Origin of the sequence: Cryobacterium sp. M96 (assembly GCF_002929845.1) — a bacterium.
Classification (GTDB): Bacteria; Actinomycetota; Actinomycetes; order Actinomycetales; family Microbacteriaceae; genus Cryobacterium; species Cryobacterium sandaracinum.
Window position 1 is genome coordinate 57165 of sequence record NZ_PJJS01000050.1, and the last position, 55125, is coordinate 112289.

Annotated in this window: 58 protein-coding genes (2 of these 58 running past the window's edge); 26 read left to right on the forward strand and 32 right to left on the reverse strand. The window is 67.4% G+C overall.

Annotated elements, in window-relative coordinates; translation table 11 throughout:
* Positions 1–139, forward strand: partial view of a PrsW family intramembrane metalloprotease gene (locus CXY79_RS10480; RefSeq protein WP_104101077.1) — the end only. It extends 1091 nt beyond the left edge of the window; only the last 139 of its 1230 coding nucleotides appear in the window; the start codon falls outside the window, past its left edge; it ends in the stop codon at positions 137–139.
* A 165-nt stretch (positions 140–304) separates the two neighbouring features.
* Positions 305–676 (forward strand): FKBP-type peptidyl-prolyl cis-trans isomerase, encoded by a 372-nt coding sequence (locus tag CXY79_RS10485; RefSeq protein ID WP_104101078.1) that lies wholly within the window; start codon positions 305–307, stop codon positions 674–676.
* Between the two features lie 51 nt (positions 677–727).
* Here the strand turns inward: CXY79_RS10485 and CXY79_RS10490 are convergent, their stop codons facing one another.
* Positions 728–1024 (reverse strand): DUF167 domain-containing protein, encoded by a 297-nt coding sequence (locus tag CXY79_RS10490; protein WP_233191412.1) that lies wholly within the window; start codon positions 1022–1024, stop codon positions 728–730.
* A 56-nt stretch (positions 1025–1080) separates the two neighbouring features.
* Here CXY79_RS10490 and CXY79_RS10495 point away from each other — a divergent pair, with 56 nt between their 5' ends.
* Positions 1081–1500: a hypothetical protein gene (locus CXY79_RS10495; protein ID WP_104101079.1), complete on the forward strand. Its 420-nt coding sequence runs from the start codon at positions 1081–1083 to the stop codon at positions 1498–1500.
* Between the two features lie 345 nt (positions 1501–1845).
* Complete coding sequence (locus tag CXY79_RS10500; RefSeq protein WP_104101080.1) at positions 1846–2481, forward strand: DUF222 domain-containing protein; 636 nt, start codon at positions 1846–1848, stop codon at positions 2479–2481.
* 369 nt (positions 2482–2850) lie between these two features.
* Here CXY79_RS10500 and CXY79_RS10505 read toward each other — a convergent pair whose 3' ends face one another.
* From CXY79_RS10505 to CXY79_RS15690, 3 genes are all read right to left on the reverse strand, one after another.
* Complete coding sequence (locus CXY79_RS10505; RefSeq protein WP_104101081.1) at positions 2851–3699, reverse strand: SDR family NAD(P)-dependent oxidoreductase; 849 nt, start codon at positions 3697–3699, stop codon at positions 2851–2853.
* 4 nt (positions 3700–3703) lie between these two features.
* The gene (locus tag CXY79_RS10510; RefSeq protein ID WP_104101082.1) at positions 3704–4129 is read right to left on the reverse strand and encodes a pyridoxamine 5'-phosphate oxidase family protein; all 426 of its coding nucleotides are present in this window, start codon (positions 4127–4129) and stop codon (positions 3704–3706) included.
* 112 nt (positions 4130–4241) lie between these two features.
* Positions 4242–4559, reverse strand: coding sequence for an LPXTG cell wall anchor domain-containing protein (locus CXY79_RS15690; protein WP_146068127.1), 318 nt, complete (start codon positions 4557–4559; stop codon positions 4242–4244).
* On the opposite strand from CXY79_RS15690, the gene CXY79_RS15695 reads away from it, so the two are divergent.
* Complete coding sequence (locus CXY79_RS15695) at positions 4552–4950, forward strand: hypothetical protein (RefSeq protein WP_134342059.1); 399 nt, start codon at positions 4552–4554, stop codon at positions 4948–4950. The two genes, CXY79_RS15690 and CXY79_RS15695, sit on opposite strands and share 8 nt — an antisense overlap.
* Before the next feature lie 293 nt (positions 4951–5243).
* Here the strand turns inward: CXY79_RS15695 and CXY79_RS10525 are convergent, their stop codons facing one another.
* Both CXY79_RS10525 and CXY79_RS10530 read right to left on the reverse strand, forming a co-directional pair.
* Complete coding sequence (locus tag CXY79_RS10525; RefSeq protein ID WP_104101085.1) at positions 5244–5513, reverse strand: protealysin inhibitor emfourin; 270 nt, start codon at positions 5511–5513, stop codon at positions 5244–5246.
* Between the two features lie 10 nt (positions 5514–5523).
* The gene (locus CXY79_RS10530; RefSeq protein WP_104101287.1) at positions 5524–6705 is read right to left on the reverse strand and encodes a M4 family metallopeptidase; all 1182 of its coding nucleotides are present in this window, start codon (positions 6703–6705) and stop codon (positions 5524–5526) included.
* Positions 6706–6958: 253 nt separating this feature from the next.
* On the opposite strand from CXY79_RS10530, the gene CXY79_RS10535 reads away from it, so the two are divergent.
* Both CXY79_RS10535 and CXY79_RS10540 read left to right on the forward strand, forming a co-directional pair.
* A complete protein-coding gene (locus CXY79_RS10535; protein WP_104101086.1) occupies positions 6959–7861 on the forward strand; it encodes an LLM class flavin-dependent oxidoreductase in 903 nt (300 codons plus the stop codon).
* 234 nt (positions 7862–8095) lie between these two features.
* Positions 8096–9340 (forward strand): IS256 family transposase, encoded by a 1245-nt coding sequence (locus CXY79_RS10540; RefSeq protein WP_104101087.1) that lies wholly within the window; start codon positions 8096–8098, stop codon positions 9338–9340.
* A 422-nt stretch (positions 9341–9762) separates the two neighbouring features.
* Here the strand turns inward: CXY79_RS10540 and CXY79_RS15700 are convergent, their stop codons facing one another.
* From CXY79_RS15700 to CXY79_RS10585, 10 genes are all read right to left on the reverse strand, one after another.
* The gene (locus CXY79_RS15700; RefSeq protein ID WP_134421081.1) at positions 9763–10263 is read right to left on the reverse strand and encodes a hypothetical protein; all 501 of its coding nucleotides are present in this window, start codon (positions 10261–10263) and stop codon (positions 9763–9765) included.
* A 196-nt stretch (positions 10264–10459) separates the two neighbouring features.
* A complete protein-coding gene (locus CXY79_RS10545; protein ID WP_104101088.1) occupies positions 10460–10804 on the reverse strand; it encodes a glyoxalase/bleomycin resistance/extradiol dioxygenase family protein in 345 nt (114 codons plus the stop codon).
* 345 nt (positions 10805–11149) lie between these two features.
* Positions 11150–12544 carry an IS1380 family transposase gene (locus CXY79_RS10550; protein ID WP_104101089.1) on the reverse strand — a complete coding sequence of 465 codons (1395 nt, stop codon included), beginning with the start codon at positions 12542–12544 and terminating at the stop codon, positions 11150–11152.
* Between the two features lie 156 nt (positions 12545–12700).
* On the reverse strand, positions 12701–13165 hold the full coding sequence (locus CXY79_RS10555) for a GNAT family N-acetyltransferase (protein ID WP_104101090.1): 465 nt from the start codon (positions 13163–13165) through the stop codon (positions 12701–12703).
* Between the two features lie 67 nt (positions 13166–13232).
* Positions 13233–13499, reverse strand: a complete 267-nt coding sequence (locus CXY79_RS10560) for a hypothetical protein (RefSeq protein WP_146068128.1) — start codon at positions 13497–13499, stop codon at positions 13233–13235.
* Positions 13500–13645: 146 nt separating this feature from the next.
* Positions 13646–14860 carry an MFS transporter gene (locus tag CXY79_RS10565; RefSeq protein WP_104101092.1) on the reverse strand — a complete coding sequence of 405 codons (1215 nt, stop codon included), beginning with the start codon at positions 14858–14860 and terminating at the stop codon, positions 13646–13648.
* 238 nt (positions 14861–15098) lie between these two features.
* Complete coding sequence (locus CXY79_RS10570) at positions 15099–15428, reverse strand: transcriptional regulator (protein ID WP_104101093.1); 330 nt, start codon at positions 15426–15428, stop codon at positions 15099–15101.
* Positions 15418–15888, reverse strand: a complete 471-nt coding sequence (locus CXY79_RS10575; RefSeq protein ID WP_104101094.1) for a hypothetical protein — start codon at positions 15886–15888, stop codon at positions 15418–15420. Before CXY79_RS10575 ends, CXY79_RS10570 begins: the two co-directional genes overlap by 11 nt.
* A 183-nt stretch (positions 15889–16071) precedes the next feature.
* Positions 16072–16482 carry a DUF4913 domain-containing protein gene (locus tag CXY79_RS10580; RefSeq protein WP_104101095.1) on the reverse strand — a complete coding sequence of 137 codons (411 nt, stop codon included), beginning with the start codon at positions 16480–16482 and terminating at the stop codon, positions 16072–16074.
* Complete coding sequence (locus tag CXY79_RS10585) at positions 16475–17104, reverse strand: type IV secretory system conjugative DNA transfer family protein (protein WP_104101096.1); 630 nt, start codon at positions 17102–17104, stop codon at positions 16475–16477. Before CXY79_RS10585 ends, CXY79_RS10580 begins: the two co-directional genes overlap by 8 nt.
* 160 nt (positions 17105–17264) lie before the next feature.
* On the opposite strand from CXY79_RS10585, the gene CXY79_RS10590 reads away from it, so the two are divergent.
* From CXY79_RS10590 to CXY79_RS10610, 5 genes are all read left to right on the forward strand, one after another.
* Positions 17265–18257: an AI-2E family transporter gene (locus tag CXY79_RS10590; protein ID WP_104101097.1), complete on the forward strand. Its 993-nt coding sequence runs from the start codon at positions 17265–17267 to the stop codon at positions 18255–18257.
* 90 nt (positions 18258–18347) lie between these two features.
* Positions 18348–19154, forward strand: coding sequence for an HAD-IA family hydrolase (locus CXY79_RS10595; RefSeq protein ID WP_104101098.1), 807 nt, complete (start codon positions 18348–18350; stop codon positions 19152–19154).
* Entirely contained in the window at positions 19151–19570 is a 420-nt protein-coding gene (locus CXY79_RS10600; RefSeq protein ID WP_104101099.1) for a dihydroxyacetone kinase subunit L, read from the forward strand. The genes CXY79_RS10595 and CXY79_RS10600 overlap by 4 nt, the downstream gene beginning before the upstream one ends.
* 314 nt (positions 19571–19884) lie before the next feature.
* Positions 19885–20154, forward strand: a complete 270-nt coding sequence (rpsO, locus tag CXY79_RS10605; protein ID WP_104101100.1) for a 30S ribosomal protein S15 — start codon at positions 19885–19887, stop codon at positions 20152–20154.
* 125 nt (positions 20155–20279) lie between these two features.
* A complete protein-coding gene (locus CXY79_RS10610; protein ID WP_104101101.1) occupies positions 20280–21368 on the forward strand; it encodes an LLM class flavin-dependent oxidoreductase in 1089 nt (362 codons plus the stop codon).
* Positions 21369–21658: 290 nt separating this feature from the next.
* On the opposite strand, the gene CXY79_RS10615 is transcribed toward CXY79_RS10610, so the two are convergent.
* The 3 genes from CXY79_RS10615 to CXY79_RS10625 form a co-directional block, all read right to left on the reverse strand.
* Positions 21659–21847 (reverse strand): DUF1508 domain-containing protein, encoded by a 189-nt coding sequence (locus CXY79_RS10615; protein ID WP_104101102.1) that lies wholly within the window; start codon positions 21845–21847, stop codon positions 21659–21661.
* A gap of 88 nt (positions 21848–21935) precedes the next feature.
* A complete protein-coding gene (locus CXY79_RS10620; protein ID WP_104101103.1) occupies positions 21936–22247 on the reverse strand; it encodes an AzlD domain-containing protein in 312 nt (103 codons plus the stop codon).
* Positions 22244–23005, reverse strand: a complete 762-nt coding sequence (locus CXY79_RS10625; protein ID WP_104101104.1) for an AzlC family ABC transporter permease — start codon at positions 23003–23005, stop codon at positions 22244–22246. Before CXY79_RS10625 ends, CXY79_RS10620 begins: the two co-directional genes overlap by 4 nt.
* Before the next feature lie 108 nt (positions 23006–23113).
* Here CXY79_RS10625 and CXY79_RS10630 point away from each other — a divergent pair, with 108 nt between their 5' ends.
* Together CXY79_RS10630 and CXY79_RS10635 are read left to right on the forward strand one after the other, a co-directional pair.
* Positions 23114–24649 carry an amino acid permease gene (locus tag CXY79_RS10630; protein WP_104101105.1) on the forward strand — a complete coding sequence of 512 codons (1536 nt, stop codon included), beginning with the start codon at positions 23114–23116 and terminating at the stop codon, positions 24647–24649.
* Between the two features lie 65 nt (positions 24650–24714).
* Positions 24715–25176 (forward strand): VanZ family protein, encoded by a 462-nt coding sequence (locus CXY79_RS10635; RefSeq protein WP_104101106.1) that lies wholly within the window; start codon positions 24715–24717, stop codon positions 25174–25176.
* Here the strand turns inward: CXY79_RS10635 and CXY79_RS10640 are convergent.
* From CXY79_RS10640 to CXY79_RS10655, 4 genes are read right to left on the reverse strand one after another with little or no spacing between them, the layout of a single operon-like run.
* A complete protein-coding gene (locus CXY79_RS10640) occupies positions 25164–26885 on the reverse strand; it encodes an alpha-glucosidase (RefSeq protein ID WP_369827973.1) in 1722 nt (573 codons plus the stop codon). The genes CXY79_RS10635 and CXY79_RS10640 overlap by 13 nt on opposite strands.
* Positions 26882–27790 carry a carbohydrate ABC transporter permease gene (locus CXY79_RS10645; protein ID WP_104101108.1) on the reverse strand — a complete coding sequence of 303 codons (909 nt, stop codon included), beginning with the start codon at positions 27788–27790 and terminating at the stop codon, positions 26882–26884. Before CXY79_RS10645 ends, CXY79_RS10640 begins: the two co-directional genes overlap by 4 nt.
* Positions 27790–28725 carry a carbohydrate ABC transporter permease gene (locus CXY79_RS10650; RefSeq protein WP_104101109.1) on the reverse strand — a complete coding sequence of 312 codons (936 nt, stop codon included), beginning with the start codon at positions 28723–28725 and terminating at the stop codon, positions 27790–27792. The genes CXY79_RS10645 and CXY79_RS10650 overlap by 1 nt, the downstream gene beginning before the upstream one ends.
* A gap of 3 nt (positions 28726–28728) precedes the next feature.
* Positions 28729–29988 carry an ABC transporter substrate-binding protein gene (locus CXY79_RS10655; protein ID WP_233191413.1) on the reverse strand — a complete coding sequence of 420 codons (1260 nt, stop codon included), beginning with the start codon at positions 29986–29988 and terminating at the stop codon, positions 28729–28731.
* A gap of 217 nt (positions 29989–30205) precedes the next feature.
* Here CXY79_RS10655 and CXY79_RS10660 point away from each other — a divergent pair, with 217 nt between their 5' ends.
* The 6 genes from CXY79_RS10660 to CXY79_RS10685 all read left to right on the forward strand — a co-directional run bounded on the left by CXY79_RS10660 (position 30206) and on the right by CXY79_RS10685 (position 37587).
* Positions 30206–31378 carry an ROK family transcriptional regulator gene (locus CXY79_RS10660; protein ID WP_233191414.1) on the forward strand — a complete coding sequence of 391 codons (1173 nt, stop codon included), beginning with the start codon at positions 30206–30208 and terminating at the stop codon, positions 31376–31378.
* A 44-nt stretch (positions 31379–31422) separates the two neighbouring features.
* A complete protein-coding gene (locus tag CXY79_RS10665) occupies positions 31423–32529 on the forward strand; it encodes an LLM class flavin-dependent oxidoreductase (protein ID WP_104101112.1) in 1107 nt (368 codons plus the stop codon).
* Positions 32530–32552: 23 nt separating this feature from the next.
* Positions 32553–33527 (forward strand): dihydroorotate dehydrogenase, encoded by a 975-nt coding sequence (locus CXY79_RS10670; protein ID WP_104101113.1) that lies wholly within the window; start codon positions 32553–32555, stop codon positions 33525–33527.
* Positions 33527–34504 carry a dihydroorotate oxidase electron transfer subunit gene (locus CXY79_RS10675; protein WP_104101290.1) on the forward strand — a complete coding sequence of 326 codons (978 nt, stop codon included), beginning with the start codon at positions 33527–33529 and terminating at the stop codon, positions 34502–34504. Before CXY79_RS10670 ends, CXY79_RS10675 begins: the two co-directional genes overlap by 1 nt.
* 257 nt (positions 34505–34761) lie before the next feature.
* Positions 34762–37035: a polyribonucleotide nucleotidyltransferase gene (locus tag CXY79_RS10680; protein ID WP_104101114.1), complete on the forward strand. Its 2274-nt coding sequence runs from the start codon at positions 34762–34764 to the stop codon at positions 37033–37035.
* A 216-nt stretch (positions 37036–37251) separates the two neighbouring features.
* Positions 37252–37587 carry a metalloregulator ArsR/SmtB family transcription factor gene (locus CXY79_RS10685; RefSeq protein ID WP_104101292.1) on the forward strand — a complete coding sequence of 112 codons (336 nt, stop codon included), beginning with the start codon at positions 37252–37254 and terminating at the stop codon, positions 37585–37587.
* 66 nt (positions 37588–37653) lie between these two features.
* Here CXY79_RS10685 and CXY79_RS10690 read toward each other — a convergent pair whose 3' ends face one another.
* The 8 genes from CXY79_RS10690 to CXY79_RS10725 all read right to left on the reverse strand — a co-directional run bounded on the left by CXY79_RS10690 (position 37654) and on the right by CXY79_RS10725 (position 46044).
* Entirely contained in the window at positions 37654–39189 is a 1536-nt protein-coding gene (locus tag CXY79_RS10690; RefSeq protein ID WP_104101115.1) for an NADH-quinone oxidoreductase subunit C, read from the reverse strand.
* A complete protein-coding gene (locus CXY79_RS10695) occupies positions 39186–40760 on the reverse strand; it encodes a proton-conducting transporter membrane subunit (protein WP_104101116.1) in 1575 nt (524 codons plus the stop codon). The genes CXY79_RS10690 and CXY79_RS10695 overlap by 4 nt, the downstream gene beginning before the upstream one ends.
* A complete protein-coding gene (locus CXY79_RS10700; protein WP_104101117.1) occupies positions 40760–41416 on the reverse strand; it encodes a hypothetical protein in 657 nt (218 codons plus the stop codon). Before CXY79_RS10700 ends, CXY79_RS10695 begins: the two co-directional genes overlap by 1 nt.
* An 8-nt stretch (positions 41417–41424) precedes the next feature.
* Positions 41425–42375 carry a respiratory chain complex I subunit 1 family protein gene (locus CXY79_RS10705; RefSeq protein WP_104101118.1) on the reverse strand — a complete coding sequence of 317 codons (951 nt, stop codon included), beginning with the start codon at positions 42373–42375 and terminating at the stop codon, positions 41425–41427.
* Complete coding sequence (locus CXY79_RS10710) at positions 42372–44390, reverse strand: proton-conducting transporter membrane subunit (RefSeq protein ID WP_104101119.1); 2019 nt, start codon at positions 44388–44390, stop codon at positions 42372–42374. Before CXY79_RS10710 ends, CXY79_RS10705 begins: the two co-directional genes overlap by 4 nt.
* Entirely contained in the window at positions 44387–44866 is a 480-nt protein-coding gene (locus tag CXY79_RS10715; RefSeq protein WP_198411414.1) for an NADH-quinone oxidoreductase subunit B family protein, read from the reverse strand. Before CXY79_RS10715 ends, CXY79_RS10710 begins: the two co-directional genes overlap by 4 nt.
* 81 nt (positions 44867–44947) lie before the next feature.
* The gene (locus CXY79_RS10720; protein ID WP_233191416.1) at positions 44948–45580 is read right to left on the reverse strand and encodes an LON peptidase substrate-binding domain-containing protein; all 633 of its coding nucleotides are present in this window, start codon (positions 45578–45580) and stop codon (positions 44948–44950) included.
* Positions 45577–46044: an Lrp/AsnC family transcriptional regulator gene (locus CXY79_RS10725; protein ID WP_104101121.1), complete on the reverse strand. Its 468-nt coding sequence runs from the start codon at positions 46042–46044 to the stop codon at positions 45577–45579. The genes CXY79_RS10720 and CXY79_RS10725 overlap by 4 nt, the downstream gene beginning before the upstream one ends.
* A 133-nt stretch (positions 46045–46177) precedes the next feature.
* Between CXY79_RS10725 and pdhA the strand changes: the two genes are divergently transcribed.
* The 4 genes from pdhA (at position 46178) to CXY79_RS10745 (ending at position 50689) form a co-directional block, all read left to right on the forward strand.
* Positions 46178–47287, forward strand: a complete 1110-nt coding sequence (pdhA, locus tag CXY79_RS10730; protein WP_104101122.1) for a pyruvate dehydrogenase (acetyl-transferring) E1 component subunit alpha — start codon at positions 46178–46180, stop codon at positions 47285–47287.
* On the forward strand, positions 47287–48381 hold the full coding sequence (locus tag CXY79_RS10735) for an alpha-ketoacid dehydrogenase subunit beta (RefSeq protein WP_104101123.1): 1095 nt from the start codon (positions 47287–47289) through the stop codon (positions 48379–48381). The genes pdhA and CXY79_RS10735 overlap by 1 nt, the downstream gene beginning before the upstream one ends.
* Positions 48378–49841, forward strand: a complete 1464-nt coding sequence (locus tag CXY79_RS10740) for a dihydrolipoamide acetyltransferase family protein (protein WP_104101124.1) — start codon at positions 48378–48380, stop codon at positions 49839–49841. The genes CXY79_RS10735 and CXY79_RS10740 overlap by 4 nt, the downstream gene beginning before the upstream one ends.
* Before the next feature lie 185 nt (positions 49842–50026).
* The gene (locus CXY79_RS10745; protein WP_104101125.1) at positions 50027–50689 is read left to right on the forward strand and encodes a VOC family protein; all 663 of its coding nucleotides are present in this window, start codon (positions 50027–50029) and stop codon (positions 50687–50689) included.
* Positions 50690–50896: 207 nt separating this feature from the next.
* Here the strand turns inward: CXY79_RS10745 and CXY79_RS10750 are convergent, their stop codons facing one another.
* On the reverse strand, positions 50897–51508 hold the full coding sequence (locus tag CXY79_RS10750) for a TetR/AcrR family transcriptional regulator (RefSeq protein WP_104101126.1): 612 nt from the start codon (positions 51506–51508) through the stop codon (positions 50897–50899).
* Between the two features lie 121 nt (positions 51509–51629).
* Here CXY79_RS10750 and CXY79_RS10755 point away from each other — a divergent pair, with 121 nt between their 5' ends.
* A complete protein-coding gene (locus tag CXY79_RS10755) occupies positions 51630–53237 on the forward strand; it encodes a carboxyl transferase domain-containing protein (RefSeq protein ID WP_104101127.1) in 1608 nt (535 codons plus the stop codon).
* Between the two features lie 8 nt (positions 53238–53245).
* On the forward strand, positions 53246–55125 hold the 5' portion of the coding sequence (locus CXY79_RS10760) for a biotin carboxylase N-terminal domain-containing protein (protein ID WP_104101131.1). Its footprint extends 409 nt past the window's final position; 1880 of the gene's 2289 nt are visible here — the first part of the coding sequence; it begins with the start codon at positions 53246–53248; its stop codon lies off the right edge, out of view.

The window sequence follows — 55125 nt, forward strand, 5'->3', positions numbered from 1 at the left end:
CCACTTCATCCACAACTCCACCCGCCTGGCTTTCGCGCGACAGCGCATGGTGAACGGTACGGCCGCGAACGTCGACCGGGCCGACGAATCGGAGCTGCTGGGGCTGATCCAGCGCGACCGTGCCGGCGTGATCAACTGACTCTGATGCCCTGACGAACAAGGACTCGCCGCCCCGGTGGTGTGGCAGTGCCGACAACTCTCCCGGAGCGGCGAGTTCTGTTCCCATGGTGCGCCCGACGGCCGCGTTCGCGCAAGGGGGAATTTTTGGTGTGCGGGCGAGCGCGCAATCCGATTGGATAGAGGAATGACTGATCAAAACACCAAGCCCGAACTCGACGCTCCGGAGGGCCCCGCGCCTACCGAACTGACCATCACCGACATCGTGGTCGGCGAGGGAGCCGAAGCAACCCCCGGCGCCACCGTCAACGTGCACTACCTCGGCGTCGCCTATGACACCGGAGATGAATTCGACTCCTCCTGGAGCCGCGGGCAGTCGATCAACTTCCCGCTTGCTCAGCTCATCGCGGGCTGGCAGCAGGGCATCCCCGGCATGAAGGTCGGCGGACGCCGCAAGCTGGTCGTCCCTCCGCACCTGGCCTACGGACCGGCCGGCGGAGGACACCAGCTCTCCGGCCAGACCCTGATCTTCGTGATCGACCTGCTCGGAACCCGCTAGAAACCCGCAGTGCCGGAAGCACGTGCGAGTCGCTACGCGAGTCGCGCATTGCTACGAGTCGTGTTCGATTCGCACGTGCTTGATCCGGGAGGCGTGGCCGCGCACGATGGTCACCGCGCTCTTGGACACGCCGAAGTGCTTGGCCAGCAGCTTCACCAGCGCATCGTTGGCGGCACCCTCAACGGCCCGCTGCTGCAAGAACACGGTGAGCGCAGCATCCGTCGGAGCATGGGACGCGTCGTCGCCCGGCTCCCGGCCCGGCTCTCGGCCCGGCTCTCCCCCGGAGACCAGCGGTCCCTTCCGACTACCGGGCTTCACATGCACCGTCAGGTTCACCGTTCGCGTCACGCCGGTCCTCCGGGAATATAGTTTTCTTCACAACGCTAGTGGGCGGAGTCGTCTTCATGATCTCAATCGATAGTGCGCGGGCCCTGGCCGAAGCCGGTCTGCAGTGGCGTCCCGTCTCCGGTGACGCCTTCCGCATCGAGCGCTCCGGCTTCGAAAGCGACGTGTTCACGGTCAGTGACATGACGATCGAGCCGCACGAGTTCGACACGGGAACGATCCTCGGCTTCAACGGCACCACCGAGTGGGCCCTTGATTCACTGGCCCTCGAGGATGCCCTGTGGATGCCGCGTGAGGACCAGCTGCGCGACCTGTTGCGGAGCACCTTCCGTTCGCTCACCCGTCAGGGCGAGGACAGCTACCGGGTGACGGTGGCGCTGAACGGGGCGCCGGAATTCTTCGACGCCGCCGACCCCGCGGATGCCTACGGCAACGCGCTCCTGCGTCTGATCAGCCTGTCCGCCGACTCCCTCGCCTGACACCCACCCTCTCGCCGGCTCCGCCGGTGGTCGAGCCCGTCGAGACCCGGTGCGTCGACCTCCAGAGGTTCGCCCGGGGCATCCGTTGCGGTCGAAGTCGCCAGCCTCGGAGATTTTCGCGACACGACGGGCACCCCAGGCCATCACAACCGGCGTTTCCCGAAAATCTCCGAGTTCACGAGACACGGATGCGTGCTGCACGCCCATTGACGGATGCCCGCTGCGGGCCCGGCGACGGCTGCTTCTACTCCTCCACAATAAGGGTTTGATCAAGTTATCCACGGGGCGCTGACGGGTGCCGATCTGGAGCATGGAATGTCAGTGGTCAGCCGTAACGTGTGTCTCATGAAGCCCTCCTACAGTGAGCGGCGAGAACGCCTGGGTCGTCACTTCGACGCCATCCGGGAGACCCAGGCGGACGCCGCCCGGGTTGACGCCCGCCTGGCCGAACAGGTCGATCAGGCCCGCCGGTTCGCCGAAGCCCTGGCCCGAAACGCGGCCCGGGCAGCCAAGGACAAGGCCAGGGAGGGACCCCCGGCAGTGGCCGGGGTCGCGACCGGGATGCCCCGCACCCGGTGGCACGCTGCACAGGTCGCCGAACGCGAGTTCGTGACCGAACTGTCCTGCACCCTGCGGCTGCCGGTGCGCTCGACCGAAACCCTGATCGCCGAGAGCCGCACCCTGATAAATGAACTGCCCGGCACCCGGGCCGCCCTGCAGGACGGGTCGATCACCTACCGGCATGCGCAGGCGATCATGAACCAGGCCTGGTCGCTCCACGCCGAGGCCCTGGCCGGGTTCGAGGAGACCCTGCTGAAGTCGGCCCCGCACCTGACGGTGGCCAACCTGAAGAACGAGGCCCGGATCATGCGGGAACGGCTGCACCCGGGGTCGATCGCGGCCCGGTACCAGAAGTCGGTGGCGGACCGGACGGTGATCTTCGAGCCCGAGGCCGACGGGATGGCATCCCGCTCCTGGTAGGACTCGGCGGAGAAAGTGAAGGCCGGCTACGACCGCCTCACCGTGATGGGGATGAGCCTGCAGGGCCCGAACGACACCCATACGCTGACCCAGCTTCGGGCGGACGTGTTCGAAGACCTCATCCTCGACGGGGTTACCGCATCGGGGGTCGGCCAGGGCATCCGCGGCTCGGTGCACGTCACCGTCCCGGTGATGACACTCCTCGGCCACCCCGAGCAACCCAGCCACTTCGAAGGGTCCGGGCCGATCGACCCCGATACCGCACGCAAGATTGCGGCCGGGACGCCCGGCTTCATCCGAATCCTGACCCATCCGGAGACCGGGGTGGTGCTCTCGATCGGGCGCACGTTCATCAGTCGGGGACCGACGTCAGGCCAGCCAGGTCGCCGTCATCCGCTGCACGACTCCGCCGTCGAGGTCGGCGAGCTTGGCCGCCACGAACTGGCGCGCCGCCTCCGATGTCTGCACCCGAAACGGTGGGCGGTCGCCGTCGAGCAGGGCGGCGACGATCTCGCCGGCGCTCCGGGCCGACTGGGCCGAGCCGAAGGATGACGCCGCCCGGGCCAGGTACGCCTCCAGTGCCGCGGCGTACGGGTCGTTGGCCAAGCCGGATTGGTTGAGGTCCCGGCCGACGTTGGCGACGAACGAGGATGTCACGGCGCCGGGTTCGACTACCGTCACCGACACACCGGCCGTGGCGGCCACCGGGGCCAGGCTCTCCATGAATCCCTCCACCGCGAACTTCGCCGCACAATACGCCTCGTTGAAGGGCTGGCCGATGGCTCCACCCACGCTCGAGACGGTGATCAGCCGGCCCGTGCTGCCCCGGAGAAGGGGGAGCGCGGCCCGTGTGAGGGCAACCACCCCGAAGAAGTTCACCTCCATCACGGCGCGAACGTCATCGACCGTTGAGTTCTCGATGGTGCCGAGCCTCCCCGACCCGGCGTTGTTGATGAGCGCGTCGAGCCGGCCGTGCCGGTCGATGGTCCCGGCCACGGCATCCGTGGCCGCGTGCGGTTCGGTCACGTCCAGGCGACGGATGTCGAGACTCACCTCCGCGTCGGTGGCCGCGTCCCGCAGAGCGCGGGCGCCTTCGAGGTTGCGCATGGTGGCTACCACCGTGTGGCCGGCGCGAGCCGCGGCGATGGCGGCGTGGAGTCCGATACCGGAGGAGGTCCCCGTGATCAGAACGACGCTGGAGTCCGGTGCGTGAGTCACGCTTCTAGTACCGGTCGGGTTCCGGGCCGAGCTGGAACCGGCGGCCTGTGATCCTGGTCGGCGTTATCTCGACGTAGATGTACTTCAGGGTCGGGATGAGCGGGCGCAGCGGCAATTGATCCGCGGCCTCGATCTCGGCCTGCTTGTCGAGAACTCGGGCCTCGCCTCGCGCCACGACGCTCCACGCCTCGCTGCGACCGATGCCGTCGATCTCGAAGGCGACCCGGTTGTTCACCGTGAGCTCGAGGAGCTTCGTACCCTCGGCCGTGCGGAAAACGAGCCGCCGGTCTGCGGAGACGAAGTTCACCGGGTAAATGTCCGGCTCACCGGAAATGCTCATCGCGAGTCTTCCGAAACTGGACGAGATCAGAAGATCCCAGCAGTCGTCCTCGCTGAGGTTCTGAACCGGATACAGGTCGTTGGTTTCCATGACTCATAGTCCCACGCGGTCCGGCCCGGCGCGAGCAGGTGCCGGCAACGAAAAACGCGCCCACCGTTCCCCGAGGGGCGGTAGGCGCGTTTCGGTCTGACAGCGAGTCGGATCAGTCCCGACGGAGGCGTACGACGGTGCGTCGAAGCGCGAGGAGCGCGCCGAGTCCCAGCAGCAGGGCGCCTGCAGCCGCGGAGATCAGCAGGGAGGCCGAGTCGACGCCGGTCGCGGCCAGCTCGGGAGCGGCCGTGATCGTGTCGGCGGCGACCGGGAGGGCCGTCTCGGTCGGGGTCGGTGTCTCGGTCGGTGTCGGTGTCTGCGTCGGCGTGACCTCGGCTGCATGCACGATCGTGTTGAGCTCGGTCGCGCACTCCACGGTCGAGCCACCGCCGTTGCTGGAGTAGTTGCACTGGTTGACAGTGATGGGCACGTCGGTCGTCACCGTCGCCGAGGGATTCACCCGGCAGAGCACATCGGCGCCTCCGCCGTTCCCGGCGTTGTTGCACTGGGTGACGGTCGCGTCGGTGGTGTTCTCAAGCGGCACGCAGTCGAGTGCCGTGCTGGCTCCGGAGCCGACGCACTGGTTGACCGTGGCGGGGGATGCCGTGGTCGCACCGGTGATGTGGTTGTTCACGGTCACCGTGCAGATGGTGTTACCGCCGCCGACGTTGATTGAGCCGTTGCACTGGGTGATCGTGTGGATCAGCTTCGAAGAGTTCACGACCGTCGCTGCGGGGGGCTGCACCTCGGTGTTCGCCGCGTGGATGCTGACGACGGTGCTGGTGGTCGAACTGGTCGCGCCGGTGGCAAGATTGAGATAATTGTCGACCGTGACGCTGCATTCGACGGCGCCGGTGCCGCCGCCGACTCCGGCGACATCGTTACACTGTTCGACGGTGCCGTCGACCGGAGCAGCCGAAGCGGAAACCGCCGGCGAAGCGGTCAGGACGAAGGCCGCGAGGAAAAGGCCGAGGGCCAGAACAAGCGAACGGTTCAGTGCAGAAGCACTGAAGAAAGAACGTGAAGTTTTAACAGCCAGCAGATTTGCGATGGAGGCCCCCTTAGTTGGTCTACTCTAACAGGGGATTCTCAGGCCAGGACAACGGAGAACGGGTCAGTGCCCTTCGTTCACGCCTCTGACCCGGTCAATAAGATCTTTCCACGGCCCAGAGACCTGCTGCTCGCTGAGCACGACCTCGTGGGGTGCGCAACGGATGCGGTAGACGTAGCGGTCCGGCTGCGGAGCCGTCGCGGATACCTCGTCCCAGGGCAGCCCACGAAGAAGTTCCGCCCAGGCGGACCGGTCGGGTTGTTCCTCCACCTGGACCTCCCAGGTGGTTCGGATGCCGGCGAAGCCACCGCTGCGCGAAACGACGACCTTCATGAGGCCGATATTACTCCGGCCGTGGGGCAGGAACGACGGTGGCGCGACCGACGCCGGTCCCTGGGCCAGTGCCGGACCGGGGCCGGGATCCGGTGCCGAGCCCGCCGCCGAGGCCGACGGCGGTCCAGCCGGCGATCACGGCCTCGTGTTCTCGGGAACCGGCGCCGTGGCGCGTGACCGCTGCCCGCGAGGTCGCCCGCGCGAACCCGGCGAAGTCCACGGTGCGGCCCAGCGTGCCGGAGGTGAGGGTGTCGAACCAGATCTGGCCGGCCGTCTCCCAGGCGTTTCCGCCGAGAGCTGTGGCCACGAGGTAGAACGCCCGGTTCGGAATGCCCGAGTTCAAGTGCACCCCGCCATTGTCGTCTTCGGTTTCGATGTAGCCGGTCATGTCCGCGGGCTGGGGGTCCTTGCCGAGAGCATCGTCGTTGTAGGCGGTGCCGGGAGCCTTCAGCGAGCGCAGCGCGACCCCCTGCACCTGGTCGGTGAAGAGACCTTCGCCGATCAACCAGCCGGCCTCGGCGGCTGACTGGCCCAGGGAGCGCTGCTCCACCAGCGAGCCGAACACGTCCGACAGGGACTCGTTTATCGCACCTGATTGTCCCTCATAGGTGAGGTTGGCCGTGAATTGGGTCACCCCGTGCGTGAGCTCATGCCCGATCACCGTCAGCGACGCGGTGAAACGGTTGAAGACCAGGCCGTCGCCATCGCCGAACACCATGCGCTCGCCGTCCCAGAACGCATTGTCGTAGTTGCGGCCGTAGTGCACGGTCGCCTCCAGCGACACACCGCGGTCATCGATCGAGTCGCGCTCGAACACGTTCCAGAACAGGGAATGCGTGTCTCCGAGCCCCGCCCAGGCCTCATTGACCGCGAGATCGGCCCCGGCGGGCTGGCCCTCGCGGCGGACCAGCCGGCCCGGCAGTCGTTCCAGGCCGCCGGCATCCGACACGGCCCGGTCCACGTGCCCGCGCACCCGGGCGGCCGCTCCGCCGCGCACACCGGAGTGGACCGACGACGACGGCGTCGGATGCGCCGCCGCGCGCAGTTCCCGGATCGGCACGTCCCGCATCAGAGACCGTCTGGCTGCCTCGGCCGCGGCCGCGAGCCGGGGATCGTCGACCCGCGCCAGCCGCACCAGCAGATACGGCGGCACGATAGTGCACCGGGAGAAGCCGTGCGATGAGCCTGTCATGGGTCGAGTGTGGCACTCGGCGGTGACACGCACCACAGAAATTCCTGATTAGCCCGTGTGCCGCGACCCTGAGACCCGAGAGAAGGCCCGCGGCGGCATCCGGAACGTGGGCCGGGTGCCGCCACGGGGGTCTGGTGTCATCAGCGGCCGACCCGCTGCCTGAGAAATCAGGAACGCCGCTCGAGTACCATTAATAGCACCGTGCGCGCCGGGCGAGAAGGTGCCGGTGGGAGGCCTTCCGTAGACTCTCAGCATGCGCTTCGGAATCGTCATTCTCCCGCAGGAATCGTGGCCGGAGGCCCGCCGTCGCTGGCAGGGCGCTGAGCAGCTCGGCTTCGACCACGCCTGGACCTACGACCACCTGTCCTGGCGGTCGTTGGCCGACCAGCCCTGGCATGCGACCGTCCCGACGCTGACTGCCGCGGCGGTCGTCACCTCGCGGATCCGGCTGGGTACCTTCGTCTCATCACCGAACTTCCGGCATCCGGTGACCTTCGCCAAGGAGATCGCCACCCTCGACGACATTGCCGGCGGGCGATTCCTGCTCGGGGTGGGCTCAGGCGGTACCGGGTTCGACGCCACCGTGCTCGGGCAGCCCGAGTACACCCCGAAGCAGCGGTCCGAGCGCTTCGCCGCGTTCGTCACGGCCCTCGACCGGCTGCTGCGCCACGAGGAACCGGGCAGCGGCGGCATCAGCTTCGAGGGGGAGTGGGCGAGGGCGGTCGGCGCGCGAATGGTCGGTGTGCCGGCCCAGGAGCCGCGGGTTCCGTTCGTCATCGCCGCGAACGGGCCCAAAGGGCTGCGCCTCGTCACGACGTTCGGTTCCGGCTGGGTGACGACGGGAGCGGACGGCGTCGTGGGCGAGGACTGGTGGGCGGCGGTAGCCGGCCTCATGCACCGGCTGGAGGACACGGCAGTCGTCGCGGGCAGGGACCCGGCCACCATCGACCGTTACCTGTCTCTCGACAGCGGCGGCTGCTTCTCCCTGCAGAGCATCGGAGCGTTCGAGGATGCCGTAGGTCGGGCCGGCGAACTCGGCTTCACCGACGTGATCAGCCACTGGCCGCGAGCGGCCGGCATCTACGCCGGAACGGAGGCCGTTCTGCACCGGGCTGCGGCCGTGATCAGCCGGCAGCGCGCCCGGGCCGGAAAATAGTTTGAGAAGAACCGACCCCGCAGAGCCGGCGCAGAAAAGCTAACATAAACGATTCCCAAAGCAGTCCTAGCTGCCCTCGTGCGCGGTGCAGGGAAGCACTGAGCCTCGCACGGAGGGTTACGTCCCCGTGAGTGGTGTGGTTTCCCGCTCTTGAGTGTTGCTTCGTCAACGTGAAGAGCCACCGTGGGATGGTCAGTGAGTACCGATCAAAGAACTCACAAAGGACACCACACGATGGCTCTAGACCAGTCTGCCCTGCTCGACCTGCTGGGAGAACTCAAACTCACCGATGTCACCGACCGAATCCGCGTCGCGACCGAAACTCTCTACCAAGAACTGATCGATGCGGAGGCGACCGCGTTCATCGGCGCAGCCCCGTTCGAGCGCTCGGGCGACCGCACCACCCACCGCAACGGCACCCGGCCGCGGACGTTGACGACGACGGCCGGGGACCTCGACCTGAAGATCCCGAAGCTGCGCGCCGGCTCCTTCTTCCCGGCGCTGTTGGAGCGGCGCCGCCGGGTCGACCAGGCGTTGTTCGCGGTCGTGATGGAGGCCTACGTTCACGGTGTATCGACCCGGAAGGTCGACGACCTGGTCAAGGCCCTCGGAGCGGACACGGGGATCTCGAAGTCGGAAGTGTCCCGGATCTGCGCGGGCCTGGATGCCGAGGTGGCCGAGTTTCGCGACCGCACCCTCGCCGCCCAAGACTTCCCCTACGTCTTCCTCGACGCGACCTACTGCAAGGCCCGCGTCGGCCACCGGATCGTGTCCCAGGCCATCGTCGTCGCGGTCGGGGTGGCTGCCGACGGACGCCGTGAAGTCCTGGGTTTCGACGTTGGTGACAGCGAGAACGAGGGCTTCTGGACCAGCTTCCTGCGGTCGTTGAAGACTCGCGGCCTCGACGGGGTCAAGCTGGTCATGTCTGACGCTCACACCGGCTTGAAGAAGGCCATCGGGACCGTGTTCCAGGGCGCCGGCTGGCAGCGCTGCCGGGTGCATTTCATGCGCAACGTCCTCGCCGTGGTCCCGAAGGGATCGCAGGACATGGTCGCCTCGATCATCCGCACCATCTTCGCCCAGCCCGACCGCGAGCACATCGAGAAACAGTTCCGTGAGGTGACCACGATGCTCTCCCGCTCGCACCCGAAGGTCGCCGCGATGCTCGTCGACGCGCAACCCGACCTCCTCGCCTTCGCCGGCTTCCCGAGGCGGCACTGGCGCCAGATCTGGTCCACGAACCCGCTCGAACAGGTCAACAAAGAGATCAAACGCCGCACCGACGTCGTCGGCGTGTTCCCCAACACCGCGGCCCTGCTGCGCCTGGCCGGGTCGGTGTTGATCGAGCAGCACGACGAGTGGAAAGCCGGCGAAAGACGCTACTTCTCCGAGGCCTCGATGTTCGAGCTGGCCGTCATGAACAACCCCATCGAGGTCCTCGACGAGGCGGTGATCCTCCCCGAACTCGCCGCCGCCTAAACTAGAACCACTGACCTGCATGGTGTTGAGAAATTCCACCACTCAGCGGGACGTGACCCTCTCTTCAGGAAACGTAACGCAGTTTTCGCAGTTGACTCGGGCTTTCCCTAGCTGCCTCACGGTGAGCACAGCGAAGTGGTCAGCGAATGGCCGAGTCTGGGCTTCGAGTTTCCGACGAAGGCCCGACCTTCGTTATCACGCCGATTCTCAGGCATTGCTGCACGGTCAGGGTCCGACCCAGAGCTTGCGCGGGTCTGTTGGCTTCCGTCCAGACGACCAAGATCTGCGCGGTGAAAGTTCCATGTTGCAATGCCCTTCAAGTGCGCCGGTGAAGCGATTCGCACGATGGTCTCAATGGCGCCCCACCAGCGATCCGCGTTTGGTGCGGCATCGCAGAAACATGCCTCTGGCTTAGATCGGCACTATTGATCCTGTTCTGGGTCCGCGTGGACACGCGACGTCGGTTTGGTGGCTGGGCGAAACACGATCGCGACGATCAAAATAACAATTAGAGGCAGCAACGCAGCAGACGAAATGATGATTCCAGAGGGTTGGCCCCTGTCACAATCGCTTTCAAGGCCAGCAGCACTGAGCGGAAACGCGCCCACGACAACGAATGGCAGCAGACAGATCACGAGTACCGGCACGGTGAAGAAGGTGGCGATCGATATCCCGCGGGCGGCTGGCTGGCCACGAGTGATTCTCCGCGCAGCAATCCAGAGCAAGAATCCCGCAGATCCCAGAATGGCTGCGATTGGCACAGAAGTACGAGCCTCTTCAAGTTGCACCCAGCATTTCGCCGCCCGCGAGGCAGGCGAAAGCAATGCCCAGCTTGCGAAATAGGAAGATACGAACGCGACACCAACGAGGATTCCGGCGACGACGCTGAATCGCGAGCGAGCGTCCACTTTTGGGTCCGTCACTTCACGACGTTAGGTGCCGAAGCTCGAACTGACGCCGAGAGGTTCGTGGTGGTCCCCGGCGTGCCCGGCGTGAGTGCGATGAACCCTGCGTGCACTGGTAGGACTCCTCCTGAGGTTTCGATCCGGACTCTAACGTGTTCGTTCCACTCGCCTGCAACGCCAACTCCACTCTGGAGTGACGAAATGAAGCTTCGTTTCACTCATTTCGATAGAAGTCCAAGACGATTCCTTCCGGCCCTTGGACCAGTACCGAGGTCGTCCCCCAATCGGTAGTGACGGGTCCGAGGAGAATCTCAACGCCGTTTGCTCGCGCATTTTGGGCAGCGAGCTCCACATCCACTGTCTCAAAATGCAGAATGACACCTTCTGCGCGCCGCATAGGGATAAGCGCGGTAGTGGAAAACATGAGCGCCGTAGCCCCTATCGAAACCCGAGCAAAACCGTCGTCCAAGACATCTGGGTCAACGTTCAGGAGCTTGCTCACCAGGAGAGCCGACGACTTAACGTCAGAAACGATTAGGTCGATTTGATTGAGGTTCACAGTTCCTCCATGGCCGCTGACGCATTGGCTCTACTCTTCCGATCCTGCATCACGACGACAGTGATAAACCGAGGTCGACTTCCACAGGGCCTTGCCGACAAGCGCTGGCTGCGGCCAGCCTAGCCGTCAGCGGCGCCCAACCCGGGAATTGCCCGTCCCCAGCTCCGGCGTTCGGTGCGAGCTCGAATTCCCCGACACCCCCCGCCTAAGCCTCGATCCACCGGTCAGCCTGGCTGATCCGGGTCACCGGCGTTTGATCTGAGGTTTCTGGTGGTGGGCATGGCGGTGCGGCCGGCCTTGCTGCCGGTGGTGTTCCTGGTTTGGTTGCGCCGTGGGGCTGGGTGGTCAGATGGTGGCTGTTCGTGGCGGGCCGCAGGCCGCCGCGAACAGGGCTGTCCATCCGGTTTCCCAGGGCCAGCTGGCCGGGAGATGCAGGACGTGTTTCCGGGCCGAGGTCGAGATACGGGCCGGAATCTGAATCAGTTTGCGGCGGATGGTTTCGGTGCGTGCCTTGCGGAGGGTGCTGCCGGCGATGGTGCCGGCGGCGCGGGCGAGGTTGAACGCGATCGTGGCCAGCACCAGCCAGGCGGCGTTGGCGGTGAATTTCCCGGAGGGCAGGTGCGCCAGCGCACTGTCTTTGAGGTCGGCGTTGACCTGCTCGATGATCGCGTGTTGCCGGTGGGTTTTGTCTGCGGTGACGGTGTCCAGGGTGCTGGTGGTGAAGAACGCGTGGAACCGGTGCGTGTCGAAGAGGGTGGGTTGTCCGGCGCCTTCGAACGGGTTCAGTTCCGGGATCCGCCGCACGACCAACCGTCCCGTGATGCGTTCGCTGATCTTCCTCGAGCTGAACGCGGTGAACGGCACCTCGGCGACCTCGGCGGAGGAAATCCAGGTGCCGGTGGTCTCGTCCCGGATCGCGTCGGTGTAATCAATCGTCGTCCAGGCGTCATCAGGGATCGTGGCGATAGCGCGTTTCACGGTCGGATCCATGCGGGCGGTGATGGAGACTTTCGCGCCGGCCCGGTGCGCGGCCGAGACCACAGCATGGCCATAGAACGCGCTGTCGGCGCGCAGCAGCACCAGCCCGGACGCGGTCCCTGAGCGCAACCGTGTCACGGTCGCCAGGACATCGGCCACGAACTTCCCCGCCCCGCGCGGGGACCCGGCGGCGCCTTTCCGGAGCCGGGCGCCGATGATGGCCGGCGCGGCAGATGTAGTCGAGACGATTCCGATCAACGCGTTTAGCCCGCGCACTCCGGAGTATCCGTAGCCGGAGCCCTGTTTCTTGTAACCGTGGACTTCTTTGATGGTGTCGTCGATATCGACCAGGGCGTAGTCATCGATCCCGGCTACGATCGGTGCGACCTGGGCGACGTTGACCAGCCACCGCCTGGCGACTGCGTCGAGCTGGCGGACGTGGCCGAAAGTGAACGCACGCAGGAACGAGCCCAGAGTGGAGGGTGCGTAGGTGCCGACGAAGAGTTTCTTCATCCCGCCGTGCCGGAGCAGGGCCATATCGTCGATGGAATCGGCGCTGGCGCGCATCCCTGCGACCAAAGCGGTGACCTTTAACCCGGCGTTTGCACCGAAGTAGCCGGGCAACGTCAACCACCGATTAGCCAGCTCGGCCAGACCCGTCGAGACCGCCAAGGCCATCGCCGGAATGAGCCCGGCAGCCGACACGAGATTGGTGTCGTCGAAGGTCGCTGACAGGGACGTGGATCTATGGAACAGTTGCATCTACGAGATGTCCTCTTGATGTGGTGAATAAACGCCGTGGTAAGCCTTATTTTTCCTGATCAAAAGGGCATTCTCTGTTTATCGCGCCGCTAACTCCTCAACTCGACCGGTGGATCGAGGCTAAGACTGCGCGCCGAAGGTTCGGCTATCAGGCGTTCAGAGCGATCCCGGCTTCAGATCGTATGTCACCCATTTTGTCGAAGTGGCGGTCGAGTCATAAAGGCGCCGGGCACGAGTGTTGTCCTCCGCCGTGATCCAGCGGACGACTGAGCTGCCCTCACCGTCGGCCAATGAGGAGAGTTCGCTGAGTAGCGCCCGCCCGACGCCGGAACCGCGAGTGTTCGGGGACGTGAACAGATCGTCGAGGAAGATTCCCACGCTGCCAGTGGAAGGCCGGGCAAATCGTCGATAGTGCGCGAGTCCCACGAGGCGATCCCCGGAACTGGCAACGAAGGCATTAACTTCATGCCCGCCGTCGTTGATCCAAGTCCACACACGTTCAACAATGCTTTCATCAGGGGAAAGTGCGTAAAACGCTCGATATTCCCCATACAGCCCCGCCCACTCGGCGAAATCTGATGCCTGGACCCCGCGAACCGAGACCGTGTCGTCTGTACTCATCGCCCCAGAGTAGCGGCCCGCATTCTGTTCCCGAGGAAGGCTAATTGCCCGGCCGCGGATCGGCGACCTAGAGATTAGTCAATTGCGTCAGCAGAGTCTCGGCTGCGCCGGTGATGCTGCCGACTGCGGAGGCGGTGAAGATACCAGCCACTCCCCAGAACCAGTAACGGTCACTCCGACCCGCTTTCATCCGGTTGAGCGCCAGCCACCAAGCCGCCACCGTCGCCAAGGTGGAGGCGATTACGGTACCGAACGCCATCCGGACGAAGTCTGCTGCGTCTGGAGCACCCCAGGAGTTGATCGCGAGAACGATACAGAACGGAACGATGATCATCCCCACGAATCCGATGAGCACCGGAGACACAGCGCGTCGTGTCTGAGTACTTGTCTGGGTTGTCATGCGGTGAGTCTCGCAGGTCTCGCCCCTGCAGACGACGCAATCGTTCCCGCGATCCGCAAAGGGTTCCTGCAATCATTCAATTAGGCGGAGGGTCGTCGCCAGAGTCTCGCGGAGATGCCGGCGCTGAGAGCGACGAAGACGGCGGCTGCCGCAGCTGTGGTGAGGAAAGTTGAACTCACGTTCCAGCTCTCGACGAGGAAGCCGCTGAGCGCGCTCCCGGCCGCAGCACCGACGTTGTGAGCGGTGTTCACCCACGTTGTTGACTCGGTCTGTCGGGTCGTCCCACCAAAATCGTTGGCTGCAAAATACGCCACGATCATGACCGGGGAAAGGAAGAGTCCAGCGGCCGAAATGACCAGTCCCAGGGAGATCGTCGACGTTGCGAGGCCAGCACCGGCAGAGGCCATGATGAACAATATCGCCAGGATCACGAGTTGGCGCTGCGAGGACACCGTGATCTGAAGAGCGCCATAGGCAAGGCCTCCAACGGCGCTGCCGGCCGCGAACAGGGCGAGGACAACCCCCACCGCTGCGGCATTACCGAGGGTAGCAATCATGGCCGGGACCGCAACGTAGATGGTGCCGACCACAAGGCCGGCTGCCAGCACCGGCAGGAGCAGTGCGATGAATCGCGGTTCTGTGAGCAGGGGCGCAGCGCTGGCTGCGTCCCTGCGTGACGCGTCGACCGGGGTCGCGGCCATCGTGGGGGAAGACATCATCAGTGTTGTCCCGACCAGGATCAGTGCGGCAGAGATGAGTAGGGCGGTACTCGGGTCGATGATGACCAAGAGCAGGCCGGACAAGGCGGGGCCGACAAGGTAGAGCAACTCCTCGAGGACTGCGTCCAGACTCAAAGCCTTTTTCAGGAGAACTGGAGTCGGGGTCAACGACGCCCAGGCGACCCGCATTGTCGGGCCCAACGGTGGAGCGAACGCGCCGAGGAGGCCGGCCACCGTCACGCATAACCAAACTGGTGCGCCCGAGCTCGTGAGCAGTGCGAGAGCGACCAAGCTCAACCCGAAAACGCTGCTGAGCAGGAGGAGGACAAGGCGGCGTCCGAATCGATCGATGAGGCGGGCTCTGGCTGGTGCGAGGAAACCGGCACCAGCCCCGTATGCGCCGACCGCTATACCGGCGGCGGAGAAGGACTGGGTCACTTGTTCAACTGCGAAGAGGAGAGGCAGACCGACGAGAGGATAAGCGAAGCGTCCGGTCAGGGCACTCGAGAAAACAAAGGGGACGTGTTTGAGTCTGAGAACATCCGCGTAGGTCGCGGACAGAGTCGTTGCGGGCATGGTTGAGCTCCGTGAGAAATGGCGCGGCTTTTGCGCGCAGTGAATGAGGACCTGCTAGCTGAAGAAGTCAGCCCGGTCTTCAATCACAGATGGGGAGCATGCCGTAACGATAGCGGACGGGTGGCCAGACCGACGTCCACCCACCGACACTGACCGACCCGGCTGGCGACCGGAGATGCCGCGCAGACCGTTCCGCGAAGGATTAGTGGTCTAAGGCTTTCAGTGGGACGCCTCAGGATCAAGAGTCCGCGTTATCGAGGTGATCGAAGCCAACTGCAATCTTCCTCAGCGCACGAATGTGGTCGTCGAACGCGTTTCTACCTGTTGCGGTGAGGCGGAGCCAGGTGAGGCGGCGGGAGTCGTCGCGCGATGCTGACGTTTTCTTGGTGATGCTGACGAAGCCGGCGTCAATGAGTGCCTTCGATTGTTTCGAGAGCGTGGCGTCGCTGACGCCGAGCGTGTCGCGGAGCACGGCGAAGTCAAGCTCGTCGACTGAGCGGAGGAGTCCGCATATCCGCAATCGCAGCGGTGCATGAATGGTCTCGTTGAAGGTGCCATCAGCGGACATGGTGAAGACGCTCTCGCATCGACGAGAAGATCAGGCTCGCGAGCCAGAAGACCAATACAAAGGCCACGACTGCTGGAATCACAATCCACCAAAATAGGCCGCTGGCAGCAAATCCCAAGGAGACGCTGAAGAGCGCGAGCGAGCCCAACACTGCCGCGGCGAATGCCGCCCATGCCTGCACCCCAAACCGCGTGAATTTGATGCCTGTCGCCCGGTATGACAGGCCCACCAACAGAATTCCGGCAACAAGTGCCGTGATCAGCACGAATCCTCCGGCTCCCTCGCCAGGGAAAGCGGGTGTCATCACATAGCTGGCCGCGATGAGTCCGAATCCAGGGGCGAGCCATTTCGGGGTCCGGACCTTCTCAACAAGACGGGCCCGGTCAGCTTGGAGTTCCTCAAAGAGCCCCGCGACAATTCGAGCGTCATCCGGCCCGCTCGGCACCAAGTTGTTTTCCATGGCGGTAAGTCTATCAAGTCATTTTCCGCAACTGCAAGTAACTAGGGCTGGACATGGCCACTACCCAGTAATACGGGTGCGTGGGCTGATCCCCCGTCGAACAGCTCCACTCGCGTAGATATATCTTCGATTAATAATCAATTTCTAGCGGGGCACGCTCTAAGAATGGCGTGGCGTCCCCTTTTATTGGAGCTCCACGTCGTCGGGCGGCATCGACGCAGGCACGATCCTGGCGGTGGTGTCCGTGCGAGGGTAGAGATGACCCTGGTCAGGATCGCAGTCGCGGAACGGCCCATTGCCTTTGTCGAAGATGACGGCGGCGTGGCGGTCCCAGTGGTTGATCCACCAGAACGAAACGGCGCCGGCGTCGCCGTCCATAACGCTGGCGTCAGCTTGCATGCTGGCCTGCCAGAGGGCCTTGAACCGGGCGACGATCTCAGGGTGTAGCCACCATTGGGTGCACCACGGCGTGGGCCTGGTGCCGACGACCTCGACGGTGGCGAGGTGACCGATCAGCAAATCAAGAAACATTTGGCGAACGTCGACCGCGTCCTCTTTAGTGTTGGTCGAGTCGTAGTCGTCGTACTCAGTCATGAGCTGCTACCTCCGCTGCAATGGTGTCGTCCGGCACCGGGATCTGTGCCGGCGCGAGGCTCGGCGTCCTGGTCGGGGTGCGGTTGATGGTGGTGGTGAGGGTCTTATCGCGGAACCAGGGGACGGTGTTGACCATGACGGGTCGGCATTTGGAGCTGAAGACGATGGCGCGCCATTCGGGGAGGGAGCCGAGGGCGGCGATGTCAAGGGTGTTGACCTTGCGGGTGTTGGTGGAGGTGGATTGGTGGCCGTCTTTGCCGGTGGAGCTGCCGTAGTTGATTTCGTCGTGTTCGCCGATGAGGGCGGCCAGCGAGCGGAGGAAGTCGTCGTCGCCGGAACCACCGCCGAACACGCGGGTGGCGACGGCGTCCCAGAGGGTCTGCCACCCGTCTTTCCCGAACGCGTCGATCGCTTGGGCGCGGGATTGGAAGTAGGAGTTGAGGATGATGCCCATCGACCCGTAGAACGAATACACCGAGGGCAGTTCGGGCCAGCGGACGATGTTCGCGCACTCGTTGAGCTCCATCACCAGCGGGACCGGGAGCCGGCCGCCGTTTCGCTGCGCGGCGGTTTCGGCGGTTTTGCAGATGGCGCGGATGAGGGCGACGAATTCGACGGACATTCTGGCCGAAACGCCGCAAAAACCTGGGAAAGAGCGCTCTCCTGGCAGAATCTCCGTCGAATTCGTTCGACGCCGGGCCGAGGTTCCGCCCGAATCGGTTAGGAGGCACTCGGCCGGGCAGCCGTTTACCGATGCTGCAACAGGTGCCTATGGTGTCAGCATGCGCGCCGAGGACCCCTCATCCCCGTCCCTGCAGACCCTACTGACCAGCCGGCTCGGCCGGTGGGCCATCCGCTCCACCCAGATCGTCGTCGTGGTCGTGCTGACCGCCGGCGCCGTCTACGCTCTGGTGCGGGTGCAACTCGTGGTGATCCCCGTTCTCGTGGCGCTCATCCTGGCATCGGCGCTGGCACCGCTGGTCGGCTGGCTGCGCACGCGCGGCCTCCCGGTCATTCTCGCGACCTGGATCACCCTGTTGGCAGGGGCACTCATCCTCGGCGGCATCGTCACGCTCATCGTCTTCGCGGTGCGCAACCAGTGGGGTGCGCTGGTGGTGGCGGCTGGCGACGGGCTCGACGAACTACAGGGGCTGCTGGTCGAGGGCCCGATCGCGCTCGACTCGGAGCAGTTCAACGCGGTGCGTGATGCGATCGTGGGCTTCGTCACCCCGACGGTTCTCGGCCAGTACGTGCGGGGAACGGCGATCATCGCCCTCTTCGACGCCGTTCTGATCGGCGTCGGGCTGGCCATCCTGCAAGTTCCGCTGGCCCTGCCGCTGGCTGTGATCGTGTTCCTCACGGCGTTCATCCCACTGATCGGGGCGACCATCGCGGGCATCCTGGCTGCCCTCGTGGCGTTGGTGGCCAATGGGCCGCTCGTGGCGCTGATCGTTGTGGCCATCGTGATCGTGGTCAACCAGATCGAGGGCGACCTGCTCAACCCGGTGGTGATGGCGGGGGCGTTGAAACTGCATCCGCTGGTGATCCTCGTCGCTTTGACCGTGGGCACCATCCTCGGCGGTATCGCCGGGGCCGTTCTGGCGGTCCCGCTCGTCGCCGTGGGCTGGGCGATGATCAAGGTTTGGGACAGGCCGGATCAGTCGATCACCCAGCGGGCGAAGTTCTCCATCCGGCACCGGCCTCAGCCGGCGAAGCCCGCCGAGGCCGCCCCATTGTCGGCTCGGGGTGGCGAGCCTACGATAGGCGGCATCTGACCGGGGAGGCACAGGTGGCGATTTCACCGCTGAAAGCAGCCATCGACCGAGCCTTCGCCGCCATCGGCAACGCGAGGAAGGCCTGAGGCGATGCCCGCTCTCATCTTCGACTGCGACGGCGTGCTGGCCGACACCGAACGCGACGGCCACCTGCCGGCCTTCAACCAGACCTTCGAGGAATTCTCGGTGCCCGTGCAGTGGAGCGACTCCGATTACGTCCAGAAGGTGACGATCGGGGGAGGAAAAGAACGGATGCGCAGCATCCTCACCCCGGAGGTGGCCGGCGTGCTCGGTCTGCCGGCGGACGACCCCGCGGCCCTCGACTCGGCCGTCGCCGGCTGGCACCGGCGCAAGAGCGCGATCTACACCGAGCGGGTGGCGAGCGGCGCGTTGACGGCCCGCCCGGGCATCCGTCGACTCGTCGCACAAGCCGCGGGCGCCGGCTGGATCCTCGCCGTGGCCTCCACCTCGGCCGAGGAATCCGTGCGCGCCGTGCTCACGCAAACAATCGGGCCCGAGCTGGCCGCGCAGTTCCGGGTCTTCGCCGGCGACATCGTGGACCGGAAGAAGCCGGCCCCGGACATCTACCTGCATGCCCTGCGGGAACTCGGGATCGACGCCGCCGACGCCGTGGTCGTCGAGGACAGTGCGAACGGCCTCCGGTCGGCGCTCGCCGCGGGCCTGCGCACCGTGATCACGATCAGCGGTTACACCGCGGACGAAGATTTCACCGGGGCGGCCCTGGTGGTGTCGTCGCTTGGGGACCCCGGCGGCCCCACCACCGTGACGCTGCGCGACCCGCTGGGTCTGGAGCCGGAATTCTTCGTCGACCTGTCCGATTTCGCCACCATCCTCAGTGCCCCCGACCGCCCGGCCCCCGATCTGGAGAGCCGATGACCCGCTCAGCCCTGTTCGACACCGAATTCGTGGCGATGCTCCGGGCCGCCACCGAGGGGATCAAGGCCCGCGGCAAGTCCGACCTGGGAGACAAGACCCTGCTCGACGCCCTCGTGCCGGCCACGGATACGCTCGAAGCCGAGGTGGCCGCCGGCCGTGACCCGGAAACCCTCCTCGCCCGGATGTCCCTGGTTGCGCGGGCGAGCGCGGACGCCACGAGCATGCTGCAGGCCCGTCGCGGCAGGGCCAGCTACACCGGAGAACGTAGCATCGGTTCGCCCGATCCCGGAGCCCGAAGCAGTTCGTGCCGGACATGCACCAGGGGATCGCCGCCGCGAACCTCGACACGCGTGGATGGGCGTGGGCATCCATGGCGAACCGGGCCGACGCCGCGCGAAGCTGACCACCGCGAATGAGATGACCGACGAGATGCGCGACGCGGTCGTCGGGGACCTGCCGGACGTGTCGGGGACCGGGTGGCCCTGATGATCAACGGCCTCGGCGGCACCCTCTCAGTGAGCTCTACATCCGGTTCGGGAGGGCGCACGAGCAGCTGGTCAGCGCCCCGGCCGAGATCGCAGCCCGCATCTTCTGGCCGTTGCTCCTGCTGCTCCAGCCGACCTCTCGGACTCTGCTAAACTCGAACGGTTGCCGTTTGACGGCCGCGGATCAAGAGAGCCCAGGCATTCGGCCCCGGGCACCGCGCAGTGAGAGAAAGGGGATCCCATCTATGGCACTCGAAGCTAATGCAAAGAAGGCGATCATCGAAAAGTACGCTACCCACCCAGGCGACACCGGGTCCCCCGAAGTTCAGATTGCAATGCTCACGCAGCGCATCCTGGACCTCACGGAGCACCTGAAAGAGCACAAGCACGACCACCACTCGCGTCGTGGTCTGCTCCTCATGGTTGGTCAGCGCCGTCGTCTGCTCGGTTACCTGTCGGATGTCGACATCACTCGGTACCGCACACTGATCGGCAGCCTCGGACTGCGCCGCTAAGGCACTTTTCGAAGACACCGCGATCTTCTTACACGCGGGCCGTCACCTTCCGGGTGGCGGTCCGTTTGTGTGTCCGGAGCGGGGAACCGGGAATATCTCCGGGCCTGGCGCGGTTTCCCCCACCGATGTCTACCTCCGCGCTAAGCCTCTCCGTGCTCGATCTGATCCCCGTCCGCACCTCGCAAAGCTCCGCTGAGGCGATCGCGGCAGCCGTGCACCTCGCCCAGAGCGCGGACCGGCTCGGCTACACCCGATACTGGGTCGCGGAGCACCACAACATGCAGGCGGTCGCGTCGACGAACCCGCCCGTGCTGATCGGTATCCTCGCGGCGCAGACCGAACGCATCCGGGTCGGCTCCGGGGGCGTCATGCTTCCCAACCACTCTCCGCTCGTGATCGCCGAGCAGTTCGGCATCCTCGAGGCGGCCTTCCCCGGGCGCATTGACCTCGGGCTGGGCCGTGCGCCCGGCAGCGACCCGATGATCACCGCACTGCTGCGCTCGAGCGGAGCAGCGAGCGAGGTCGACGCGTTTCCGCGCAACATCGCCGACATCGCGGCGCTGCTGCACCCCGACGGGGCCTCGCTCAGCCTCACCTCCGGTCAGGACTACACCCTGCACGCGACTCCCGCCGCCACCGGGATGCCCGAAATCTGGCTGCTTGGCTCCAGCGACTACTCGGCCCGGCTCGCCGCCCGGCAGGGCATGCCCTACGTGTTCGCCAACCACTTCGCCGGCGACGGCACCACAGCGGCCCTCGAGCTGTACCGACGCGGGTTCACCCCCAGCGAGACCCTCGACGCCCCCCGCACCATCCTCACCCTGAACGTGTCGGTCGCCGAGACCCGGGTCGAGGCCCTCGCCCTCGCCCTGCCGCAGATGCAGCAGATGGCGCGCCTGAGATCGGGCCTGCCGCTCGGCCCGCTCGCGACGGTCGAAGAGGCCGCCGCCGCACCGATGGCGCCGGCGCTGCTCCAGATGATCGAACGGATGGCCGCGGCCTGGATCATCGACGAGCCCGGCGCCGCGGCCGCGCGCATCCGTGCCCTCGCGGCGAAGTTCGGGGTCGACGAGGTCATGCTGCAGCCGATCGCCTCCGCTCACACGGGCGCCGACGCGGCGACCTCACCCGGGCGTGCGCGCACGCTGGAACTGCTCGCCGCCGAGCTTTTCACCGGAGAGCAACTCGCGGCCGAGGAACTCGCGGCGGTCTAGACGAGTGAACCCTCACAGCCGTGAACGGGATGGCGTCGAGGGCTGGGGGTTCGGGGGCGGTTGCCGCGGTGCAGTGACTCCGTCCAGAACGAATTCGACGGAGATTGTGGCCGTATCGGCCCCGAATACTCCGATAAAGCCGTTTTACGCCAGAATCTCCGTCGAATTGGTTCGACGCCGCACACGGTGCTCCGCCGGATGACCAGCGTCCACACGGCGCAGTCAGCTTCGACTCTCCGGGAGCCACAGGACCAACCGACGGTGACTCACTCGGCAGAACCGAGATTCGTTCAGGCGTCCGGTTCCGTCATGTCGACCACGTGCGACTTGACGTGGGCCTTCAGTGCCTCGATGCCCTTGAGGGCCTCTGCCTTGGAGTGATAGCTTTCGGAGGTCGCGATCACTTCGCCGTTGTTGGCCTTCAGCCGAAACTGGTATCCGCCGGATCGTTCCGCGTAGAGCTCATATTTCCCGGACATCACACACTCTTTTCTTCATCATCGAAAAACGTCGACGGACGCATTGCCGTTGGAAAAACCCTACCGCCCCCGTTGGCGCGCGAGACCCTCAACCCAGACCGAGCAGCCGGAGCCCGGCGGCCGCTGCCGCGCCCGCGATGACCACCGCCAGGAACGGGGCCTTGAACCAGAGCGCAATCGCCGCTACGACGAGCGCCCCGAGCCGTGCGTCGACGACGAGCTCCTGGCCGGTGGCCACGGTGTTCGCGACCGTCAGGGAAGTCAGCAGGCCGATCGTGAGGACGCCGGCGACGCGGGCGATGCGCGCGTTGGTGACCCACTTCTGCGGCACGAGATAGCCGAGCAGCTTCGTGAGGAACGCCGCCGCGCAGGCCACGAGGATCCAGAACCAGACGCTCATCGGGGAGCCTGCGCATCCGTCGAACCGGGTGCATCGGGTGGACCGGGATAGGGGTCGACGTCGGGCTCGAGACCCTCGCCCGCCGGCCCGTGCCGAAAACCGAACCAGCCGATGGCACCGGCGACGACAGCCGCCACGAGGATGGGCACGCCCGGCGAAACGAGCGGCACGGTCAGTACGGTGGCCAGCGCGCAGACCGCGGCGATCGCCCCGGCCTCCTTCGACCGCAGCCGCGGCCAGAGCAGCCCGAGGAACGCCGCGACCGCCGCGCCGTCGAGGCCCCACTGTTTCGGGTCGCCCACGGCGTCGCCCGCGAGAGCCCCGATCAGGGTGAATACGTTCCACAACACGAAGATGCCGAGACCGGCGACCCAGAACCCCCGCTTCTGCTCGACGAGCACGGTCTGCCCGGTGCTCGTGGCAAGCGATTCGTCGATGGTGACCTGGGCGGCGGCGAAGCGGCGCCAGCCACGAGGGTGCAGCAGGGCGTTCAACTGCATCCCGTAGACCGCGTTACGGATGCCGAGGAGCGCCGCCGCGCCGGCGGCTGCCGCACCGCTGCCGCCGCCGGCGATCACCCCGATGAACGCGAACTGGGAGCCCCCGGAGAACAGGAGCAGACTCAGCGCCGAGGTCTGCCAGATGTCGAGCCCCGACGACACCGACAGGGCGCCGAACGAGATGCCGTAGAGGCCGGTGGCCACCGCGATCGACAGGCCGACCCTGGCCCCGGGGGAGTGGCGGAGGGTGGTGGGCACCGCTCAATGCTAGGGGGTGCGGCCCCCGGGTCTGCGGGGTCCGGGGTCGGGGAAGCCCCGCGGGGGCCTAGCATTGACCGATACCCAACGGAACGGAAGCACCCAGTTATGAGCGTCTGGCGCACCAAGAGCATTGAGGCCTCTATGGCCGACTCCCTCGAGAAGGGGCACAGCCTCAAGCGCACGCTGGGCACCTGGGACCTCATGATCATGGGCGTCGCGGTTGCCGTCGGTGCCGGGATCTTCTCGGTCGGTGCGAAGGCGGCCGGCAGCTACGCCGGGCCATCCGTCACCCTGGCGTTCCTCCTCGCCGCGGTCACCTGCGCGCTCGCCATCATGTGTTACGCGGAGTTCGCCTCGGCGGTTCCCGTGGCCGGCTCGGCGTACACCTTCACCTATGCGACCCTCGGCGAGCTGCTCGCCTGGATCATCGGCTGGGACCTGATCCTCGAGATGCTGACCGCCGCGGCCGTGATCGCCAAGTATTGGGGCATCTACCTAAGTGAGGTCTTCGAACTCTGGAACTGGGATGTCCCGGCCACGATCGCGGTCTTCGGACTGCAGGTCAGCTGGGGCGCGTTCGTGATCGTCGCAATCTTCACCACCCTCCTGGTGCTGGGCACCAAGCTGTCGGCGCGCGTCGCCAGCATCTTCACCATTCTCAAGGTGGCGATCGTGGTGTTCGTGATCGTCGTGGGTGCCTTCTTCATCAACCCGAAGAACTACACGCCGTTCATCCCCGAGGCCGTGCCCTCCGCGGGCGGCGACGGCGACGTCTGGATGCAGTCCCTTTTCTCGTTCATGACCGGCGCCCAGCCGGCCCAGTACGGACTGTTCGGTCTGCTCGCCGGCGCCTCGTTGGTCTTCTTCGCGTTCATCGGCTTCGACGTGGTCGCCACCAGCGCCGAAGAGGTCAAGAACCCGCAGACGACCCTGCCGCGCGGCATCTTCGCCGGTCTGGCCATCGTCACGGTGCTGTACCTCGGCGTCAGCCTCGTGCTCACCGGCATGGTGCCGTACACCGTTCTCGCCGACGACCCCAATGCCTCACTCGCGACGGCGTTCGTCTCGGTCGGCGCCGGCTGGGCTGCCCAGGTCATCTCGGTCGGCATTCTGGTGGGGCTCACCACCGTGATCATGGTGCTGCTCCTCGGCCTCTCCCGCGTGCTCTTCGCCATGAGCCGCGACGGCCTGCTGCCGCGCGGCCTGAGTGTCACCTCGTCCAAGCGCGGCACCCCCGCCCGGGTGCAGATCATCTCCGGCGCCGCGGTCGCCCTGATCGCCGGGTTCACCGATGTGGGCGTGCTCGAGGAAATGATCAACATCGGCACGCTGTCGGCCTTCGTGCTGGTCAGCATCGCCGTGGTCGTGCTGCGCAAGAAGCGCCCCGACCTGCCCCGGGCCTTCAAGGTGCCCTTCTCGCCCTTCCTGCCGATCCTGTCGGCCGCGCTCTGCTTCTGGCTGATGCTCAACCTCACGACGCTCACCTGGGTGCGCTTCGCGGTCTGGCTCGCGATCGGCATCGCGGTGTATTTCCTCTACGGCCGCCGTCACTCCGTCGTCGGTATCGAGGCCAAGCGCGTCTTCGACGAAACCCTCCGCGACGAGGTCATCGCCGAGGAGAAGGCAGCGCTGGGCAAGTAGCGCGCTTTCGCGGTCGGGGGCCGTCACTGGGGTGACCCCCAGCATCCATCGGGAAGGATGGAGCCATGCTGCACCGCCATCCCGTCCTGTCCCTGGTCACGCTCGCCTATCTGGCGTTCGTGGGCTGGGTGACGCTCGGGCCGCAGCCGCTCGACAGTGGGAACAACGAGCTGCTGCTCCGGGCGCTCCGATTCTTCAATCGGCACGACTCCACCGACTGGATCACCTACGGGCGGGTCGAATTCGCGGCCAACATCGCCATGTTCATCCCGATCGGCGTGTTTCTGCTGCTCCTGCTCGGACGCCGGTTCTGGTGGCTGGCGATCGTCGTGGCCGTCCTACTCACCGGCTCGATCGAGTTCACGCAGCAGTTCCTGCCGACCCGGGTCCCGGATGTGCGCGATCTGGTCGCGAACGGGAGCGGCGCCGTGCTCGGTGTCATCGTCGGCCTCGTCCTTACAGCGTTTAAACTGGTGCGCCGTGAGGAGCCCCGGTCGAGGCGGGTTGCGCCGACCTACAGCCGGTAGAGGCGCGCCTCCCAGGGGCGCAGCACCGGATTCGAGGACGGTGCGGCGGCATCCGTTGTCGCCGGATAGTTGGCCAGAATCAGATCGGCGCCGGAGACGTCCATTGGAAGCAGGTCGGTGAATGGGGCATCGGATGCGTTCGCGACGACGAGCAGCGTCTCCTCACCCCGGCTGCGAGTGAAGGTGTAGAGCGCGTCGTGGTCGGGTTCGAGCAGGGTGAAATCGCCGAGGGCGACCACCTCGCTCTCATGCCGCAGCGCAATCAGGCGCTGGTAGAAGCGGAACACACTCCGCTCGCTCGCAAGGTCGGCGGCCACGTTCACCGTGACGCTGTTCGGGTTCACGGCCAGCCACGGCGTGCCGGTGCTGAAACCGGCCTGCGGCGAGGCATCCCACTGCATGGGCGTGCGCGCGTTGTCGCGGCCCATGGTCTGCACTCCGGCGAGCACGGTGCCGGGGTCCAGGTCGAACTCTTCCACGGCCTCGCGGAAGTGATTGAGGGATTCGAGGTCACGGTAGTCGTCGATGGAGTCGAACCGCACGTTGGTCATGCCGATCTCCTCGCCCTGGTAGATGTAGGGCGTTCCGCGGTGCAGGTGCAACACCAGGGCCCACAGAGTTGCCGACTCGTAGCGCAAGGAGGTGTCGTTGCCGAAGCGCGACACCAATCGGGGCTGGTCGTGGTTGTTCAGGTAGAGGCTGTTCCAGCCGGTCTCGGCCAGACCCTCCTGCCAGCGTGACAGGCTCTTCTTCAGCGCCGTCAGGCTGCGAGGCAGCACCTCGAACTTGTGCTCGCCCTGGTCGAGGCCCACATGCTCGAACTGGAAGATCATGTCAACCTCGCGCCGGGCCGGGTCGGTGAACAGCAGGGCGTCGTCGGTGCTCACGCCCGGCATCTCGCCGACGGTGAGGTGCCGCCCTCCGCGGCCGTCGAAGACCTCGCGGTGCATCTCCTGCAGAAACTCATGGATCTGCGCCCCCATCGGCGAGCCGCCGCCGGTGGCCGGGGCCGGTCCGTCGATCAGCTCGACCTGCTTGGCGATGAAGTTGATCACGTCCATCCGGAAGCCGTCGACGCCGCGGTCCAGCCACCAGTTCATCATCGCGTAGACGGCCTGGCGCACCTCGGGGTTCTCCCAGTTGAGGTCGGGCTGCTGCTTGGCGAACAGGTGCAGGTAGTACTCATCGGTGGCGGGATCGAGCGTCCAGGCCGGGCCGCTGAAGGCGCTGCCCCAGCCGTTCGGCGGGCCGCCGTCGGCCTGGGGCTTGCGCCACCAGTACCAGTCGCGTTTAGGGTTCGTCAGCGACGAGCGTGATTCCCGGAACCAGGCGTGCTCGTCGCTGGTGTGGTTCACCACCAGGTCCATCACGATCTTGATGCCGCGCTCGTGGGCCTCGACCAGCAGCAGGTCGAACTCCGCCAGGCTGCCGAAGACCGGTTCGATGTCCTGGTAGTCGCTGATGTCGTAGCCGTTGTCATGTTGCGGCGACGGGTAGACCGGAGAGAGCCAGACCGCGTCAACGCCGAGCTCGGCGAGGTAGTCGAGCTTCGAACGGATGCCGCCGAGGTCGCCGATCCCGTCACCGTCCGAGTCCGCGAAGCTGCGCGGATACACCTGGTAGACGACGGCGCTGGTCCACCAGGAGGCGCCGGTCGCGGGGGTGGTCGCGCGGGCGGTCATCCCGGACGTTGGTGCGGGTGTCGTCATTTGATCGATCCTCTCATCACGCCGGAGATAACCCAGCGCTGGGCAAAAATGTACACAATCAGCAGCGGGGCCATGGCCATCAGGTATGAGGCGAACGCGGCCGAGTAGTTGGTGTTGAACTGGCCCTGGAACACGAATTGGGAGAGTTGCAGGGTGCGTGCCGCCGGGTCGGAGAGCACGACGAGAGGCAGGATGAAGTCATTCCACGCCCAGACACAGGTGAGGATGCCGACGGTCGCGTTCATCGGGGTCAACAAGGGGAAGATGATCTGCCAGTAAACCCGCCAGGTGGTCGCCCCGTCGGTGTAGGCCGCCTCCTCCAGCTCGATCGGGATCGATTTGATGAACGCGACGTAAATGAAGACGTTGAGCGAGAGCCCGAACACCGCGTAGAGCAAGATCAACCCGACCTGGTTGTCCAGACCGAACAGGGCCGTCTCTTTCACGACTGGGAGCATGATGATCGGGAACGGGATGAAAATGGCGGACAGCAGGTAGAAGTAGACGCCCGTGAAGAACGGCGTGTGCAGGTTGCGGGCGATCGCGTACGCCACGAGCGAGTTTGTCAGCAGGGTGAGGATGACGGCGCCGACGGTGATCAGGGCCGTGTTCATCAGCGCCTGCGGGAATTTGGTCAGCGTCCAGGCGTCGGCGAAGTTCTCCCAGTGGACGCTGGTGGGGAGCGCGAACCCGGTGCCGCCGAGCTGGTCGGGGGTCTTCAGCGCGGTGATCACGGCGAAGTAGAGCGGCACCAGCACGGTGATCGCGCAGACCGCGATCAGCATGGTGGCCCACCAGTTGATCCGGGTGCGGTTGTCTTTAATGCGCCGGACACCGCGCGAGTCACGGGCCGCCCGGGGGGATGCGGGTTCGACCGTGGCGGGGGAGTCGATGGTGATAGCCATTAGAAGTCGGCCTCCGTGCGCTGAAGAACTCGGAACTGCAGGAACGAGACGAGCATGATCACGATGACGAACAGCACCGCGTTGGCGGACTGGTAGGCGAACTCGCCGCCTTGGAAACCGCCCCGGAAGATGAGCAGGGTGATCGATTCGGTCGAGGTGCCCGGCCCGCCGGCGGTGAGGGCGACGATGTGGTCGAAGGTCTGCAGGAACCCCTTCAGGCTCAGCACCATGTTGATGGTGAAAAAGGCGCTGATCATGGGGAACGTGATCGACCGGAATTGCCGTCCCGGCGTGGCCCCGTCGATGGCGGATGCCTCGTAGAGCTCTTGAGGGATCGTCTGCAAACCGGCCAGGTAGAGGATGATCGCGAACGCGCAGGCCTGCCAGACCGCGAGGGCGACGATGGCCGTCCACGCCCAGTCCGGGTTGGTGAGGATGTTGTCACGGAACACCGGGACGTTCGACAGGATCCGGGGGAGCGAATTGGCGAAGAAATACTGGAAGACGTACCCGACGACAAGGATCGCCAGCACGTAGGGGATGAAGAAGATGCCGCGAAAGGTGGACTGGAACGCGATCTTCGCGTTGAGTCCGACCGCGATGGCCAGCGAGATCACGTTGGTGAGGATGGTGGCGACGATGGCGAAGCCGAAGGTGAAGCCATAGGCCGTCAGTACCCGGTCGTCCTGGAACAGGGCGATGAAGTTGCCGAATCCGACGAAGTCCCATGAGCCGAAGCCTGCGTAGTTGGTGAAGGAGAAGAAGATGCCGATGAGTACCGGGACGGTGTGCAGCAGCGCGAAGACGGCGACCGCGGGGACGACCATCCAGTAGAAGGCGCGCGGGGTGGCGCCGACGCGTCGCCGCGCCGCGCTCGGCCGCGACGCTCGGGGCGTCTGCTCCGGCCGGGGCCGGGTCAGGACGGAAGTAAGCATCAGTTAGTCTCCGCTTCGTGTCGAGGTGGTGCGTGACGCGACCTTGCGCCATTCGTTGTCGAGGGTCGCCAGCGCTTTCGCGCTGTTCTGGTCGGTCAGGAACTGCTGCACGATGGGCCCGAGCGGGATGCTCGCCGGGATCTGGTGATCGACGAAACCGGTGATCCGGCCGGCCTGGAAGTACGGTTGCAGTTCCGCCAGGGCCGGGTTGGTGTTCTCGGCTGCGTCCCGGGCCGTCGAGAACGTGTTCTGTGAGGCTGCGAAGGAGTTCTGCACCTCCTCCTGAAAGAGGAAGTCCACGAAAAGTCGGGCTTCGGCGAGGCGCGGTGTGTCGCGGCCGATGGCAATGGCCACGTCGACACCGGAGACGAGCTCGATGTCGGCCGGGTCATCCGTCACAGGGTAGGGGAAACCGCCGACGCTGATGTCGGGGTTGTTGGCCAGGATCGGGCTGAGGGCCCAGATCCCCTGCATCAGCATGGCCGATTCGCCGTTCGCGAAAGCCAGGTTGCCGTCTTCGTACGTGCGGCCGAGGTAGCCGTCCTGCGCGTAGGAATACAGCGTCTGCAGCTTCTCGAACGTCTCGTCGTAGTTCTTCGCGAACGAGACGGCCGAGTCGGGACCCACCTCCTCACCCTCCGCGCGGAGATCGGGGAAGAAATCGTCGCCGCCGAGTTGGGCGCCGATACCGTTCAGGGAGGATTGCACTGTCCATGCGTCGGCCGCGGTGCCGTAGAACGGGGCGATACCGGCCGCCTGGAGCGTGTCGCAGGCGGCGATCAACTCGTCCCAGGTGGTGGGAATCTCCATGCCCTGCGCGGCGAAGATGTCACGGTTGTAGAGAACGCCGTTGCCGTTGTTCGCGAAGCCGAGGGCATTCACCTCGTTCTGGTAGGAGCCGAGGGCCCCGACGATGTCCTGAACGGCCGGGTTGATCCGGTCGAGAACGGGGTCGCCACTGAAGTCGTGGAAGACACCGGCCCGCGCCAGCTGGCCGAAGTTCCCCGATCCGTTCAGACTGATCACATCGGGCACCTTGTTCTTGACCAGTAGGGTGCGGATGGCGGTGTCCGCATCGGGGACGGCGTTCTGGGTTACCCGGATGCCGGGGTTCTCTGCCTCAAAATCGGCGATGATGCCGTCGAAGTCCGCGATGGCCTCGGACTTGAACTGGAAGAAATCGAGGGTGACGACGTCGTTCTGACCCGGGGCGCAGCCGCTGAGGGCGCCGATCCCGAGCGTACCGGCCAGGAGGAGTGCCACGGGTCGCCGGAGCGTCCGCAACCTCCTCGACCGGTGGCGTCGCCGGGCGGGTGTCTGGTACGTCGTCGTATCCGTCATTGCGGGGCTCCTTAGGCCGTCATGTCGCTGCATGAATCTTTCTACGGCAAAAAGAATAGGACGTCAATTCGGGAAATTTGCCGCTCTCGCGAGATGAAAAGTCCGCTCGGGCCAGAGTATTCATGCCACTATGGAATAAATGGCACCTCAGGGGGCGGATATGACCACGGATGCGGCGTCGACAGTGAGCGAGACCTCCCGGGAACTCGCGCGAGCCGTGCTCATCCACGGCCCGATCTCCCGCAGCGACCTCGGCCGTCGCCTGGGACTGTCACCGGCCAGCCTGACGCGGTTGAGCAAGCCGTTCCTCGATTGTGGCCTGTTCGTCGAGGGCAGCGAAGACCGCGACGGAACCGTCGGGCGCCCGGCCCGGCCCTTGGACGTCCGGGTGGATGCCAGTCGGTTCGTCGGGGTGAAACTCACCGGCGACGACGTCTTCGCGGTGCTCACCGACCTGCGGGCCAACGAGGTGGGCTCGGCCCGGCGGGTGCTCGCCGATCACACTGTCGAGCACGTTGTGGCCCGAATCGACGAGGTCGTGCGCGAGCTCGGCGGCCCGGATGGGCTGTCGGCGCTCGGCGTCTGCGTGGGTGGGCATGTCACCGGCGCCCGGGTCGTGACCCGGGCGCCGTTCCTGGGCTGGCACGACGTGGACCTGGCCACGCGGCTCGAGCGACTGCTCGGAATTCCGGTCACGATCGAGAACGATGTCGTCGCGCTCACCTCCGCCGAGCAGTGGTTCGGAGCGGTCCGGGGTGTCCCGACCTTCGCGGTTCTGACCATCGGCGTCGGCGTCGGCTACGGACTGGTCGTCAACGACCAGGTGATCGTGACGGCCGACAGCGGCCTGGGCCTCGGTGGGCACATCCCGCTCGACCCGAACGGGCCGCTCTGCCCGGAAGGACACCGCGGCTGCTCGCAGGCAATGCTCACGAGCCAGAGTGTTTCTGCCCAGGTCAGCGTGGCCCTCGGCCGGGAGGTCGACTACGACGAGGTGCTCCGGCTCGCGGTGGAGGGGAACCGGGCTGCGGCATCCGTCGTCACCGCCACCGGTCGCGGACTGGGCCGATTGATCGCGGTGATCGCCAATATCGGGATGCTCGACACGATCGTGCTCTCCGGCGAGGGGATGCCACTGTGGGCGCTGGCATCCGAGGAGGTCATCGCCGCTGCCCGAGCCGACCGCGACCCGGATGCGACACCGCTGACAATCGTCGTTGACGACAGCGGGGTCTCCTCCTGGGCCCGCGGGGCCGCGGCTGTTGCCATCCAGCGCTCGCTCGGCCGATTGGCCGCTGCCGCCAGCGAATAGAATCGTCCATGCGCGCTGCGCGCCGCGCGAGTGGGAGGCTGCACATGCAATTCGGGATCTTCACCGTCGGTGACCTCACGGTCAACCCCACGACGGGCCACACCCCCACCGAGCACGAGCGCATCACGGCCATGGTCGCCATCGCCGAGAAGGCCGAAGAGGTCGGCCTCGACGTCTTCGCCGCCGGTGAGCACCACAACCCGCCCTTCGTGCCCTCGTCGCCGACGACGCTGCTCGGCTACATCGCCGCGAAGACCGAGCGCATCATCCTCTCCACGGCCACGACATTGATCACGACGAACGACCCGGTCAAGATCGCCGAAGACTTCGCCATGCTCCAGCACCTCTCCGGTGGGCGGGTCGACCTGATGCTCGGTCGCGGCAACACCGGCCCGGTCTACCCGTGGTTCGGCCAGGACGTGCGCCAGGGCATCCCGCTGGCGCTGGAAAACTACGCGCTGCTGCGCCGGTTGTGGCGCGAGGACGTCGTGGACTGGGAGGGCCAGTTCCGCACCCCGCTGCAGGGGTTCCAGTCGACGCCGCGCCCGCTCGACGGGGTGCCGCCGTTCGTCTGGCACGCCAGCATCCGCAGCCCGGAGATCGCCGAGCAGGCCGCGTTCTACGGTGACGGCTTCTTCGCCAACAACATCTTTTGGCCCAGGGAGCACTACCTCAAGCTGATCGGGCTCTACCGGGCCCGGTTCGAGCACTACGGCCACGGTCGAGCCGACCAGGCCATCGTGGGCCTCGGCGGGCAGGTCTTCATGCGCACGAACTCGCAGGACGCCGTCGATGAATTCCGGCCCTACTTCGACAACGCCCCGGTCTACGGCCACGGCCCGAGCCTCGAGGAGTTCACCGAGCAGACGCCGCTGACCGTCGGCAGCCCGCAGCAGATCATCGACCGCTACGCCGGCATGCGCGACTACTTCGGCGACTACCAGCGTCAGCTCTTCCTGATCGACCACGCCGGACTGCCGTTGAAAACCGTGCTCGATCAGCTCGACATCCTCGGCGGCGAGGTGGTGCCCGTGCTCCGCACGGAGCTGGCCGTGAACCGGCCCGCTCACGTTCCCGACGCACCCACGCACGCCTCGCTGAAGGCCGACGCCGCGATAAGTCTGCTCGCGGCATCCGTCGCCCGCCCGTGACCTCTCCCGCGGAAGCAGACACCATGACCATCGCGCCGCCTCAGCCATCAATGGATGCGCGCCGCGCCTTCTTCGACGCCCGTCCCGCCGCCTCCGTGGCGGTCGACCTCTCCGTGCGAATCGGCAGCCTCACCCTCGCCAACCCGGTCATGCCGGCCTCGGGCTGCTTCGGGCCTTCGCTCGGACGCTTGATCCCGGTCGCCGAGCTTGGCGCCGTGGTCACCAAGACCGTGTTCGGCACCCCGCGCGGCGGCAACGCCGCGCACAGGCTGACCGAGCTCCGGGCCGGGATGGTCAACAGTGTCGGCATCCCGAGCCGCGGGGCCGCCGGCTACCTGGCGTCGCAACACCCGCTCTACCTGGCGCTCGGCGTGCCCGTGATCGTCAGCGTCGGCGGCCACCGTTCGGGCGAGTACGCCCCCGTCGTGCGGGGCCTGCGGGGCGCGGGCGACGCCTACGAGCTCAACGTGTCCTGTCCGAACCTCGACCGCCACGGCACCGACATCGGCTCCGATCCCGACGCCATCGGGAAGGTCGTGCATGCTGTGCGCCTGGAGACCGACAAGCCCCTGATCGTCAAGCTGCCGGTGCTCGTCTCTTCGATCGCGGACTGTGCCCAGGCCGCTGAGGCGGCCGGCGCCGACGCCGTCTGCGTGGCCAACTCGATCCCGGCGCTGCCGCTCACGGCCGCTACGCGGAGCCCCATTCTCGGCAACGTGATCGGCGGTCTGTCCGGCCCGAATATCCGCCCGGTCGTGCTGCGGTTGGTCTGGTTGGCCTCCCGAGCGGTCGACATCCCGGTGATCGCCTGCGGCGGGATCGAAACCGCCGACGACGCCCTCGACTACTTCTCGGTCGGCGCCCACGCCGTGCAGGTCGGCACGGCCAGCTTCGGTCGCCCGTTCGCCATGGTCGAAATCGTTCGCGCCCTGCAGGAGCGCTGCGAGGGCGTCGCCGCGGCCGACATCACCGAACTGATCGAATTGTGGAGGGCCTGATGACCGTTACGACCGCCCTCGGGGACCTCGCCGCCCTGCGCCGCCAGCAGGCGTTCGCCGCGGCCGACGAGGCCGCGCTGGACGGCCTCATCGCGGTGCGACCGCCCGAGCGGGTGCCTCGGCCCGACCCGGTCTGGGACGACGCCCGCGTTCTCGTGCACGAGGTCGTGGGAGAGCGGTACCGCCGGCTCGTACTGGCCACCGACACCATTGCGACGACCGCCCTCGCCGGACAGTTCCTGATGATCACCGTGCCCCCCACAGGCGGGGAGCGCATCCTGCTCCCACGCCCGATGGCCATCCACCGCCGCCACCCCGACCAGGGCACCGTGGAGGTCATCTACGGCTCGGCCGGCCGCGGCACCACCGCGCTCACCGACGTACTCGTGGGCGAGAGCCTCCTGGTCACCGGCCCGCTGGGCCGCGGCTTCGAGTTCCCGGATGCCGCCCTCCCGACTGAGACTGGTCCAGAGGCGCCCCGCACGGCCCTGATGATCGGCCGCGGTGTCGGCGTCTGCGCCATCATGGGCTCGGTCGAAGACGCCGCCCGGCTCGGCATCGCCGCCACGGTCGTGCTCAGCGGGAGGTCGCCGGCCAATCTGATCGGCCTGGCCGACTGCGCCGAGCTGGGCGCCACGGTCATCCCCGTCACCGACGACGACGGCTCGAGCGCGCTGCCGGCGCTCGGCGAACGGCTGCGCGGGCTTTTCGCCTGGGCCCCGCCCGACGTCATCCTGGCCTGCGGCGCCGGAGTTCTCGCCCGCCTCGCCGCCGATCTCGGCGCCGAGTGGGGCGCGCCGGTGCAGGTCTCGCTGGAGGCTCACATGGCCTGCGGCCTCGGCTACTGCCACGGATGCGCCGCGCCCGTCGCCACGGATCCCGCCGTCGAGGGGCCGCTGGTCTGCGTCGACGGCCCGGTGTTCGACGCCGTGCTGCCGGACCGGGCCGCGGCCGGGCGCGAGAAACCAGCAGGCTGAACGTCTTCTGTTAGGCTTGAGGAGGTTAATCCTTGGATTGGCCACGCAGAATCACGCTCAGTACGGAGCAGACCGGCAGCGCGCTGGTCCTCGGTGGTGGTTTCCCAACTTGCCGGCAACATCCGCAGTTGGTGAATTTCTACTGGTGGCCAGCTCTCGCACCCTTCTTCTCCGCGTCCAGCTCGCGCGCCATACGGGCAACCGAGTCTTCATCGCCAGAATGGCGAGAAGCAAAAACCAAAGGAGAGAACCCCCATATGGAGGGTCCAGAAATCACGTTCGCCGAAACCGTTATCGATAACGGCAAGTACGGCACACGCACCATCCGTTTCGAAACCGGGCGTCTCGCCCAGCAGGCGCAGGGCTCTGCCGCCGCCTACATCGACGAAGAGACCATGCTTCTCTCCGCCACGAGCGCCAGCAAGCAGCCGAAGGAGAACTTCGACTTCTTCCCCCTTACCATTGACGTCGAAGAGCGCATGTACGCTGCCGGACGCATCCCGGGCAGCTTCTTCCGTCGCGAAGGTCGCCCGTCGACCGAGGCCATCCTCACCTGCCGTCTGATCGACCGGCCGCTGCGCCCGTCCTTCGTCGACGGACTCCGCAACGAGATCCAGGTTGTCGTCACCGTTCTGGCCATCGCGCCGGATGAGTACTACGACGTGCTCGCGATCAACGCGGCCTCGATGTCGACCCAGCTCGCCGGCCTCCCCTTCTCGGGCCCGATCGGTGGCGTTCGCGTCGCCCTCATCCCCGACGAGAACGGCTCCGGCCAGTGGGTTGCCTTCCCGAAGCACTCGCAGATCGTCGACGCCGTGTTCAGCATGGTCGTCGCCGGTCGCGTGGTGACCGACGCCAACGGCGCGCAGGACGTCGCGATCATGATGATCGAGGCCGAAGCCACCGACAACGCCTGGGATCTCATCAAGGGCGGCGCCATCAAGCCGAACGAAGAGGTCATCGCCGAGGGCATCGAAGCCTCGAAGCCCTTCATCAAGCAGCTCATCGAGGCGCAGCAGAAGGTTGCCGCCTCGGCCGCCAAGCCGACCGGCGCCTACCCGGTGTTCCCGTCCTACCAGCCGGCCACCTACGACGCCGTCGCCGCTCTCGCGTACGACCAGTTGAAGGCCGTCTATCAGATCGCCGACAAGATCGAGCGCCAGAATGCGGATGACGCGCTCAAGGCATCCGTCAAGGAGACCATCGCGGCCAAGGTCGCCGCCGGCGAACTCGACGCCAGCGCGAACAACCAGGTTTCCGCCGCGTACAAGTCGGTCACCAAGCTCGTCGTGCGCTCGCGCGTCCTCAACGAGGGCATCCGCATCGACGGCCGTGGGCTCGCGGATATCCGCCCGCTCGACGCCGAGGTTGCCATCATCCCGCGCGTGCACGGTTCCGCGATCTTCCAGCGCGGCGAGACCCAGATTCTGGGTGTCACCACGCTGAACATGCTCAAGCTCGAGCAGACGATCGACTCCTTGAGCCCGGTCACCAAGAAGCGCTATATGCACAACTACAATTTCCCGCCCTACTCGACCGGTGAAACCGGCCGCGTCGGAACGCCGAAGCGCCGCGAGATCGGCCACGGAGCGCTCGCTGAGCGTGCCCTGGTCCCCGTGCTGCCGACGCGTGAGGAATTCCCCTACGCCATCCGTCAGGTCTCCGAGGCGCTCAGCTCCAACGGATCCACCTCGATGGGTTCCGTCTGTGCCTCGACCCTGTCACTGCTCAACGCCGGTGTGCCGCTGCGCGCACCTGTCGCCGGCATCGCCATGGGCCTCATCTCCGACACCGTTGACGGCAAGACCCGCTATGCGGCTCTCACCGACATCCTCGGCGCCGAAGATGCCCTCGGCGACATGGACTTCAAGGTCGCCGGCACGAGCGAGTTCGTCACCGCGATCCAGCTCGACACGAAGCTCGACGGCATCCCGGCATCCGTCCTCGCCGGCGCGCTCACCCAGGCCAAGGACGCTCGCGCGACCATCCTGGCCGTGCTGAACGCCGCCATCGACCGTCCCGACGAGATGGCACCGACCGCGCCCCGCGTGATCAGCGTCCAGATCCCGGTCGACAAGATCGGCGAGCTGATCGGCCCGAAGGGCAAGATGATCAACTCGATCCAGGACCAAACCGGTGCCGACATCTCCATCGAGGAAGACGGCACGGTGTACATCGGCGCCGTTGACGGACCGTCGGCCGAGGCCGCTCGCGCCATGGTCAACGCCGTCGCGAACCCGACCAACCCGGAGATCGGCGAGCAGTTCCTCGGAACCGTCGTCAAGATCGCCGCGTTCGGCGCATTCGTCTCCCTGCTCCCCGGCAAGGACGGCCTGCTGCACATCAGTGAGGTGCGCAAGCTCGCCGGTGGCAAGCGGGTTGAGAACGTCGAAGACGTGCTCGGCGTGGGCCAGAAGGTCCTCGTGGAGATCACCAAGATTGACGACCGTGGCAAGCTCTCGCTCGCCCCGGTCCTCGATGAGTCGGCTAAGGCCGGCACCGAGGACGCACCGGTTCCGACCGAGGCGTAGTCCGCTAGATCTACCGACAACCTCTCGCCAGGTTAGTCGGCTAGACGGAAAGCCCGTCCTGCTCCGGCAGGGCGGGCTTTTTGCATCCCGCGGTGGTCGAGTGCCCGCCCGATGTCGCGCGTGTTCCCGATCCGGCGGCCGATCCCGTTCCCCGCGGCTCAAGACCAGCACCTATTTGAAAGTATTACAGGTTAGCGATATGATCAGACTGTGTCGATGACCGGACTACCCATGGCCCAATTGAAGTCTGACCTCTTCAAGGCTCTCGGGCATCCGTTGCGGGTGCAGGTTCTGGAGCAGTTGGCCGGCGGGGAACGCTCCGTCGGCAGCCTGGCCGAGGTGCTCGGGGCGGAACTGTCGAACCTGTCCCAGCAGCTGGGGGTCCTGCGCCGCGCCGGCGTTGTCGCCACCCGACGAGAGGGCAACACCATCTTTTACGGTCTGCGGGACCCGGGTGTCGCCGAGCTCCTGGCCATCTCCAAACGGATGTTGGTGTCCAGCCTTGAAGACTCCCACGCCCTGCTCCGCACCATCGAGCAGGACACGCAGTAGCCCGAGCCCTAGCCCTGCTCCGTCCCGGACGAATTGGTTCGACACCGGGCTATAGCGGACGCGCCGCTAGAGGTCGTTGCCGGCGTAGGACTGGTTGAAGCTCTTGTTCACGAGGGGGAAGTCCGGCACGATCGTCTCGGACAGGGCCACGGGCAGCGCAGGCCAGTTGAAGTAGGACGGGTCGACGACCTTCAGCCGCGTGATGGCACCGTCTGGCCCCAGTTCGACCCGGTGGCAGATGGTTCCGCGCCAGCCCTCGACGAGGGCAAGGCCGCTCGCCGCATCCGTCGTCGCCGCCACCGTCGTCGCCGCCACCGGAGATGACGCCGCGGCCGCACCACCACGGTGCGCGCCCAGCCGGGCGATGAGGTCGATCGCCACCGCAATGGACACCTCGAACTCGCCCGCGCGCACCCGGTAGCGGCTGAGCACGTCGCCGCCGGTGTCGGTGACTACGTGGAAGTGCTCACCCAGATCGACGAAGGGATGGTCGCGGCGGGCGTCGGCGTCGACACCGGATGCCCGCGCCACATAGCCCAGCGTGCCCATGGCCTCGGCCTGGCTGGTGGGCAACGGGGCCGTGCCGGTGAACCGGTCCCGCACGATCGCGTGCCCGAGGGTGATCGCGATGATCTCCTGAACGTCGGCGGCGACGCCGCGGAGGGCGGCGGAATCCGGCAGGGCGAGAACGCGTACCCCGCCCACCGACAGCGCCCCGCGCAGGAAGCGGTGGCCGGTGACGGTCTTGTTGATGCGCAGTAGTGTTTCGCGGAGCCGCTGAGTGTGCGAGTTCACGACGCCAAACCCCACGTCGTTGGCCAGCGAACCGAGGTCGGAGACGTGGTTGTAGAGGCGTTCGAGTTCGAGCAGCAGGGCGCGCAGCAGGCGGTCGGGCTCGGAGATCTCGATGCCGGAGGCCGCCTCGATCGCCATCGTGTAGGCCAGCGTGTGGCCGATGACGGTGTCGCCGGCGATCTGCTCGGCCATATCGATGCCGTCCGCAGGCAGACGACCCTCGAAGAGCCGCTCGACGCCGCGGTGCATGTACCACTGGCGGGCTTCCATCCGCACGATGGTCTCGCCGACCACGGAGAAGCGGAAGTGGCCCGGGTCGATGATGCCGGCGTGGATGGGGCCGACGGCGATCTCGTAGACCCCGGGGCCCTCGACCTCCACGAACGGGAACGACTCGACGTCGGGTTCGAATTCGGGGGTGGCCGTGGCGTCCTTCCGCATCGGGTACCAGCCGCGGGGCCAGTGGCCGTGGCGCACCAACCGGTGGGGCTGAGGGTGGTTCGCCGGCCGCACGCCGAACAGGTCGCGGGTGCCGCGCTCGAAGTTGCCGGCCGGGAACGAGAGGTCGGCCAGACTCGGAATCCAGGCGTCGTCATAGGGGACGGGCACGACGAGGTCGATCTGGCGCCGGGGGAAGACGGCGACGAAGGAGTAGACCACGCGCAGCCGGTCGCCGTCGTCGTGGCCCGCGACCAAAGCGAGCCGGTTTCCATCGGTCAGCAAGGCGGCGGCTTCGCCCCGGAGTTCGTCGCGCGTGAGCGTGCGCACCTCGGGGGTGGCGGCTCGCACCGGATTCGGGGTCGTCATTGGATTCCTCCCAGAACCTCGGCCGCACGCGTCAGGAGTGTGCCGACCGGCTCCGCTATGAAGGCCACCACCGCGGTGGTGCCCAGGGCGAGGATGAGCGGCAGCATCGGCCCGTGCCCCGACCGGTCCGGCACGAGGGGGTCGTCCGGGTGCGGCTCGGCGTCCGCCAGGGTGACGGATGCGCTCGGAACGGAGACCGGGACGGCTCCGGTGACGGATGCCCCGGCCCCCGCAGCCGGGACGGCCGCAGCCGGGACGACCGGGACGGCCGTGGCCGCAGGCGCCCCGATCGTCATGGCCACCGTCAACCGGGTGAGGCTGGCGAAGATGACGAGCAGCAGTACCAGAGCGATGCCGACCACCACGCCCAGGCCGGTGGAAAAGCCGGCCACGATGATGCCGACCTCGGAAAAGAAGATGCTGAACGGCGGGAACCCGATCAGAGCGGCCATGGCGATCAGCCAGGGCACGGCCAGCCCCGGCCGCCGCACGAGCAGGGCGCGCACGTCGTCGATCTTCGGAGTGCCCTCGACCTCGAGGATGCGGCCCGAGATCACGAACAGGGTGGCCTTGGTCAGCCCGTGGCCGAGCACGTACAGCAGCACGGCCGGCAGGGCCGCCGGGCCGATGGCCGCTCCGACGGCCATCATGCCCATGTGCTCGATACTGGAGTAGGCCAGCATCCGTTTGAAGTCGCGCTGGCGGATCAGAAGCGCTGCCGCCACGAAGAGGGAGAGCAGCCCGCCGACGCTGAGCATGATGCGCAGGAAATCCGGCCCGATCACGGCGTCGGTGATGGTCTGAATGCGCAGGATGGCGTAGAGGGCGACCGCGAGCAGGACGCCGGACATGAGCCCGGAGACGGGCGCGGGCGCCTGGCTGTGCGCGTCGGGCAGCCAGCTGTGCATGGGGGCGAGCCCGGCCTTGGTGGCGAAGCCGAGCACGGCGAGGGCGCCGCCGGCGCGGATCAACGCGGGGTCGAGTGGCAGGCCGGCCTGGCTGAGCACGAGCCAGGACAGGGTTGCCTCGCCCGTGCCGCGCGAGGCGGCGTAGATGAGCACGATGCCGAGCAGGGCGATGGCCACGCCGACGGAGCCGAGGATGACGTACTTCCAGGCAGCTTCCAGCGATCGGGGGGTGCGGTGGTGGCCGACCAGGAAGGCCGTGGCGACGGTGGTGGCCTCGACCGCGGCCCACATCAGGCCGATGTTGTCGGCGAGCACCGCGAGGCTCATCGCGGCCAGGAAGATCGAGATCAGGGCGTCGTAGGAGCCGGTGAACCGCGCGGGCTCGGCCGTCGCGTGGCCGAGCCCGCCCCAGGTGGAGACAAGCCCGACGGCGCCGACCACGGTGAGCATGTAGGCGCTGAGCGCGTCGGCGCGGAGCAGCCCGCCGCCCAGTGTGGGAACTTCGTCCGCGAGCACGACGCTCACCAGGAGCAGGCCCGAGATGAGCACGGCGACGCTGGAGGCGATGGGGCTGAGCCGGCGTAGTGCGGGGGAGGGCACGCCGAGGCTCAGTACGGCGAGGAGGGCCGGAATGGCCAGAGGGGTCCAGAGGGCGAATGACATCAGTCGTGCAACTTTCTGAGCTGATCGATCTCGGTGTTGCCGAACTTGGTGCGCATACGGCCGGCGAAGACGTAGAGGATGACGACGACCAGCAGCACGTCGAGGGAGATGCCGAGCTCGAGGAACAGCGGCACACCGCCCGAGGTCAGGAACGCGACGGTGGCGATGCCGTTGTCGAGCACGAGGAAGCCGATCAGCTGTGATCCGGCCTGCCGGCGGGTGACCAGCAGCAGGAAACCGATCAGAACCATGGCCAGGCCGATCGGAGCCGCGTGTGCCGAGATGCTGATGTCGCCGGCGAGCACCCGACTGGCCACGACGTAGCTGAGGATGGTCAGAAGCGCCACGGTCAGCAGGGCCGCCGTCGGGTTGAGGCGCGGTGCCTCATCCGTTCGGGTGGTGGCGTGGGTCTCGCGGGCGAGCACCCACGGCAGGCCCATACCCTTGACCAGCAGCACGAGCAGCGAGACGAGGATCACCTCGACCTCGCCCTCCTCCAGGCCGATCACGGCGACCAGTGCGGCCAGCGCGAAGCCCTGCACGCTGAGCAGCCGGATCGACGCCAGCAGCGAGTGCCGCCAGACCATCAGGGCGCTGGTGAGCAGCAGGGTGCCGGTGCAGAGACCGATCAGCTGCGGGTAAATGGTGGTGAACACGGATGCTCCTAAGCGACCAGGTAGGAAGCGGTGACAGCCAGCAGGCCGAGGGCGAACGACCCCGCCAGCAGCTCGGGCACGCGGAACAGCCGCGCCTTGGCCAGGAAGACCTCACCCACGCTGAGCACAACGCCCAGCAGCAGGATTTTCACGGTGACGGCGCCCACGCCGACTATCACGCCGAGCACCGAGAAGTCGGTCATGATTCCCCACGGCACGATCAGGTTGCTGAGCAGGCCGAGCAGGGCGGCCAGTTTGAGCCAGGAGCCGAGTTCGAGCCAGACCAGGTCGCGGCCGGAGGCCTCGAGCACCATGGCCTCGTGCAGCATGGTCACTTCGAGGTGGGTCGACGGGTTGTCGACCGGCAGACGGCTGGTCTCGGCCATGATGGCGATGGCCAGGGCGACCATGGCCAGCAGGCTGACCGGGGAGATGATCACGGCCGGATTCAGGAGCCGGGTCTCCACGATCAGCGAGAGGGTGGAGGTGCCGGCCGGGATGGAGAGCGCGTAGACCGCGAGCAGCAGGGTCGGCTCGACCAGAGCGGCGACGGTCATGTGACGGCTGGAACCCATTCCGCCGAACGCGGTGCCGGCGTCGAGGCCGACCAGGGCCAGGGCCACCACGCCGACCAGCATGATGGAGACGATCACGAACAGGTCGCTGGGGATGAGCGGCAGCGGCAGGGTGCCGACCAGCGGCAGCAGTGCGCAGAGCAGCAGGCTGGAGACCAGGAGGGTGACCGGACCGGCCGCGAGCATCCAGCTGCTGTCGGCGGCGCGCACCGGGTTCTTCGCCAGGAGCTTGCGCACATCGCGCCACGGCTGCCAGATGCCGGAACCGGCCCGGCCTTCGAGAAGGGCCCGCACCTGGCGGATCACGCCGATCAGGAGAGGGGCGAGGAACACGAACAGCACCAGCTGAACCAGGGCGATGATGATCGCCGCGGCGCCGGTCACAGGGACACCACGATCAGAACGGAAAGCAGGGCGACGAAGGAATAGGACAGGTAGCGATGGATACTGCCGTTCTGCGCGCGTCGGGCCAGAATGCCGAACCGTTGCATGAGGTTCAGCACCGGGCGGTAGAGCCGGGTCTCGACCACGTCGGACACGGTCTGTTCCACGTGGACGCGTTCCACCAGGTAGCGGGATTCACCCACGTGGGTGACCTCCACGTCACGGGTGGGCCGGAGCACGTCGTCGAAGACGCGCACCAGCGGCTCGGCATACGAGGTGGCCGTGTACTGCATCCGCGGCCGCAGCCGTGACCCGCCGCCGGCCCAGGGGAGCGGCGAGGTACGGGTGGGGTGGCGCCGGGCGGAAATGAACAGCGTGATCAGCACGGGCGCGAGCAGCAGGCCGGCCAGAACGATGAAGGTGGTGGGGTCGAGTACGGCGTCGATGCCGCGGGCGTCCAGGCCGGCGAGGCCGATGGTGCGCACGTCGGGGGTGAACGCCGGGCCCACGGCCGAGCCGATGGCCACGGCGAGCGGGCCCGGTAGCAGGCCGAGCCCGACCACGAGGAGGGCGCCGACCACGAGCGGGATGCGCATGATGACGGGCACCTCGTCGGCCAGTGCGGCCTTCCGGGAGCGCGGGCGGGCCAGGAAGGCGATCCCGTAGGCCTTGACGAAGGTGAGCAGGGCCAGCCCGGCGGTCAGGGCGATCACGGCGACCGCGAGTGGCATGGCCACGGATGCCGCGACGGAGACGACCTCCCCGTCAACCCGTGAACCGTGGATCAGAGCCTGCAGCAGCATCCACTCGGCGACGAACCCGCTCGTGACGGGCAGGGCCGCGGCGCCCATGGCGGCCCCGCCGAACGCGGCGGCGGTCCAGGGCATCCGGCTGCCGAGGCCGCCGAGCCGGTCGAGATTCATCTCGCCGGCCGCGCGGGCCACGGCGCCGGCCCCGAGGAACAGGGTGGACTTGAACGCGGAGTGGCTGAGCATCAGCAGCAGGGCGGCGACAAGGGCCGCGTCGGCCGCGGCAGCTGCGTTGTCGGCGCGCAGCAAAACGGATGCCCCGAGCCCCAGGAACACCAGCCCCATGTTCTCGGTCGTGGAGTAGGCCAGCAGCACCTTGAGGTTGCTCGCCACGGAGGCCTGCAGAATCCCGTAGAGCGCGGACACCCCGCCGAGCACCATGATCAGCACTCCCCACCAGGCCGGGCCGTTCGGCAGCAGCCGTACGACGACGAGGAGTGCGCCGTAGACGCCGATGTTGACCATCGCGCCGCTCATCGCTGCGGCGACGTGGCCGGGGGCCTCGGGCAGCACCCGCGGAACCCAGACGTGCAGGGGCACGAGCTCAGCCTTGCCGCCGAAGCCGAGCAGCAGCAGCAGGAAGGCCACGCTCGCCTGCCAGGTGAAGGGATCGATGGTGGCGAGGTCGGCGAACCCGGTGCCGCCGGCCAGGCCGGCGAGCATGGCGAAGCCGGCCAGCACGAAGAAGAAGCTCAGCTGCGACATCGCCGAGTACCAGACCAGGGCGGAGGCGACCGTGCCGCGGGTGGCGTGATGGGCCAGCAGGAGCGCCGTGGAGCCGAGCGTCATGATCTCTAAGAACAGCAGGAACGACACCACGTCGGTTGCGGCCGGCACGAGCTGCATGCCGGAGAGGAACACGGCCATCGACAGCCACGAGGTGCGCGAGGCCGAGGCCACGCGGGCCGAGCCGATCCCGAACAGGGAGGCGAGCACGCCGACGACGGAGACGACCACCATGACCAGTCCGCCGAGGCGGTCGGGGGAGAGCACGAGCGGGTCCATCGGCAGGGCGGTGGGGATGCTCAGCGACCCGGTGCCGCCGGAGAGCGCGATCGCACCGGTGACGACGCCGGCCACGGCGAGCAGGGTGCAGAAAAATCCGCTGACCCGCGAGCGCCATGAGGTGGGTGTGAGCAGGGCCGCGGCGATGGCGACCACGAGCAGCAGGGTCTGGCCGAGCAGGCCGGCTTCGAGGGCGGTCATCGACCGGTCATCCGGCGCAGTGCTTCGACGATGACGGCCGGCTCGGGCGGGTTGCCCGGCACGGACAGGTCGACGTGCACGAAGTCCGACACCGGCCCGGCCACGCCGTAACCCTCGGCGAAGACGCCGCCGGTGATGGCGCAGTCGCCGACCGCGATCACGAAGCGGGGGGTCGGCGTGGCGTCAATGGTGCGGCGCATCGGCTCGATCAGGTTGCGGGTCACGGCACCCGTGATCACGAGCACGTCGGCGTGACGCGGCGACGCGACCAGACGGATGCCGTAGCGTTCGACGTCGTAGACCGGGCCGAACGCGCTCTGCACCTCCATCGCGCAGTCGTTGCAGCTGCCGGCGTTGATGAAGCGCACCTGCACGCTGCCGCCGAAGACCTCGGCGCCGGGGAACAGGGCCGGGGCCGGTGGGGCCGCTTCGGCGATGCGGCCACTGGTTCGGATGAGGTTCAGGAGTCGTTTCACGCTCAACTCAGGCTCCGTGTGGCACGATACATCATTACTTCTTTATATACCTATATGATGAATTTATCAAATAGATTGGGGTTATTCTTCGGGCCAGGGCGCGCTGAGGGAGTCCACGGCTTCCTGGGTGTACTCGATCACCGCCGTGAGGAGCTGCTCCATCGAGGTGGACCGCAGCAGTTCGATCTGGTCCAGCGGGCCCAGCGGGGCGATGCCGGCGATCTGCCAGGCGGCCGCCGTCGGATCCCGGGACAGCTCCACCGTCGAGGGCCAGAGCTGGTCGGCGAATTCGCTTGCGAGGGCCAGGGCGCGTCGCACGGCCTGCTCGGCCCGGTCCCGCAGTGGCAGCAGGTCGTCGTCCCAGTCCAGCTCGGCAAGGTCGCGCACCGTGGCCTGGGGGTGCGGGTCTTCGGTCAGCCAGTCGATGACCTCGACCCGGCGTTCGCCCTGGGCGGTCACCCCGACGAATCCCTCGGAGGCCTCGAGTTCGGTGATCTGGGCCACGGTCCCGTAGTGGAACCGCCGCTCGCCGCCGCCGACCTCCTGGCCGCGTTCGATCAGCACCACGCCGAACTCGGCCGGCTCCTCCTTGAGGATGCGCGACAGCATGACCAGGTAGCGGTCCTCGAACACCCGCAGCTGCAGCGGCATATAGGGGAACAGCACCGACCCGAGCGGGAACATCGGCAGGGACGTCACCGGCAGCGCGGTCATGGGCGGGTACGCTCCAGCAGCGGGGTGATCCGGTAGGGGATCAGCTCGCCCATGGCCAGGGACGTCTCGGTGCGATCGACACCCTCGCAGGCGAGGATGGTGCCGTCGATGCGGAACAGGTCGTCGGCATCCGCGCACACCACGCGCACCAGGATGTCGGTCGCCCCGCTCATGCCGTGCGCCTGCACGATTTGCGGAATGCGGGCGAGCTCGGCCACGATCTGGGCGAGGCGTTTCTGCTGCACGTGCACCTCGATGAAGGCCGTCAGCGGATAGCCCAGCGCGACCGGGTTGATGCGGCGGTCGAAGGAGAGGAACGCGTTCGACTCCTCAAGCCTGGCCATGCGCGCCTGGACCGTGTTGCGGGAGAGGCGCAGCTGCTGGGCGAGCGCCACGAACGTGCTGCGCGGTTCGGCGCATAGAGCGCGGAGCAACTGTAAGTCGACTTTGTCCAGACTGTGCATACTGCTCGACGGTAGCAGGCAGGGTGCCCCATGAATAGGGCAAATTGCTCAAAATTCATTGTCATGGTTGTGCTCCGTGTCGCGGAATCGTACGCTCTCAACAACTTCGGCAACGACGCTGGGAGCGCATCTGATGCACACTGTCCACACCGGGGAGACCCCCGACATTCTTCTGCAGCTGCTGAGCCCCGAGGGGATGCGGCTGGCCGACGCCGATCTGGATCCCTGGGTCGCGGAGGTGACCGGGGCCGACCTCGCGGCGCTTTACCAGGACATGGTGGTGGTGCGCCGCATCGACGCCGAGGCCACGGCGCTGCAGCGTCAGGGAGAGCTGGGGCTCTGGCCGCCGTTGCTCGGCCAGGAGGCCGCGCAGATCGGCTCGGGCCGCGCGCTCCGCGCCGACGACTTCGTCTTCTCCAGCTACCGTGAGAACGCCGTCGCCTGGTGCCGGGGCATAGCGCCCACCGACATCCTCCGGGTGTGGCGCGGCACCGCGCAATCCGGCTGGGACCCGCTGGTGTACCGAATGGCGACGCCCAGCATCATCATCGGGGCGCAGACCCTGCACGCCACGGGCTGGGCGATGGGAGCCGTGTTCGACGGCGCGGACTCGGTGGCCGTGGCCTACTTCGGCGACGGCGCGACCAGCGAGGGCGACGTCAGCGAGGCGCTCGTGTTCGCGGCGAGCTTTCAGGCGCCGGTGGTCTTCTTCTGCCAGAACAACCACTGGGCCATCTCCGAGCCGGTCGGACTGCAGACCCGCTTCGGCATCGCCGGCCGGGCCCCCGGGTTCGGCATTCCCAGCCTCCGAATCGACGGCAACGACGTCCTGGCCGTGATGGCCGCGACCCGGCTGGCCCTGAACCGGGCCCGCACCGGGGGAGGCCCCACCTTCATCGAAGCTGTCACCTACCGGATGGGCCCGCACACGACCGCGGATGACCCCACTCGCTACCGGCCGGCGGCCGAACTCGAGGAGTGGGCGAAGAAAGACCCGATCCTGCGACTGCGACGGCTGCTCGACTCTCTCGGCCTGTTCACCCCCGAGCTGGAGTCTGAGACCCAGGCTCTGGCCGACGCCACGGCCGCCGAGCTGCGCGCCGGCTGCATCGGCCTGCCTGACCCGGAGCCGTTGACCGTGCTCGCCAACGTCTACGCCACCCCGCACGCCGGGGTCGACCGCCAGCGTGCGGAGTACGCGGCCTACCTGGCGAGCTTCGAGCCGACCGGAGGGAAGGTCTGATGTCAATCGAAACCATCCGGAGTGCTCCGGCTACACGCGCGAACGGCTCGACGCCGGTGCCTGCGACGCCGGTGCCTGTGACGCCGGTGTCGCCGATCGAGGCGGCGCTGACGGACACGAAGACCCTGACCCTGGCCAAGGCGATCAACGCCGGGCTGCGCCAGTCCATGCTCGACGACCCGAAGGTGGTGCTCCTCGGCGAGGATATCGGCGCCCTCGGCGGCGTGTTCCGGGTGACCATCGACCTGCTCGCCGAGTTCGGGCCGAACCGGGTCGTCGACACCCCACTGGCCGAGTCCGCCATCATCGGCACCGCGGTGGGGCTGGCGTACCGCGGCTACCGCCCGGTCTGCGAGATCCAGTTCGACGGCTTTATCTTCCCCGGATTCGACCAGATCGTCAGCCAGGTGGCCCGGTTCCACTACCGCACCCAGGGGGCCCTGCGCATGCCCATTACCATTCGGGTGCCGTTCGGCGGCGGCATCGGCGCCGCCGAGCACCACTCCGAATCGCCCGAGGCCTACTTCACGCACACCTCGGGCCTGCGCGTGATCGCGGTCTCGAACCCGCAGGACGCCTACAGCCTGATCCGCCAGGCGATCGCCTCCGACGACCCGGTCCTCTTCTTCGAGCCCAAACGCCGCTACCACGTTGCCGGCCCGGTGACCCCGCAACTCGGCGAGCCCTTCGAGAGTGCCCGGGTCGTGGCCGCCGGCACCGACGTCACGCTGATTGCCTACGGAGCGCTGGTGACCACGGCGACGGATGCCGCGCTCGCCGCCGCCGACGAGGGCATCTCGGTCGAAGTCATCGACCTGCGCTCGCTCTCGCCCATCGACTACGCCGCCGTCGAGGCATCCGTTCGCAAAACCGGCCGGCTCGTCGTCACTCACGAGGCCGCCCGCTCGGGCGGGCTGGGTGGCGAGATCATCGCCGAGGTCACCGAGCGCTGCTTCGACTACCTCGAGGCCGCACCGGTGCGGGTCACCGGCTTCGACATCCCGTACCCGGCGGCGAAGTTGGAGAGCCACCACCTGCCCGACCTCGACCGCATGCTCGATGGGGTCGACCGAGTGCTGGGACGACGACGATGATCAAGGTTTTCAGGTTGCCCGACCTCGGCGAGGGGTTGACCGAATCGGAGATCGTTGCCTGGCGGGTCGCGCCCGGCGACACGGTGACGCTCAACCAGCTCATCGCCGAGGTCGAGACGGCCAAGGCCGTCGTCGAGTTGCCGTCGCCCTTCGCGGGTGTGGTCGCCGAACTCCACCAGCAGCCCGGCACCACCGTGCACGTGGGTGACCCGATCGTCTCCTTCGAGGTCGCCGGCGCCGAGCCTCCCTCAGTTCCTTCGGCCGCTTCTCCCGCCGATGCGGCTCCTGCGCCTCCTGCTGGTCCTACGGCTCCTGCTGGCGAGCCCGAACGGCTGGCCGTGCTCGTGGGGTACGGCGCAGCGGCCGAGCGTGGCGGGCGGCCGCAGCGACGGGCCCGCGCGGGGGCGACGGATGCGCCGGGCCGGGCCGGGGTCTCTACTCCGGCAGCGAGGTCGACGTCGGCGCCTGCCTCGACGTCGACGCCGGCCTTAACGTCGGCCGCGTCACCCGCGGCTCGGGAGGTGCCGGCTACCGGGGAGCGCCCGCGGTCCACGCCGCCGGTGCGCGCGCTGGCTCGCACACTGGGCGTCGACCTGACCCAGGTGACCGGGACCGGTCCGACGGGCTTCATCATCCGGGAGGACGTGGCGGCGTACGCCGCCCCCGCAGCCCTCGGCGTCTGCCACACACCGAACGAACCGGGACTCGAGCTCGGGCGCGCCGAACCGGATGACCGGCCCCCGGCATCCGAGCCCCGTGCCCGGGAAACCCGCAGCCCGATCCGGAGTGTGCGCAAGCAGACCGCCGCCGCTATGGTGCAGAGCGCCTTCACCGCGCCGCACGCCACGGAGTTCCTGACCGTGGATGTGACGCCGACGATCGAGCTGATCGACGCGCTGAAACGCGACCGGGGGTTCGCCGACGCGCGCATCGGCGTCCTTGCCGTGGTCGCGAAGGCGCTCTGCCTCGCCGTCGCCCGCACGCCCGAGGTCAACACCCGCTGGGACGAGGCGGCCGGCGAGATCGTGCAGTTCCATTACGTGAACCTCGGCATCGCCGCTGCCACGCCGCGCGGGCTGATCGTGCCCAACATCCCGGATGCCGACCGGCTGGCTCTCGCCGACCTCGCCGCGGCGCTCGCCGCGCTGACCAGCGCCGGCCGGGCGGGAGCGACCAGCCCGGCCGCCCTGCACGGCGGCACGATCTCGATAACCAACATCGGCTCGTTCGGCATCGATGCGGGCACGCCGATCCTGCCTCCGGGGGAGGCCGTGATCCTCGCGCTGGGAGCGATTGCGCCGCGGCCGTGGGAGTATCGCGGCGAGGTCGCGCTGCGGCAGGTGGTCACTCTCAGCGTCGCCTTCGACCACCGTCTCGTCGACGGAGAGCAGGCGGCCCGGTTCCTGACCGACGTCGCCGGCATCCTCGCCAACCCCGCGCGCGCCCTCGCCCTCCTCTAGGAGTCAGTGGTCAGCCCCTAACGAATTCGACGGAGTTTTCGCACCCACAGCCCGAAATTTGGGTAAAGACGGGCATTTTTCCAAGAATCTCCGTCGAATTGGTTCGCAGCCTGCGGGAGCCGGCCGGCAACGGATGCCCCCGAGCGCGCCTTGACGGGGCTCGGACCGCGCAGCAGAGTGGGGGGATGAAATCACCGGGCACCCTCCTCACCCCTCTCGACACCGAGTCCGTGCTCGCCGGCGGAGCCTTCGTCCACCTCGACGGCGCCCTGCACGGCTCGTTCACGACCCGGGACTTCGCCTCGGCTGTGCGCCTGGTCGACCAGGTTGCCGAGGCGGCGGATGCGATGAATCACCACCCCGACGTGCGGCTCGGCTACGGCCAAGTCGGCTTCCGCCTTTCGTCCCACGACGCCGGCGGCGTGACCGACCGCGACCTGCGGCTTGCGCTGCGCATCCAGGAACTCGCGGATGCGCAGGGCGCCGACCGTGCGCCGGTGCGGCCGGCCCGCTACGACGTGGCGATCGACTGCACCGACGCCGAAGCGATCCGGCCGTTCTGGCGGGTGGGTCTCGGCTACGTGGAGGTCGACAGCGAGGGCGAGATCGAACTCGTCGATCCACACGGCCAGGGCCCGCGGGTCTGGTTCCAGACGATGGATATCGCGCGCACCGAGCGCAACCGCATCCACCTCGACGTGTATCTGCCCACGATCGACGCCGAGTCCCGGGTGCAGGACGTCATCGCCGCCGGCGGCGATCTCCTCACCGACGAGCACGCCCCCGACTGGTGGGTCCTGGCCGACCCTGAGGGCAACGAGCTCTGCGTCTGCACCACTGTCTCCTGAGCTGGCGACTGAGCCGTCTTCTGAGCCCGCGAATATATTCGTCTGATGGCTCGTCGACGGGTCGTGGACTGAGCCGCTAAGCCCCGGCTACCGCCGAGATCGACACTTCCGGTCGAGGTCGACAGACACACCGGTTGATCTTGACCAGAACGGTCGACGTCGACGGATGCCCGGCTCACGCCGGCGCGAGCCCCCCGCCCGCGAGGCTTAGGCGGGCGCGAGCCCCCCGGCCCCGAGCGCCGCGAGCGCCATCTCCTCGAGCAGCGGCCGCACCTTGCCGCTCGGCGACGCCGGCAGCGTGTGCGGGGTCGAGTTCAGTAGTCCGAACGTCGCCTGGGCACGGATGCGCAGCAGCTGCGCATCAACCTCGGGGTGCACTTGCCCGAGCACGCTCACCCACAGCTCCACGTAGGTGCGCTGCAGGGCGCGCACCTGGTGCCGGTCCGGGGCGGCGAGGCTGTCCAGGTCCCGGTCCTGCACGCGGATGACGTTCGGATGCGAGAGGGCGAAGTCCGTGTGGAAGCGCACCAGCGCGTGGAGTGCGCCCGCGGCATCCGGAGTGCCCGCGACCACGGCCTGCCCGCCCGCCACCAACGTCTCGCTGACCTCCACCAGCAGCGCGGCCAGCACGGCCGGCTTGCCGCTGAAGTGCCGGTACACGGCCGGTCCGCTCACGCCGACGGCCGCGCCGAGGTCCTCGATCGAGACCCCGTTGTAGCCCGACCGGGCGAACAGCGTGGCGGCGGCCCCGAGCAGTGCCTGCCGCCGGTCGGCCTTGGCCTGGCTCCGAGCCGTCGGCGAGGACGGGAGGACTCCCATTCGGTGCTCCGTTCACGCGGAAACTCTGGACAACTCAGTTATGAACCGCTAACCTGACTTTCGGTTAGTGCACGCTAACTGTACCGGCTGAACACTCAAGCGGGAAAGCGGGAAGTCGTCGATGGAGACACTCGCGAGTCTGATCGACTCGACCAGTCCGGCCTTCGACGCGAACGCCACCGCCCACCGCGAGCTCGTCGCCGACCTGCGCCGCCGCCTCGCCGTCGTCGCCCTCGGCGGTCCCGAGGCCTCCCGCCAGCGCCACCTCGCCCGTGGCAAACTGCTGCCGCGCGAACGCATCGACCGGCTGCTGGATGCCGGCAGCCCCTTCCTCGAGATCGCGCCCCTGGCCGCCACCGGACTCTACGGCGACGACAGCCCCGGTGCCGGCCTGATCGCCGGGATCGGGCTGATCCACGGCCGCCACGTGCTCGTCATCTCCAACGACGCCACCGTCAAGGGCGGAACCTACTACCCGATGACGGTCAAGAAGCACCTCCGGGCGCAGGAGATCGCATTCGAGAACCGGCTCCCGTGCGTCTACCTGGTCGATTCGGGCGGGGCCTTTCTGCCGCTGCAGGACGAGGTCTTCCCCGACCGTGACCACTTCGGCCGCATCTTCTACAACCAGGCGCGGATGTCGGCGGCCAAGATCCCGCAGATCGCCGCCGTGCTGGGATCCTGCACCGCGGGCGGCGCCTACGTGCCGGCGATGAGCGACGAAACCGTGATCGTGCGGAACCAGGGAACAATTTTCCTCGGCGGCCCGCCGCTGGTGAAGGCCGCGATCGGCGAAATCGTCACGGCCGAGGAGCTCGGCGGCGGTGACCTGCATGCCCGCACCTCCGGGGTGACCGACCACCTCGCCGAGGACGACGAGCACGCACTCCAGATCGTGCGCGACATCGTGCGTTACCTGCCCGCGCCTCCGCCGCCGGCCTGGCCGCGGCTGCCGGCCGTCGACCCCGTTGCCGACCCGGCCGAGCTCTACGGCGCGGTGCCGACCGACCCGCAGGGCCGCTACGACGTGCACGAGGTGATCATGCGTCTGGTTGACGGTAGCGAGTTCCATGAGTTCAAGAAGGAGTACGGTACGACCCTGGTCACCGGCTTCGCGCATCTGCATGGCCATCCGGTCGGCATCATCGCCAACAACGGTGTGCTGTTCTCCGAATCCGCCCTCAAGGGGGCACACTTCATCGAGCTGTGCGATCAGCGCGGCATCCCGCTGCTGTTCCTGCAGAACATCTCCGGTTTCATGGTCGGCCGCGACTATGAGGCCGGCGGCATCGCCAAGAACGGCGCGAAAATGGTCACCGCCGTCGCCACCGCGCGCGTGCCCAAGCTCACGGTCGTGATCGGCGGGTCGTTCGGCGCCGGCAACTATTCCATGTGCGGCCGTGCCTACTCGCCCCGCTTCCTCTGGATGTGGCCGAACAGCCGCATCTCCGTGATGGGCGGTCCGCAGGCCGCATCCGTTCTCGTCACCGTCAAACGCGAGCAGCGGGAGAAGGCCGGCCTGCCCTGGTCGACGGATGCCGCGGAGGAGGTCACCGCGCCCGTCACCGCCCAATACGAGCGGCAGGGCAGCCCCTACTATTCGACCGCCCGGCTCTGGGACGACGGGGTGATCGACCCGGCCGACACCCGCACCGTGCTGGGCCTGGCCCTCGACGTCGTTTCCGGGCCACCCCTGCCTGAGACCGCTTTCGGCCTCTTCCGGATGTGAGGCGCACCATGACACCGAACGCACCGACACCGAACGCACCGACACCGAACGCACTGACACCGCGCTTGACACTCTTCGAGACCGTGCTGGTCGCCAACCGCGGCGAGATCGCCTGCCGCATCATCCGCACCCTGCGCACGATGGGCATCCGTTCGGTGGCCGTCTACAGCGACGCCGACCGTGATGCGCTGCACGTGAGCCTCGCGGACGCCGCGGTGCGCCTCGGCCCGGCCGCGCCCCAGGCGAGCTACCTGAACATCGACGCGATCCTGGCGGCCGCGGCGGCCACCGACGCCGACGCCGTGCATCCCGGCTACGGATTCCTCAGTGAGAACGAGGCCTTCGCCCGCGCCTGCGCCTCCGCCGGCCTCGTCTTCGTCGGACCGGGTCTGAACGCCCTTGCCGTGATGGGCGACAAGATCCGCGGCAAGAACCATGTCGCCGATAGCGGTGTGCCCGTCATTCCCGGGTTCTCCCGGCCCGGCCAGACCGACGACCAGCTCATCGCCGCCGCCGTGGAGGTGGGCTACCCGCTCCTGATCAAACCGTCCGCGGGCGGCGGCGGCAAGGGGATGCTGCGGGTCGACGCCGCGGGCGAGCTCGCCGCGGCGCTCGTCACGGCGCGGCGCGTGGCGCAGGGCGCGTTCGGCGACGACACGCTGCTGCTCGAGCGCTTCATCGATCAGCCCCGGCACATCGAGGTGCAGGTGCTCGCCGACGCTTCGGGCGCCGTGATCCATCTCGGTGAGCGCGAGTGCTCCCTGCAGCGCCGCCACCAGAAGGTGATCGAGGAGGCTCCGTCGCCGCTGCTCGACCCGGCCACGCGTGCACGCATCGGCGAGGCAGCCTGCCAGGCCGCCCGGAGCGTCGGCTACACCGGCGCCGGCACGGTGGAGTTCCTGGTCTCCGATGCGGCCCCGGACCAGTTCTTCTTCATGGAGATGAACACCCGGCTGCAGGTGGAGCACCCGGTGACCGAGCTGGTCACCGGCCTCGATCTGGTCGAGTGGCAGCTGCGCATCGCCGCGGGGGAACCGCTGCCGCTGACCCAGGCGGAGGTGGTGCTCACCGGGCACGCGATCGAGGCGCGCCTCTACGCCGAGAACCCGGCGCGCGGTTTTCTTCCCAGCCAGGGCACCGTGCGCAGCCTGTCCGAACCGGTCGGCGAGGGCATCCGGGTCGACAGCTCGCTGCGTCCGGGCCTGCCGATCTCGGGGGTCTACGACCCGATGCTCGCCAAGGTGATCGCCTGGGGTGCTGACCGCGCCGAGGCCCTCGCCCGCCTCGACCGGGCACTCGCCGACACCGTGGTGCTCGGGGTGCACACCAACGTGGAGTTTCTCCGGTTGCTGCTGCACAACCCCGACGTGCGTGTCGGTCGCCTCGATACCGGCCTGATCGAGCGCAGCCTGCCCGGTCTCGGACTCCGGGGGATGCCCGGGCAACCGCTGCCCGACCACCTGCCGGCCGCCGCGGCCCTGTTCCTGCACGCGCGCGCCACCGCCACCGCCCGCACTGCCGCCGCGGGCACCGGCACGACGAGCGCCGCCGCCGGCCTGTGGGCACAGCCGAGCGGCTGGCGGCTCGGTCCGGCCCGGCCGGTGCACTACAGTCTGCGGGTCAGCGCCACCGAAACCGTCGACGTTGCCGTGCTGACCGGCCCGGACGGCCTGACCGTGGCCGTCGACGAACGGATGCCCGTTCCCGGCCGACTCGCGCCCGTCACCGGCCACGCCNAAACCGTCGACGTTGCCGTGCTGACCGGCCCGGACGGCCTGACCGTGGCCGTCGACGAACGGATGCCCGTTCCCGGCCGACTCGCGCCCGTCACCGGCCACGCCGATACCTTCGCCTGTGAACTGGGCGGCCGCCTTGAGGTGCTGCAGCT

Excerpts from the sequence above, each read along its gene's own strand:
- CXY79_RS10495 (WP_104101079.1), top strand. The coding sequence starts at position 1,081 with ATGATCTCAATCGATAGTGCGCGGGCCCTGGCCGAAGCCGGTCTGCAG.
- CXY79_RS10755 (WP_104101127.1), top strand. The coding sequence starts at position 51,630 with ATGGAGACACTCGCGAGTCTGATCGACTCGACCAGTCCGGCCTTCGAC.
- CXY79_RS10615 (WP_104101102.1), bottom strand. The coding sequence starts at position 21,847 with ATGTCCGGGAAATATGAGCTCTACGCGGAACGATCCGGCGGATACCAG.
- CXY79_RS10710 (WP_104101119.1), bottom strand. The coding sequence starts at position 44,390 with ATGACCGCCCTCGAAGCCGGCCTGCTCGGCCAGACCCTGCTGCTCGTG.
- CXY79_RS10525 (WP_104101085.1), bottom strand. The coding sequence starts at position 5,513 with ATGAAGGTCGTCGTTTCGCGCAGCGGTGGCTTCGCCGGCATCCGAACC.
- CXY79_RS10675 (WP_104101290.1), top strand. The coding sequence starts at position 33,527 with ATGACCGTTACGACCGCCCTCGGGGACCTCGCCGCCCTGCGCCGCCAG.
- CXY79_RS10650 (WP_104101109.1), bottom strand. The coding sequence starts at position 28,725 with ATGCTTACTTCCGTCCTGACCCGGCCCCGGCCGGAGCAGACGCCCCGA.
- CXY79_RS10630 (WP_104101105.1), top strand. The coding sequence starts at position 23,114 with ATGAGCGTCTGGCGCACCAAGAGCATTGAGGCCTCTATGGCCGACTCC.
- CXY79_RS10570 (WP_104101093.1), bottom strand. The coding sequence starts at position 15,428 with ATGTCCGCTGATGGCACCTTCAACGAGACCATTCATGCACCGCTGCGA.
- CXY79_RS10640 (WP_369827973.1), bottom strand. The coding sequence starts at position 26,885 with ATGACGACACCCGCACCAACGTCCGGGATGACCGCCCGCGCGACCACC.
- CXY79_RS10645 (WP_104101108.1), bottom strand. The coding sequence starts at position 27,790 with ATGGCTATCACCATCGACTCCCCCGCCACGGTCGAACCCGCATCCCCC.
- CXY79_RS10535 (WP_104101086.1), top strand. The coding sequence starts at position 6,959 with ATGCGCTTCGGAATCGTCATTCTCCCGCAGGAATCGTGGCCGGAGGCC.
- pdhA (WP_104101122.1), top strand. The coding sequence starts at position 46,178 with ATGCACACTGTCCACACCGGGGAGACCCCCGACATTCTTCTGCAGCTG.
- CXY79_RS10690 (WP_104101115.1), bottom strand. The coding sequence starts at position 39,189 with ATGACGACCCCGAATCCGGTGCGAGCCGCCACCCCCGAGGTGCGCACG.
- CXY79_RS10635 (WP_104101106.1), top strand. The coding sequence starts at position 24,715 with ATGCTGCACCGCCATCCCGTCCTGTCCCTGGTCACGCTCGCCTATCTG.
- CXY79_RS10680 (WP_104101114.1), top strand. The coding sequence starts at position 34,762 with ATGGAGGGTCCAGAAATCACGTTCGCCGAAACCGTTATCGATAACGGC.
- CXY79_RS10620 (WP_104101103.1), bottom strand. The coding sequence starts at position 22,247 with ATGAGCGTCTGGTTCTGGATCCTCGTGGCCTGCGCGGCGGCGTTCCTC.
- CXY79_RS10560 (WP_146068128.1), bottom strand. The coding sequence starts at position 13,499 with ATGATCATCGTTCCGTTCTGTATCGTTCTCGCGATCAACTCCTGGGGT.
- CXY79_RS10665 (WP_104101112.1), top strand. The coding sequence starts at position 31,423 with ATGCAATTCGGGATCTTCACCGTCGGTGACCTCACGGTCAACCCCACG.
- CXY79_RS10725 (WP_104101121.1), bottom strand. The coding sequence starts at position 46,044 with ATGCACAGTCTGGACAAAGTCGACTTACAGTTGCTCCGCGCTCTATGC.
- CXY79_RS10745 (WP_104101125.1), top strand. The coding sequence starts at position 50,027 with ATGAAATCACCGGGCACCCTCCTCACCCCTCTCGACACCGAGTCCGTG.
- CXY79_RS10750 (WP_104101126.1), bottom strand. The coding sequence starts at position 51,508 with ATGGGAGTCCTCCCGTCCTCGCCGACGGCTCGGAGCCAGGCCAAGGCC.
- CXY79_RS10575 (WP_104101094.1), bottom strand. The coding sequence starts at position 15,888 with ATGGAAAACAACTTGGTGCCGAGCGGGCCGGATGACGCTCGAATTGTC.
- CXY79_RS10695 (WP_104101116.1), bottom strand. The coding sequence starts at position 40,760 with ATGTCATTCGCCCTCTGGACCCCTCTGGCCATTCCGGCCCTCCTCGCC.
- CXY79_RS10660 (WP_233191414.1), top strand. The coding sequence starts at position 30,206 with ATGGCACCTCAGGGGGCGGATATGACCACGGATGCGGCGTCGACAGTG.
- rpsO (WP_104101100.1), top strand. The coding sequence starts at position 19,885 with ATGGCACTCGAAGCTAATGCAAAGAAGGCGATCATCGAAAAGTACGCT.
- CXY79_RS10565 (WP_104101092.1), bottom strand. The coding sequence starts at position 14,860 with ATGCCCGCAACGACTCTGTCCGCGACCTACGCGGATGTTCTCAGACTC.
- CXY79_RS10740 (WP_104101124.1), top strand. The coding sequence starts at position 48,378 with ATGATCAAGGTTTTCAGGTTGCCCGACCTCGGCGAGGGGTTGACCGAA.
- CXY79_RS10585 (WP_104101096.1), bottom strand. The coding sequence starts at position 17,104 with ATGTCCGTCGAATTCGTCGCCCTCATCCGCGCCATCTGCAAAACCGCC.
- CXY79_RS10540 (WP_104101087.1), top strand. The coding sequence starts at position 8,096 with ATGGCTCTAGACCAGTCTGCCCTGCTCGACCTGCTGGGAGAACTCAAA.
- CXY79_RS10735 (WP_104101123.1), top strand. The coding sequence starts at position 47,287 with ATGTCAATCGAAACCATCCGGAGTGCTCCGGCTACACGCGCGAACGGC.
- CXY79_RS10510 (WP_104101082.1), bottom strand. The coding sequence starts at position 4,129 with ATGGAAACCAACGACCTGTATCCGGTTCAGAACCTCAGCGAGGACGAC.
- CXY79_RS10530 (WP_104101287.1), bottom strand. The coding sequence starts at position 6,705 with ATGACAGGCTCATCGCACGGCTTCTCCCGGTGCACTATCGTGCCGCCG.
- CXY79_RS10610 (WP_104101101.1), top strand. The coding sequence starts at position 20,280 with ATGTCTACCTCCGCGCTAAGCCTCTCCGTGCTCGATCTGATCCCCGTC.
- CXY79_RS10600 (WP_104101099.1), top strand. The coding sequence starts at position 19,151 with ATGACCCGCTCAGCCCTGTTCGACACCGAATTCGTGGCGATGCTCCGG.
- CXY79_RS10685 (WP_104101292.1), top strand. The coding sequence starts at position 37,252 with ATGACCGGACTACCCATGGCCCAATTGAAGTCTGACCTCTTCAAGGCT.
- CXY79_RS10500 (WP_104101080.1), top strand. The coding sequence starts at position 1,846 with ATGAAGCCCTCCTACAGTGAGCGGCGAGAACGCCTGGGTCGTCACTTC.
- CXY79_RS10590 (WP_104101097.1), top strand. The coding sequence starts at position 17,265 with ATGCGCGCCGAGGACCCCTCATCCCCGTCCCTGCAGACCCTACTGACC.
- CXY79_RS10670 (WP_104101113.1), top strand. The coding sequence starts at position 32,553 with ATGACCATCGCGCCGCCTCAGCCATCAATGGATGCGCGCCGCGCCTTC.
- CXY79_RS10720 (WP_233191416.1), bottom strand. The coding sequence starts at position 45,580 with ATGACCGCGCTGCCGGTGACGTCCCTGCCGATGTTCCCGCTCGGGTCG.
- CXY79_RS15695 (WP_134342059.1), top strand. The coding sequence starts at position 4,552 with ATGGGCACGTCGGTCGTCACCGTCGCCGAGGGATTCACCCGGCAGAGC.
- CXY79_RS10580 (WP_104101095.1), bottom strand. The coding sequence starts at position 16,482 with ATGACTGAGTACGACGACTACGACTCGACCAACACTAAAGAGGACGCG.
- CXY79_RS10595 (WP_104101098.1), top strand. The coding sequence starts at position 18,348 with ATGCCCGCTCTCATCTTCGACTGCGACGGCGTGCTGGCCGACACCGAA.
- CXY79_RS10555 (WP_104101090.1), bottom strand. The coding sequence starts at position 13,165 with ATGAGTACAGACGACACGGTCTCGGTTCGCGGGGTCCAGGCATCAGAT.
- CXY79_RS10550 (WP_104101089.1), bottom strand. The coding sequence starts at position 12,544 with ATGCAACTGTTCCATAGATCCACGTCCCTGTCAGCGACCTTCGACGAC.
- CXY79_RS10485 (WP_104101078.1), top strand. The coding sequence starts at position 305 with ATGACTGATCAAAACACCAAGCCCGAACTCGACGCTCCGGAGGGCCCC.